This window comes from Stutzerimonas stutzeri (assembly GCF_024448935.1).
Classification (GTDB): domain Bacteria; phylum Pseudomonadota; class Gammaproteobacteria; order Pseudomonadales; family Pseudomonadaceae; genus Stutzerimonas; species Stutzerimonas stutzeri_AO.
The window spans coordinates 1-44,355 of sequence record NZ_JAMOIE010000035.1 but is presented as its reverse complement, the minus strand read 5'-3'; the positions used below and the strand labels follow the sequence as shown (position 1 = coordinate 44,355).

Here is a 44,355-nt window from a genome sequence, read left to right as displayed (position 1 = left end):
GGCGTGGCCACCACAGCCGAACTGGTTGCGCTTGCGCGCAACGCGCCATACCTGGCGCACAACCAAAAAACCGGAGCGAAAACTCCGGCTTTTCGTGCGCTCCGGTCAGATGATATTGGCGTAATCCGCTTCGATCCGATCCAGGCTCAGGTGATTGAGGAAGTTGGAAAAACACATCCAGGCCGACAGTGCGTTCAGGTCCTGGAATTGTTGGGGCAGGTACTTGGGCGGCACCACCATGCCCTCCTCGACCAACTGGCGCAGGGTGCGCATGTCTTCCAGCGTGGTCTTGCCACAGAACAGCAGCGGAATCTGCTCCAGCTTGCCCTTGCGCACCGCCAGCTGGATGTAGTTGTAGATCATGATGAAGCCCTTCAGGTAAGACAGGTCCTTGGTGAAGGGCAAACCATCGGGCGTCGAACCGCGGAAGACGCGGCTGGCATTGCCGTAGCTGTCTTCCTCCGAATAACCCTGCTCACGGAAGAAGCCGAACACGTCCAGAAAATCCGCGCCTTCTTCGGCCATGTGGATGGCGCGGGTGCGGTTGGTGAGCTTGCGCAGGCGGGTCGGGTAAGACGCGAAGGCGATGACCTCCATCAGGATTGCGAGGCCTTCCTGGGTCACCGTCGATGACGGCGGACCCTTGGCGAGGAAGGTGCAGATCGGCTGGTTCTGGCCGTTGAGCGTGGTGCCGACATGCACCAGCCCCTCGTGGACCTCCAGCGCACGCACGTCGCGTTCGTTGAACATCGCATCGCTGCGAATCTTGATGTAGTCGGCGCCAGCGGCGGCGTCGGCGAGGATGCCGTCGGACTCGAACACCCGGATCACGCCCTCGCCTTCACCGAACACCAAGTCCAGCCGGCGCTGCAGCATGTCCACCGCCTGCGGGGCGTCGAGCGTTTTGGCTTCGTCTTTCAGATCGCCGCGGTCGGCGATGTTGTTCAGGTAGTCGGAAAGCATCAGCCCGAGGTCGGCGAGCGTCGGGTCACCGGCATGGAAGGCGTCCGAAGCGGCACCATAAAGCTCTTGGGAAATCAGGCCGAAATCGGCGGTGCCGCGAGCCTCGAGCATGCGGATCACCATGCGGTATTCCTTGCACATGCGTCGCATGATCTGCCCCACCGGGTTGAACTGCCCCAGCTGACGAGTGATGTCGCGCTCGATGTTCTGGAACTCTTCCTTCTTCGCGCTGGAATCGAAGCCCAGCGGACGGCCTTCGTAGTAGGCGCGGTCGACCTTGGGCAGCTCACGGCCGCCGGCGGCGAAAAAACCCTGGCGGACGTTGTCGTCCCACTTCACCGCATCGAGCACCCGCACCGGGGTTTGCGCTTCGACGATGCGATCGGACAGGCCGCGCACCGTGAGTTGGTATTCATCCAGGTTGTTGCCGGTATTCATCCGTACCTCGTCAGTGATGAGCCGTCGCCTTCAAGTTATACACCAGCGGACCCTGGCAATCCGTGCCCGGTTCGCGAACGGCCCGCTAGGCGTATGGATGTGTGTCGGCGGACATCGACCGATCTGAACCCGGCCGAAGAGGCCAACTGGGTAACATCCACGATGCCGCTTAGGCCTGAGCATGACCTTGGTGGACACCCCGGACCCCCGCCGCGATCTCGAATCACAGCGTGGGTATGACGGCCGCTCGGCCGAACATCCGAGCGGCTGCGCGGCTGCGCGGCTGCGCGGCTGCGCGGCTGCGCGCCATGCTCAGACTTCGGGACGCATGTGCGGGAACAGGATCACGTCGCGGATCGATGGCGAGTTGGTCAGCAGCATCACCAGTCGGTCGATGCCGATGCCTTCGCCCGCGGTCGGCGGCATGCCGTATTCCAGCGCGCGGACGAAGTCGGCATCGAAATGCATGGCCTCGTCGTCGCCGGCGTCCTTGTCGCGGACCTGCGCGTGGAAGCGCTCGGCCTGGTCTTCGGCATCGTTCAACTCGGAATAAGCGTTGGCGATTTCACGGCCGCCGATGAACAGCTCGAAGCGGTCGGTGACGCTTGGGTCGTCGTTGCTGCGACGCGCCAGCGGCGAGACTTCGAACGGATAACGGGTGATGAACGTCGGCTGCTCCAGCCTGTGCTCGACCAGTTCCTCGAAAATCATCACCTGCAGCTTGCCCAGCCCTTCGAAGCCGAGCACCTTGGCGCCGGCCTTCTTGGCGATGGCACGTGCGGTGTCGATGTCCTGCAGGTCGGCAGCGCTGATTTCGGGGTTGTACTTCAGAATCGCATCGAACACCGAGAGCCGCGCGAAGGGCTCGCCGAAGTGGAACAGCTTGTCGCCGTAGGGCACATCGGTGCTGCCCAGGACCAGCTGCGCCAACTCGCGGAACAGCTCTTCGGTGAGGTCCATGTTGTCTTCGTAGTCGGCGTAGGCCTGGTAGAACTCCAGCATGGTGAACTCGGGGTTGTGCCGGGTCGAAACGCCTTCGTTACGGAAGTTGCGGTTGATCTCGAAGACACGCTCGAAGCCGCCAACCACCAGGCGCTTGAGGTACAGCTCCGGCGCGATACGCAGGAACATCGGCAGGTCCAGCGCATTGTGATGGGTCTCGAACGGCTTGGCCGCGGCGCCGCCGGGAATGGTCTGCAGCATCGGCGTTTCGACTTCGAGGAAGTCGCGCTCGTTGAGGAACGTGCGGATATGCCCGATCACCTGCGAACGCACGCGAAAGGTGTGGCGAGTCTCCTCGTTGACGATCAGGTCGACATAACGCTGGCGGTAGCGCTGCTCGGTGTCGGTCAGGCCGTGGTGCTTGTCCGGCAGCGGGCGCAGCGATTTGGTCAGCAGGCGAACGTCTGTCATCTCGACATAAAGATCGCCCTTGCCTGAACGCGCCAGGGTGCCTTCGGCGGCGATGATGTCGCCCAGGTCCCAGTGCTTGATCGCTTCCAGGGTCTCGGCCGGCAGCGTCTTGCGATTGACGTAGACCTGGATGCGCCCGGTCATGTCTTGCAGCACCATGAAGGCGCCACGATTGAGCATGATGCGTCCGGCAATCTTCACCGGGATCGCCGCTTCAGCCAGCTCTTCCCTGGTCTTGTCGACGTACTTCTGCTGCAGGTCGTTGCAATAGCTGTCGCGACGGAAGTCATTGGGAAAAACATTGCCCTTGGCACGCTCGGCGGCCAGTTTCTCCTTGCGCTGAAGGATCAGGCTGTTCTCTTCCTCGTGGATGGCGTGCTGGTTCAGCGGTTGTTCGCTCATGGTTTAAAAATGCCTGGATCGAATGAATGAATCCCGGGGAGGGTGTGTTGGAAGGCGTTTCACTTCAGCCCACCATGGCCTGCCCCTATTTTGGTGGGCTGAAGCCCACCCTACATCTGGACACTGGAACTCGAGTTGGGTGGGCCGGGCGGCGTTCCGCTTCAGCCCACCCACGCTGGCCAAGCTCAGTAGCGTTAAAGCCCTTGCTTCAGACTGGCTTCGAGGTATTCGTCGATATCGCCATCGAGCACCTTGTCGCAGTCGCTGCGCTCGACGTTGGTGCGCAGGTCCTTGATGCGCGACTGGTCGAGTACGTAGGAGCGGATCTGGTGGCCCCAGCCGATGTCGGATTTGGAGTCTTCCAGTGCCTGGGACGCCGCGTTGCGCTTGTGCATTTCCTGCTCGTACAACTTGGCCCGCAGCATTTTCATGGCGGTGTCCTTGTTGGCGTGCTGGGAACGCTCGTTCTGGCAGCTGACCACAGTGTTGGTCGGTACGTGGGTAATACGCACAGCCGAGTCGGTGGTGTTGACGTGCTGACCACCGGCACCGGAGGAGCGGTACGTATCGATGCGCAGATCGGCCGGGTTGATCTCGATCTCGATGTTGTCATCGATTTCCGGCGAGACGAACACCGCAGTAAACGAAGTGTGGCGACGGTTGCCCGAGTCGAACGGGCTCTTGCGGACCAGGCGGTGAACGCCAATCTCGGTGCGCAACCAACCGAAGGCATACTCGCCCTTGATATGCAGGGTCGCACCCTTGATGCCGGCGACTTCGCCCTCGGACAGCTCCATGATGGTGGCGTCGAAGCCATGCTTGTCGGCCCAGCGCAGGTACATGCGCAGCAGCATGTTGGCCCAGTCCTGGGCTTCGGTGCCGCCGGAACCGGCTTGAATGTCGAGGTAAGCGTTATTGGGGTCCATCTCGCCGCTGAACATGCGGCGGAATTCCAGCCCTTCGAGGATGCCGCGCAGGCGGTCGAGCTCGGCGGCGACGTCGTCCACGGCGCCCTGGTCGTCTTCTTCGACGGCCATGTCGAGCAGGTCGCGGGAATCGGCCAGGCCACCCTCGAGGTCGTCGATGGTTTCGACGATCTGCGCCAAGGTGGCGCGCTCACGGCCCAGATTCTGGGCGTACTCGGGGTTGTTCCAGACGTTCGGGTCTTCGAGTTCGCGGTTTACTTCGACTAGCCGGTCATGCTTCTGATCGTAGTCAAAGATACCCCCGAATTGACAGGGTGCGCTCGGACAGGTCCTTGATGCTGTTGAGGATCGGGTTGATTTCCATAGGTCGGCAGCTCTCAATCGGACGGTGCGAAAAGCCGGCGATTATAGCGCAGCAGGCCGCTGCTGACAGCCCACACGGGACCACCGGGGCGGCAAAGTCAAGCGGAGTTGGTTCAGCAACGAGCGGAGGCGGTCCAGCGACCGCCCCGCATGCGGTCAGGCGGAAACGCCACGCACCTGGCTTTCCAGCTCGGCCTTCAGCCCCGCATCGAGCTGCAACTGGCGGGCCAGCTCGTCCAGGTAGGCACGCTCCATGAACTGCTCTTCGTCCACCATCAGTACACTGGCGATATACATCTCCGACGCCATTTCGGGCGTGGTAGCAGCCGCGGCGACGTCTACCGGATCGAGCGGTTTGTTCAGCTCGGTTTCAAGCCAACGCTGCAAAGCGGGGTCATCAGTGAGCTGGGCCAGTTCAGCCTCGATCATCTTGCGTTCCTGCTCGTCGACATGTCCGTCGGCTTTGGCCGCGGCGACCAGCGCCTTGAGGATGCCGCGGCTATGCTCTTCCACTTGTTCGGGTGGTAGTCGGTCGACTGTCTTTGGCTCGGTCTGAGTGGGGTTCGGCTGAGTCACCCCGGCCCCGCCCTGCTGTGCCTGCCAGTTGCCGTAGGCTTTGTAGGCCAGCATGCCGAGCGCGGCCAGGCCGCCATAAGTGACGGCCTTGCCACCCATGCGACGCCCTCGTCGGCTACCGAGCAACATGCCAAGCGCGCCGGTTGCCAGCGCGCCTTTCCCACCGCCGCCCGCACCTCCGAGCAAGCTGCCGAGTGGTCCGCCTGCGCCGGAAAGCATGTCACCGAGCGAGCCGCTGCTGCTGCCCTTGGGAGCGCCCGGAGGCGTAACGGAGTTCTGCTGTTTTTGTAGGAGGTCCTGCCCAGACTTGAGCAGCTGATCGAGCAAACCGGAGGCTTTCATGGTATTTCCTGCTTGCGAATGGAGGGGTCAGTCGAGCAAATCGGGAACCTGCCGGATCGGTGTATTACGATGGGCTGCACGTACATATTGGGCGGGCCAGGGCACCGAGCTATCACGCAGATCTTCGGCGGCGTGCAACGGCCAGTAAGGGTCGCGCAACAGCTCCCGCGCCAGCAGGATCAGGTCGGCCTGACCGGTGCGCAGGATGTGTTCGGCCTGGACCGCCTCGGTGATCATGCCGACCGTGCCGGTGGCGATACCCGCTTCGCGGCGGACCTGCTCGGCAAACTGGGTTTGATAACCCGGCCCAACGGGAATCTCGGCATTGACCGCCGTACCGCCGGACGACACGTCGATCAAGTCGACGCCCACCCCCTTCAGCCGACGCGCCAGTTCGACGGTTTCATCCGAATTCCATCCGTCCTGAACCCAGTCGGTTGCCGACAGGCGAACGAATAGCGGCAGCTCCTCCGGCCATACGGTGCGCACCGCCTGGGTAACCTCCAGCAGCAGCCGGATGCGGTTTTCAAACGAACCGCCATAGCCATCCTGACGCTGGTTGGAAAGCGGTGAAAGAAACTGATGCAGCAAATAGCCGTGGGCGGCGTGTATCTCTGCGATCTTGAAGCCCGCCGCCAGGGAGCGCTCGGCGGCACGAACGAATGCCTGGATGACGCCTGCGATCCCTGCGTCATCGAGCGCAGTGGGCACCGCATGCTCCGGGTCGAAGGCAATGGTCGACGGCCCCACCGGTGTCCAGCCTCCAGCGGCGATGGGAACGCTACCGTGGCGTCCGAGCCACGGCTGCCAGGTGCTGGCCTTGCGCCCAGCATGCGCCAGCTGAATGCCGGCGACCGAACCCTGAGCCTCGACGAAGCGCGTAATACGCCGCAGCGGCTCGATGTGCTCATCCGACCATATGCCCAGGTCCTCGGGTGAGATCCGCCCGTTGGCCGTAACTGCAGTTGCCTCGATGATCACCAGCCCCGCGCCACCCACCGCACGACTGCCCAGGTGCACCAGATGCCAATCGTTGGCCATGCCAGCCTTGGCCGAGTACTGGCACATGGGCGATACGGCAATACGATTGGGCAGGGTCAGCTGGCGCAGGGTGAGCGGTTGGAAGAGCTGTGTCATGGAAACCTCGACTGTATGGGATACGTTTTGGACATACTTTGTGGCGCTCGGGCATGTTCACAAGGCGCCTGATTACGGCATCCTGCTGTCGGCCGGGCAGTAAGTCCAGCAGAGCAGGTTCCTCCAGATTGGTCAGGATGCAGCGATAACGGCGGTTCAGGTACAGCCCATCGATACCCAGGCAGCGAGGCGTCTCAAAGCGGTGCCAAGCCGCCAGGAACTTGGCCTTCTTCCTAAAGATCTCGCGGATGGTCTTCTCGTCGAGCCCCGTGGTATCGGCAACTTAGGCGTAGGGGTGGTTAAAGGCTTCCGACTCGACGTGACTGTATAATCTCCGGGTCATGCGCTGGTTGTCCACCGTCTCGGGACGCGCTGGGCGAAATGTCTTTGCGCAGGCTCGGCAAGTGTAGCGGCGACGGACCACCCGAGCCGCTACTCTTCTTGTGTGGAGCGAGCCTGCTCGCGATCAAGGCCTCCACGCAGCAGCGACTCACCTAAGGCTTCTTAGCCTAGGCATGTCCCAGCGGGCAGATTAGATCGCTCAACGCGCCGCGATATGCGCCACCAGTAGCTGCACGCTTTCACGTCCGCGAAACTCGTTCACGTCCAACCTGTAGGCCAGATCGGCCCAGCGCACGGTGGGGTTGGGCCAGAGCTCGCGATCGATGTTGAAGGCAATGCCATCGAGGGTCAGCGAGCCGCATTCGCTCTTGAGCACCATCTTCAGGTGCTTCTCGCCGACCAGTCGCTGCTGCACCAGCTGAAACACGCCGTGGAATAACGGCTCGGGGAAATGCTGCCCCCAGGGCCCGGCATTGCGCAGCGCCTTGGCCAGTTCCAGATGGAACTCCTCGATGTTCAGCTGCCCGTCCGTCAACAGTCGCCCGGTGAGGTCGTCCTCGCACAGCTGGCGCCGCACCTCAGCGTCGAAGGCCGCTGCAAACGCGCCGAAATTCGCCTCCGGCAGCGACAGACCAGCCGCCATCGCGTGGCCGCCGAACTTGCTGATCAGGCCGGGATGGCGCGCCGCCACAGCATCCAGTGCATCACGGATATGAAAGCCCGGCACCGAACGCGCGGAGCCTTTCAGCACGCCCTCCCCGGCATCGGCAAAGGCGATGGTCGGACGGTGATAGCGTTCCTTGAGCCGTGAAGCGAGGATGCCGATGACGCCCTGGTGCCAGTCCGGCTCGAACAGGCAGAGGCCGAACGGCATGTCTTCGAGTGGCAAATCCTTCAACTGCGCCAGCGCCTCGCGCTGCATGCCCTGCTCAATGCCCTTGCGGTCCTGGTTGAGCTGGTCGAGCTGAACGGCCATGTCGCGCGCCAGCGTTTCGTCCTCGCAGAGCAGGCATTCGATGCCCAGGGCCATGTCGTCCAGCCGCCCCGCCGCGTTCAGTCGCGGGCCAAGGATGAACCCGAGATCAGTCGAGGTGATGCGGCTGTGATCGCGCCCGGCCACCTGCAGAATTGCCCTTAACCCGGGCCGTGCACGACCAGCACGGATCCGAGCCAAACCTTGGTGAACGAGGATTCGATTGTTCGCGTCCAGCGGCACCACATCGGCAACGCTGCCGAGCGCAACCAAGTCCAGCAGCTCGGCCAGGTTCGGCTCGGCCCAACCATTGCGGGTAAACCAGCCTTTTTCACGTAGCGCGGCGCGCAAGGCCAGCAGCACATAAAAAATCACCCCGACCCCGGCGATGCACTTGCTCGGGAAGGCGCATTCCGGCTGATTGGGATTGACGATGGCATCGGCCGCCGGAAGCTCCGAGCCCGGCAGGTGATGGTCGGTCACCAGCACCTTGAGCCCCGCCGCTTTGGCCGCCGCGACGCCATCCACGCTGGAGATGCCGTTGTCCACGGTCACCAGCAGATCAGGCCGACGCTCGAGCGCCACGGCTACAATTTCCGGCGTCAGGCCGTAGCCATACTCGAAGCGATTGGGCACCAGATAATCCACATGGGCTGCGCCCAATTGGCGCAACCCCAGCACGCCGACGGTACTGGCGGTGGCGCCGTCGGCATCGAAGTCGCCGACGAAGAGGATGCGCTGGCGGGCTTCCAGCGCCTCGACCAGCAATACCACAGCGGCATCGATGCCCTTGAGCTGGCCATAGGGGATCAACCGCGCCAGGCCCTTGTCCAGCTCGCTGATGGACTGCACACCACGGGCTGCGTAGAGACGCGTCAGCAGCGGCGGCAGGTCGCCCAGGTCGGGGAGCAGTGCGGGAAGAGGACGGGATTCGATGCGCATCTGTTGATTATCCGGCATGCAGCGTGAAGTGGGTCAGAGTGATGTAGCAGCGCGCGCGGCCTGGTCGTAGAGACCGGACATGGCACGCAGCAGCCCGGCGAGACGGTGAATATCGTCAGGGTCGATGTTGAGGTTTTCGAAGGATGCGATCAGGCATTCACGACGGATATCGGCGTACTCCCGGCACAGCGCGCAACCCTTTTCAGTGGGGCGATAGTACATTTCCTTGCCCTGCTTCTCGCCTTCCACCAGACCGAGCTTGCCGAGCTTCTTCAAGGCGTAGGTCACGGTGTGAGTGTCTTCGATATTAAGCAGCAGGCAGATGTCCGCTTGTCGCTTGGCACGGCCGCGGCTCGCCAGATTGTGCAGCACCATGACGTCCAGCGCGTTCATTTCCATGGCACCAGAAGCTTTCATGCAGCGCTCCATCCAGCGCATTAGCGCCGCGCTGGCAACGATGATGCCGTACTCGAGCTCGGAAAGTTCCTGCGATTGTTCGGCGAGATGCGCCGACGCGACGATGGACGATCGCAACGGCCGAGGGGATTTAGCGTCAACCATCTTGTGGACCATGACCTGAAGGGCGAAGCGTGATGTCGCCCGGTGAATCGGGTCGGTAAGCATACAGCAATGAGCCTGCAGCGACCTTCAGGAAGCCTTACATTAAGTTTTTATTGATAAATCATCGATAATTTATCATCGTAACGTCACTCACCCACCGGCATGCCGGTTCGGGCCTGCAGTTAAGCGAGGATTGGTATGAAACGTCTACTTCTCAACTGCGACATCGGCGAGAGCTTCGGGGCCTGGACCATGGGCCTGGATGCCGAGGTCATGCCGTTCATCGATTGCGCCAACGTGGCGTGCGGTTTCCATGCGTCGGATCCGCAGATCATGCGACGCACCGTCGCGCTGGCAACGCAGCATGACGTCCAGATCGGCGCACATCCGGCCTACCCCGATCTGGTCGGCTTCGGTCGCCGCTCCATGGCGTGTACGCCGGACGAAGTGGAGAACATGCTGCTCTATCAAATAGGCGCGCTGGATGGCATCTGTCGCGCCGAGGGCACCCAGGTCCGTTACGTCAAACCGCACGGTGCGCTCTACAATGACATGATGCGCACGCCCGAACTCCTCCGCGCAGTAATGAGTGCGGTTACCGCCTATTCTCCGTCGCTTCCCCTGATGCTGATGTCCACCTGCGATAACAGCGCTGCGCAAGCGCTGGCGGACGAACTGGGCCTGATGCTGTGGTTCGAGGTGTTCGCTGATCGCGCCTACGATGCGGCCGGCATGCTGGTATCCAGAGCCTTGCCCGGGGCGGTACATCACGATGCCGATACCGTCGCGGCCCAGGCGCTGAGCCTGGCCAAGGGCGAACCGCTGACCGCCAGCGACGGCAGCCCTCTGGTGCTGCGCGCCGACACACTCTGCGTCCACGGCGACAACGCCGGTTCGGTCGCCGCCGTGCAGCGCATCCGGCAGGCGCTCGAGAACCTGCCGGCATGAAGGCGCGTATCGAAGTCGTCGGCATCGACAGCCTGATGCTGCGCCTGTTCGACGAGATCGACGAAGCCCATATGCCCTGGCTGCTGGCCGCTGCACGGCGCCTGCGTGAAACCTTCGGCACCGCGATGATTGATCTGGTGCCGTCCTACACCACCCTTCTCATTCATTACGACCTGGCTCAACTGGATGACGACCAGGCGCGTCAGCGGGTAGCGCAGGCGCTGCATGAACTGCAGCCGGATGCAGAGGGCCAGGCGCGCGAACTGGACATCCCGGTCTGGTACGACCCAAGCGTCGGCCCGGAACTCGACGCACTGGGGCAGCGCAGCGGGCTCGGCGTTTCCGGCGTAATCGAGCGCCACAGCGCCCGGACCTATCAGGTTTTCGCGCTGGGCTTTGCGCCGGGGTTCGCCTTCATGGGGCTGGTCGACGAATGCCTCGCCAGCCCGCGCCTGCAGACACCACGCAAGCAGGTACCAGCCGGCAGTCTAGGGATCGCCGACCGCCAGACGGCCATCTATCCGCTGGTTTCGCCCGGCGGCTGGAACCTCATCGGCCGCAGCCCGACGCGCCTGTTCGATCGGGAACTGGACGGCTACAGCATCTGGCAACCCGGTGACCGCGTGCGATTCCAGCCCATCGAACGCGCCGAGTTCGTTCGGCTTGGCGGAGACGACAGTCCTTTTGAGGTGACACCATGAGCCTGTTGATCGAGCGCAGCGGCGCCATGGCCAGCCTGCAGGACGGCGGCCGGTTTGGCGTCCGTCACCTGGGCGTGACCCAGGGCGGCGCGGCGGACTGGATATCTCAAGCATGGTCCAACTGGTTGTTGGGCAATCCGCTGCAGGCCGCAACCATCGAAATCACCCTTGGAAATTTCGCCCTGCTGGCCGAAGCTGACAGCTGCCTTGCGCTGTGCGGCGCGGACCTGGCGGCAACGCTTGATGGCCAACCGCTCGAACCGGGACGCAGCTTCAATATTCGCAAGGGTCAACGCCTGACCTTTGCCCAGCCGCGTCGAGGCGTGCGCGCCTATCTCGCCGCCCCGGGCGGCTTTAATGCGCCTCTGACCCTGGACAGTTGCGCGACGGTACGCCGCGAGGCGCTTGGCGGCCTGCACGGCGATGGCCAGCCGCTGAACCAAGGTGATCGGCTGCACTGGAGCGGCGCCGCGCCCGAGCCTCATGCACTCGATAGCGATCTGATCACACCGTTGTCATCGGCAGAACCGCTGCAGGTTGTGCTTGGCGCGCAGATCGGCGATTTCAGCGGGCAGAGCCTGTTCGACGCATTCAACAGCGGATGGACGGTGGACCAGCGCGCCGATCGCATGGGTATCCGCCTGCTCGGTCCAGTGCTGCGCAGTTCACGACAGTCGATGATTTCCGAAGGCGTGCCATTGGGGGCGATTCAAGTGCCGCCGGATGGGCAGCCCATCGTCCTGCTCAACGACCGGCAAACCATCGGCGGCTATCCCCGGCTTGGCGCCCTGACGCCACTGGCAGTCGCTCGTCTGGCGCAGTGCCTGCCAGGCACCGAGATCCACCTGAAGCCGATAGCCCTGCAGGCTGCGCAGCGCGAGCAACGCCTGTTGCTCGCCCAGTGGCAATGAGGATGTCAGCGGCGCAGTACCACAGACGGCAACCCGGCCTGTAGGGGCGCACGGTATGCATAACCCAATTCTGGCGATCCTGATTCAGACAAGAGAGCAGGTACAGTCGGCGAACGCCTCAGCCGCGCTCGCCAACCAACCACTCCAGCGGCACTTCATGCTGGCCGCGTTCGTCGGTGATGAACAATGACCCGTCGCTGACCATCACGCTCCAGCTGACCGACCTTGGCAGATCGCGCGCGACGGCCTCCAGTGCTTCCTGCCCCACCGCTACCACGTTGATCTTCTTCAGGCTGCGCACGCTGTCGAGCACCTTGGTCTGCCATACCCGCAGATTGCCGTAGGCCACCAGGCTGAAACGTTCGGCGCGCCGCGAGCACCAGGTGATCCGTTCGGCATCCGGCTGACCGACCTCGATCCAGTGCAGCACGCGGTCATCGAGGCTCTTCTCCCACAGCGCCGGCTCATCGACATCCGACAGCCCGCGGCCGAAGGCAAGCTTTTCGTCATACCAAAGCACGTAGGCGATCAGCCGTGCAACCAGCCGCTCCTCTGTTTCCGAGGGATGCCGAGCAACAGTGAAGCGCAGGTCCTGATACACGTGGCGGTCAAGATCGGTGAGATTGATCTCTACCTTATAAGGTGTGGCTTGCAGGGCCATGACAGCTCCAGGCGGCAAAAGGAGATGCAGTTTAGCCTATTGGCACAGCCTCAGAGGCGACCATAGCGTGGCTTCCCGCGCCGCCCGGAGTAGGTAAAATCCGACGAACGTTCTTTGACAATCGTTCTCATTATATTTAGCATCCGATTATTCGCAGACCCAACGGGTAGTTCATATGTACGTATGTCTTTGCCGGGGCGTTACCGACGGCCAGATCCGAGAAGCCATCTACGAAGGCTGCTGCAGCTATCGTGAAGTGCGAGACACTACTGGCGTGGCCACGCAATGCGGTAAATGCGCGTGCGTCGCCAAACAGGTCGTTCGCGAAACCTTGAGCGATATCCACAGCGCCAGCACATCGCTCGCTTACCCTGCAGGTTTTGCGTCCGCCTGAAACCCTGTCGATATTCCGGAGCCGGGCACATGCCCGGCCTTTTTCCGCCCGCGAATCAAGGCCTTGCCACCAAGTCGCGGAACAGACTTATTCTTATTCCGCTTTACCCTTTATCATTCAAGGACTTAGGTTTGACAGCGGCTAGGTTCGTGGCCAGACTGCGCTTATCAACGAATCCGATTCGACGCAGGACACCGACATGAAAGGCGACAAGCTGGTCATTCAGCATCTGAACAAGATCCTTGGCAACGAACTGGTCGCCATCAACCAGTATTTCCTGCATGCGCGCATGTATGAAGGCTGGGGACTCGACAAGCTCGGCAAGCATGAGTACGAAGAATCCATCGACGAGATGAAGCATGCTGACAAGCTGATCAAGCGCATCCTGTTTCTCGAAGGTCTGCCTAACCTGCAGGACCTCGGCAAATTGCTGATCGGTGAAAACACTCGAGAAATGCTCGAATGTGACCTCAAGCTCGAGCAAGGTGGCATCCAGGATCTCAAGGTCGCGATCGCCTACTGTGAGAGCGTCGGTGACTACGGCACCCGCGAATTGCTCGAAGACATCCTGGAATCCGAAGAAGAACATATCGACTGGCTGGAAACCCAACTGAGCCTGATCGGCAAGGTCGGCATGGAGAACTATCTGCAGTCGCAGATGGACGCGTAAAGCGTCTATGCTGTAATGAAATGGGAGCCTCGGCTCCCATTTCTTCGTTATTGCCTAGCAGTTCATCGTAAATACGAGTCGCTTCTTGACCTGAGCGAGCCGAAATACCGACGAAAAAAAACCCGCTGCCAGGCGGGTTCTCTTTCAGAGTCGCGATCAGGCGCCAGTTTTCTCGACGGCTTGCTTGATCAGCGGTTGCAGCTCACCCTTTTCGAACATTTCCAGGATGATGTCGCTGCCACCGACCAGCTCGCCATCCACCCACAGCTGGGGAAAGGTCGGCCAGTTGGCATACTTCGGCAGATTGGTGCGGATTTCAGGATTTTGCAGGATGTCGACATAGGCGAATTTCTCGCCACAGCCCATCACGGCCTGGGTCGCACGGGCAGAAAAGCCGCACTGCGGGGCGTTGGGCGAGCCTTTCATATAAAGCAGGACCGGGTTCTTTTCGATCTGCTCTTTGATGGTTTCGATGATATCCATGGGGCACCTCGGCTAGTCTCGGTTGCCATGCATTGTACAGAACAGCAGCCTAAAAGCCGAGTCACGAGCTCGGCTTTTATCTGATCGCATCCGGCACAGCTCGCCTGTAGCGCAGAAACCCGGCGCGCCGAGGCCGATTTGCGCCGGCTGAGACTTTCTGGATAAGATCGCGCCTTTCCCGTTTCGTCGCCATCTATGCGACCCCTGTCGTAGGCCCTTCTTTTTCGTCGAAATCCCCGGCCTCGACTGCGGTAATAAAAGACTGCGGTAATAAAAGGTAGTTGATATGAGCGCAAGGCATTTTCTCTCACTGATGGATTGCACGCCCCAGGAGCTGTCAGGCCTGGTCCGTCGCGGCATCGAGCTGAAGGATCTGCGCGAGCGCGGCATTCTGTTCGAGCCGCTGAAAAACCGCGTCCTGGGCATGATTTTCGAAAAAGCCTCGACCCGCACGAGACTGTCTTTCGAAGCGGGGATGATTCAGCTCGGCGGCCAAGCCGTGTTTCTCTCGCCGCGCGACACGCAATTGGGCCGCGGCGAACCGATCAGCGACTCAGCCATCGTCATGTCGAGCATGCTCGACGCCATCATGATCCGCACTTTCGCTCATTCGACGCTGACCGAGTTCGCAGCGAACTCCTCGGTGCCGGTGATCAACGGCCTTTCAGACGATCTTCACCCTTGCCAACTGATGGCCGACATGCAGACTTTTCATGAGCTGCGCGGCAGTATCGCGGGCAAGACCGTCGCCTGGGTCGGGGATGGCAACAACATGTGCAACTCCTATATGGAGGCCGCGCTTCAGTTCGATTTCCAGCTGCGTGTCGCTTGCCCGGAGGGCTACGAGCCCAAGGGGGAGCTGCTCACGCAGGCCGGTGACCGGGTACGGGTATTCCGTGACCCACGCGAAGCGGTAGCGGGTGCACATCTGGTCAGCACAGACGTCTGGGCCTCCATGGGCCAGGAGGACGAAGTCGCCGCTCGGATTGCCACCTTCCGCCCCTATCAAGTCGACCCTGCCTTGCTCGACGCGGCAGCCGAAGACGTGCTGTTCATGCATTGTCTGCCGGCGCATCGCGGCGAGGAGATCAGCCATGACCTGCTCGACGACAAGCGAGCAGTGGCTTGGCAACAGGCCGAAAACCGCCTGCATGTACAAAAGGCCCTGCTTGAGTTTCTGGTCGAGCCGGCTTACCACCACGCATGAGCCATGAACCGCTGCTGCATCTGCGTAACCTCGACTGCGGCTATGGCGGTCAGAGCATCGTGCAGAGCCTCAATCTGCACCTGAATCGCGGCGATATCGGTTGTCTCCTGGGGCCCTCCGGTTGCGGTAAAACCACTACGTTGCGGGCTATCGCCGGATTCGAGCACGTCAACGAAGGCGAGATCCAACTCGGCGACGCCGTGCTTTCGCGCCGTGGTTTCACCCTGGCGCCCGAGAAGCGCAGAGTCGGCATGGTGTTTCAGGACTATGCCCTGTTCCCGCACCTGACCGTGACCGAAAACATTGGCTTCGGCATCCGCAGGCATCCGCAATCGCAACGCATCGTGCGAGAGATGCTTGAGCTGGTGCACCTCGCGCCGCTCGGCAAGCGGTATCCGCACGAGCTTTCCGGCGGCCAGCAACAACGTGTTGCGCTCGCCCGAGCCCTTGCGCCCGAGCCGGAACTGCTTTTACTAGACGAGCCTTTCTCCAACCTCGATGGCGACCTGCGCCGGCGCCTGAGCCACGAGGTTCGCGAAATTCTCAAGGCGCGTGGCACCAGCGCCATTCTCGTCACCCACGATCAGGAAGAGGCCTTCGCTGTCAGCGATCAGGTCGGTGTGTTCAAGGATGGTCGGCTGGAACAGTGGGACACGCCGTTCAACCTCTACCATGAGCCGCTTACACCCTTCGTGGCGAGTTTCATAGGCCAGGGGTATTTCATCCGCGGCCAGCTGATCGACCCGGAGACGGTACAGACCGAACTGGGCGTCATTCGCGGCAACCGCGCCTACACCATGCCGGCTGGCAGTTCGGTGGATGTCCTGCTGCGTCCGGATGACATCGTCTATTCGCCGGAAAGCAGACTCAAGGCGCTCATTGTCGGCAAGACTTTCCTTGGTGCCTCGACGCTGTATCGCCTGCAGCTGCCTACCGGTAATCAGCTGGAGGGCATATTTCCCAGCCACGCGGACTACCCGACTGGCCAGGAAGTCGGTATTGCCATTGCTGCCGACCATTTGGTGGTGTTTCCTGCGCAGGGCAGCGTGGCCGCCCACGAAAAGCTGCCAGACGCGGGCGTGCGCCGCTACAGCAGCAACGTCTGATTGCTTACAGCGCTGCGCCTTAGCCTTCCAACGATCCTAGTTCCGCCTCGCCTCCTCGCGTCTTGAGGCGGCGCCCCTTGAAGAACTCGCTCAGCACCTGGCTGCACGCCTCCGCGCTCACCCCGCCTTCGATCAGCACGCGGTGGTTGAGGAAATGCTGCGAAAAGAACTCTCCGCGACTGATCGCAACGCCAGCCTTGGGCTCCGTGGCGCCATACACCACCCGCTGAATACGCGAGTGGACGATCAAGCCTGCGCACATGCTGCAAGGCTCCAGCGTCACGTACAGCGTGCTGCCCGGCAACCGATAGTTTTCCAGGCTCGCCGCTGCATCGCGAATCGCGACCATCTCAGCGTGAGCACTGGGGTCGTGAGTGGAGATCGGACAATTGAAACCGCGGCCGATAACCTTGCCATCCTGTACGACCACCGCACCGACCGGCACCTCCCCTCGTTTTGCGCCTTCGGCCGCAAGCGACAACGCCTCGCGCATGAACTCATCATCGCGGGAACGATCAATGATCATCGGCTTCTTCATCTATTCCACCCGCCTGTCGCTTCCATCAAACCACTTCAATCGCCGCCATCAGCCCGGTTTCCATGTGATCGATCACATGACAGTGGAACATCCAGACACCTGGATTATCCGCCACCAGCGCGATTCGGGCCGTCTCGTTCTTGCCGAGCAAGTAAGTGTCGGTATACCAGGGATCGATTCGTTTGCGGTTGGACGAGATGACCTTGAAGGTCATGCCATGTAGATGAATCGGGTGCTGATATTGGCTGAGATTGCGCAGCTCGAATAAGTAATGACCGTTTTTCTTCAACGTGGCAATGGGCCGATCCGCACAGGTCTTGTCATTGATGTCCCAAGCCTGACCATTGATCTGCCAGAACGTGAACGCGTCGCCCTGCCCCGCGTCGCTGGACAACGTGCCGGCCCACTCGAAGTTGAAGCGCAGCGTTTCGGCCCGCTGCAGGTCCGGTTCAGCGATTGGGTTGGCTGGCAGCGGTGCCGGCCAGTTACCCTCGTCTTCTGTCGTGGCGATCGAAGCGAGCGTCGCCAGCCGCAATGGGCCATTGCGCAAAGACAGCTGCTCGCCAGCAGGCGGCACCTTCAAGGCCAGGTCGATGCGCATACCCGGCCCCAGCCAATAGGTTTTGCCCAGCGGCCGCGGCGCGATCGGGTTGCCATCGATCGCATAGATACGCGCATTACCACCCGGCAGGTTCACCCGGTAGGTGACGGTGTTGGTGAGATTGATGATGCGCAAACGCACCACTTGGCCCGCCGGCAGTTCAAGGGTTGGCGCGTGCTCCCCATTAATGGTCGACAATACGCCAGGTGTTCCTCCTCGGGCAGCTTCTCGCGGTACGCTGAAATCGGTGAAGTGTCCCTGCTTGTCGACATGCCAGCTCTTGAGGCTTAGCGTTCGCTCATGGCGAAACCCGCTCGGCTCACGCTCTTCGACGATCAATGGCCCTACCAGGCCGCGCCCCAGCTGCTCGGCGCTCGACGTGTGTGGGTGATACCAGAAACTCCCCGCGTCCGGCACTTGAAACAAATAATCGAACGACTCGCCGGGCAAGACAGGCAGCTGGGAGACATAAGGAACCCCATCCATGTTCAGCGGCAGGCGGATGCCATGCCAATGGATGGTGGTGGGCTCCGGCAGGTGATTGGTGAAGCGCACCCGCAAGCACTCCCCCTGTCTGGCGCGCAATTCGGCGCCCGGCGCCTGCCCACCGTAGCACCATGCTGGGGTCTTGGTGCCGGCGATCAACTCGATATCAGCTGGAGCTGCGATCAGCTCGTAATCATGGGTAACGGGATCAGCAGGACGCCCAAACCAATAGCGTGCGCCGCCACCGACCACGCCCAACGCCGCGAGCGCCGCTAACCCGGACAGCACTTTCCTTCGGGTAAAAGTCATTTCATTCTCATCAAAACTGCACGAGCAGTGGCACAAGCAACTGGATTGGAATCGCTCGCATTTGCATCATGCTACAGCTTCGTGCGCTATGTCGCAGCAGGCAAGCAATGCCCCGCCAAAGCCCCTCAATTAGTAACAGCGAACCCTAGCGCCTAATCCCGCGTCTACTTAAGGAGACACTCATCCATATCGAGGAGGCGCCATGCACCCCACTGCAGCCCAGGCCAAAGGCGAAGTCAGCCGCGGCATCACCTGGCTCGCTCGAAGCGGCTACGCCGCACGAGGCGTTGTCTATCTGATTGTCGGCATATTCGCCTTTATGGCCGGCATCGGCAGCGGGAACACCGTCGGCACCAAAGGCGCCATTCAACAATTGTTAGGCCAGCCCTTTGGGGAGACCTTGCTCTGGATCATGGTTGTCGGCCTCGTGGCTTACGTGGCGTGGCGCTTAACGCAGGCGATTACCGACCCGGAAGGCCATGGCACCGATGCCAAGGGCTTAGTGATCCGTGCAGGTCTCGTAGGCAGTGCGGTGGCCTATACCCTGCTTGCCCTATTCACCCTTGGCCTGCTTGGTAGCTCCATCGGCGGATCAGGCGGCAGCGGCGGGTCAGGCGGCGATTTCCTGTCGGGCCTGCTTGGTTGGAAATACTCGAACTACCTGATCTATCTGGTTGCGCTGGTACCCTTGGGCGTTGGTATTGCCCACATCATCAAGGGCTGGAAAGCCAAGTTCGAAAAGTACTTCTACGCATCCGAACACGTCATGAAATGGGTTCGCCCCATTTCTCGCGCAGGTCTCATCGCACGCGGCGTCGCCTTTCTCGTAGTTGCCGGCATGCTCTTCACAGGTGGCAGCCGTTACGAGCCAACCAACCCGCCGGGCCTGGAAGATGCTCTGAATGCGTTGCAAAGCTTGCCCTTCGGCACGTTCTGGCTATCGTTGGTTGGCCTTGGATTGGTGGCCTTCGCTATTTACAGCTTTTCCGAGGCGATCTGGCGACGTATCGACACACCTGCTGTCATGCACTGATTGACTGAGTCACTACCGCACCATCCTTCAATAGGTCGCCTAAACCCGCATGGTTAGAGAAATCGATGCAGGCTTTACCGTCGCTTTCACCGTCATCCAGCCAAGCTATTGAACCGCCCCGGCTTCCCCGAAGGCTCCGACTCTTGAGAGGACGGAGCCATGAAAATGCTCGACGAAGTATTCACCTGAAGTCCGTGAGCGGGCCGTTCGGCTGATGGTGGAACACCAAAGCGACCATGAGTCGCAGTGGACGGCATCTGCTCGATTACTGCGTATTGCCGCCAGAATCGGTTGTACCGCTGAAACGCTGCGCCGCTGGGTGCGCCAGGCTGAACGCGACAGCGACAAGCAAGCCGGTATTGCAAGATGCAGTGGGGTCTCGTCTCACTCGTTAATTCGATAGCTAGCTACCTATTTACATGCGTGCTAACATTGCCCCAGGCAGAAGGAGTCGACATGCAAGCTGGCGATCCGCGGGAAATGTTCGGCCAGATGCTAGGCCAGGTCTCACGCTTATGGCGCGCGGAGATCGACCAGCGCCTGGCGCCGTACGGGTTGACCGAGTCGCGCTGGCGGATCCTGCTGCAGCTGTCCCGGGTGCAGGAGCCGGTCACGCAAACCACCCTGGCGCGCACCCTCAATGTGCAGGGGCCGACGCTGGTGCGCTCGCTGGACTGGCTGGCGTCGCAGGCGTTGATCGAGCGCCACGCCACCAGCGGCGACCGGCGGGTCAAGACGGTGCATCTGACACCCAAGGCCACGCCCATTCTCGAACGCATCCAGAGCGTAGCCGGCCAGGTGCGCGGCGAGATCCTGGCGGGCATCGCCGCAGATGATTTGCAGACCTGTCTGGAGGTCTTCGAGCGGATCGTCGGCAGGCTCGGGACCACGACCGCCGACGATGACCGGCAGCTTATCTTCAGCAAGGTTACATGACATGGCGGAATCTCAGCCTGAGGCGGCGCAGTCTCCCTCATCCATGTCACCGGCCGACAGGTCGCGTGTGTACTGGTGGCAACGCCGACGACTGCTGGCGGGGCTCGTCCTCGGCCTGGCGCTGCTCGCCGGCGGCGGCGCCTGGCTCTTCGATCAGTTCACCCATGTCAATGTCATCGATGCGCGGGTCGCCGCGGACATGGTGGTGATGAGCAGCCGCGTACCCGGCTGGGTGACCGGCGTGGAGGTCATCGAGGGCGATACCGCCGCCCGGGCCCGGACTGTCGTCACGCTCGACAGCCGCGAGAGTCGCCTGCAGGTGCAGGAACTCGACGCCCAGCTCGCCGCGAACGCCGCCAGCCATGACGAGACCGCCGCCCGGCTGCAGATGGTCGATCACCAGACCCAGAGCGCCATCGAGGTCGCCGAGGCCGCGCTGGCCGCGGCCGAGGCCAGGCTCCGGCTGGCGAAGATCGACAATCAGCGCATGGAGAAGCTGGTCAAGCGGAACGCGGCCAACCAGGCGCAGCTGGACCAGACCCGCATCGCCCTGGAGACCGCGCGCCAGGATCTCGGCGGGGGCCCGCGCCCAGTGGCAGAATGCCCAGGCGGGTCGCGAAGAACTGGCGGTGCTCAAGCGCCAGCTCGCCGGACTCGAGGCCCGCAAGCAGCAGCTCCAGGCCCAGCGCCAGCAGGCCCGGCTTGACCTCGAGGATCGCACGCTGGTGATGCCCTTCGATGGCGTGGTCGACCGGGTGTTCATCGACGATGGCGAATACGTTTTGGCTCTATTTTTATGGGGGAGCTGACAAATATGGGTTAGCGAAAGGCCTGGCTGGAATTGAATCTGGTCGCGCGGCATGAGTCATCTCCTGCTGGTCATTCATGCAGCTAACCGTGGCAGAGAATTCCAGCTGAGTAACTGAACTTGGTACGTAATCTTGAAACTCCTTGCAGCAGAACGCCCTTCTGGCTGTCCGATCCATAACGGCGGCCGAGTCTCGCCGAATCGTTAGAGGGATGGATATGCAACACCTTGATCTGCAGGTAATCGATCAGGCACTTCAATGGGTAGCGGACGGACATGACGTATGGTTTTGCACCGTATTGTCGACTTACGGATCGGCGCCGCGAGCGCCGGGTGCGCTGCTCGTTGCCCGGGCCGATGGCGCTCATGTGGGCTCGTTATCCGGCGGATGCGTCGAGGAAGAATTCCTCGCCAGCCTGGCGCAGGGCGAACTGCAAGCACCCGCGCAGATCGTTCGCTACGGCGAAACCGATGACGACCGGCGTCGCCTACGGTTGCCCTGCGGCGGGATCCTGCAGGTGCTGGTGGAGCGCCACAGACCGAACCCCACATGGTATTCCCATCTGCTCACGCTACAGGCAACCCTGCAGGGCCAACAGCGCTTGCTGCGGCGAGTAAACCTGACGACCGGTGCCGTCAAACTGCTGGCCGACCAAGGCGGTGAACCGACCAGTCTCAACGATGAACAGGTGGATATTCGCATCGGCCCTGCGCTTCGGCTTCTACTTGCAGGGGTCTCCCCCGTCGCACAGGCGTGCGCCAGCTTTGCCCGAGCGCTTGGCTGCGAAGTGATTGCTTGTGACCCGCGCGAGGAAATGCAGGGCACGCTGATCGAAGGCATCGAAGTTCAGCCGATATTACCTTCTGTGTTCATCGCTTCAGGCGCGTGTCACGAAGCCACCGCCGTGGTCGCACTGACCCATGATCCGCGCATTGATGATCTCGCACTGATGGAAGCGGTACGAACCCCCGCGTTTTATATCGGCGCCATGGGTTCACGCCAGACCTCTGCCAAGCGGGCCGAACGGTTGCAGCGCGTCGGTGGGCTTGACGAAAAGCAAATCCAGCGTATCCACATGCCCATCGGACTGGACATCGGCAGTAAGACGCCGGCCGAAATCGCCCTTTCAGTGATGGCTGACGTACTGCGTGTCTACCGAGGCAAAACCCGCGAAGCGCTCTAAACGCGCAACCATTGCTGCAAGCCCCGCCGCGTTTGGGCTCGGAGTATTATCCACAAAAGCAGATAACGCTGTGGACATCGTCTTGAATACTCGGCCAGATGCCAGCCTGATGCGGGCTACGATCAGATCGACGAGTTTTTGCTAAGAACTTTTGGAGGCTCTTGCGAAAACACCCTGTGCGAGTGAATTCCTGCCTGTTAGCAACGGCGCAAAAAGAATGGAGCGGGTGTCGCCATCGGAGGCGTGATTGTGGTCTCGAAACAGAGCAACCACACCCGCCGAACGAATACTGCCCTGCGCGAGCGTTTGACGCAGTTCCATCATCATGTTCAGCACCAAGTTGTTGCCCCTGGTCGAAGCGGATGTTTCTGCATCGCTGACGCCGACGATGTCGCGCCGGCTGCGCATCGGGAAGTGCGTGGAGATCGAGCGGTTCGTGCCGTCGACGCATGGACGGGTGGGACGACCGCCGCGCGAGAGCGTGGCGTTGGCACGTGCGTTCGTCACTAAAGCGCTTCGACGCGGGAAACCCTAGCGGGCTCTGCTTGGCACACCCGGTTGCGCCCTGTTTTCTTAGCCACGTACAGCGCTTCGTCGGCACGCGCTAGCGCGGATTCGATGCCCTCGTGCATGACATCGATCTCCGCGACACCGATACTTGCCGTGACCTGGATGCTCTCGCCTATGCTGGAAGCGACTTGCAACGACTGCACTGCGCAACGGATACGCTCGGCATATTGGCTTGCCTCCATGACGTTAACACCTGGCAGCAGAACGACAAACTCCTCGCCGCCCAAACGAGCAACCAGGTCAATAGTGCGGCTTTCTTCTTTCAGTGTTTTCGCCAAGTGCCTGATGACTTGGTCGCCACTGGCGTGGCCGTGGGAGTCGTTAATGCGTTTGAAATGATCGATATCGAGCGTCACGATCGATATAAAAGTATGGGAGCTTCTGGCCAGTTTGAGCAAGTAATCTGATTCTGGAAAGAAGTACCGTCGATTATACAGCTTGGTCAGCGGGTCAGTGGCCGCCTGCTTCTTCAAGTCCTCTTGAGAGGCACGCATATCCTCCAACAGCTTGATTCGGTGCGAGATGATGAATGCCAGCGTCAGCGCTTCGAGCACGATACCGATGCCAACCCCATGACTGCTTATATAGCTCGGTGAAAGGATGCCTTTATAAGTAAGCACGGCGAGAACATTGAACAGTACGAAGAAGCTGTGACCGACCAGGAAATACTTTACCAGCGGATGACCTTTGCGATACAGCGAGATGCTGACCGAAAAAGTGACCAGCATCATCAGGGCCGCCAGACTGCTTGCCGGTTTGAGCGCAGCCGAAATATCGAAAAAGGACCATATGAGGGTGATCGCCAGGAGCGCAATCAGCACTTGCAGAAAGCGGTGCTCAGTCGGATAGAGCAGCTTCGTCTCGAAGATAGACATCATGAACAGCAGCAAGAAGATGGGCATCGTAATCAGCGAGATGTTCAACTGGAAAACCGCGTCACCATACCCATCAAACACGCTGGCAATCAGGCCGTAGGAGAGCGCGATCCAGGTCAACCCAGAAATAAGGTAAAGCGAATAGTAGATGTTCTCCCTGTTGCTGGTGGCGAAGTACAGCAGCGCGTTGTAGAACACCAGAGCGAGCAACATGCCGACCATCAGAGCGATATCGGTATTGATACTTACCAATGCCAGACGCGACGCTCTCTCGTTGTAAATATCGACCGCGAACCATTGGTGCGAATAAGAAACGCTGCGCACGTACAGCGTGGCGGACTGCTGCGCGGGAAGCGCCAGCGGGAACACTAAAGTTCCGCGAAACATCAAGTCGGAACCGGCAGCTTGGTTCATATCAAGCTGTTCGCGTTGCCGCAACTCGCCGTCCCGCTCCTCATAAATTTCAACAGAGCGTAGATGGTATGCGTGCGGAAGATGAACAAACAGCTTCTGAACGGTACCCGAAGCATTGCGCAGAATGAGCCGGTACCAGGCGACCTTCGCATCAGCGCCAAGAGAGGTCCGGTTGCCGGTTTCGTTAAATGGCTGGGCTCTGGCCTGGTCAAACGTCAGGTTGTGCGAGGCGTCAATAAAATAGCCCATCCGGAAATCGGTCTGCTTGACCGGGTGCTCGCCAATTACTACCTCTGGTGCTGCCCATGTCTGTGCCACTGCCAGCAGCAAAATAAAGGCGAACAATCCCTGCTTATATAGATCCATCTGCCAAAGCCTGTCTTATGTTCGCGTGTGCCCGGGTCCGTATGTAGCGCTGCGGTTCTTCAACAGAATATACGCAAACGGACCACCAACTCCCATCGTGAAACCATGCACAGAGAGGGAGCTCGCCTGGCGCGATGACCGACTCCTGTGGGAAAAAATTATTCGAGCATACTTTTCCCTCGCGGCAGGCTCGACCTGAGTCCCGTTGCGTCCGCTTGCGGAGGCGTTTCCTGCAGGCGTTTCGAACAACGTAATCGATATGCTCAGCAAAGTCTTGTCGTTGCGTTCCTGCTCGAAACCTACTACTGGGCTGCTGGGCTTATTTCAGGATGAGTCCGTCTGCGTGAGCCAAAAGCTGCCGCGCCACCGGCAATCAGAAACGACACTCCATGTAGCAGAAAATCAGCAGTCCCTGCCCCTGGCTCCACCGGCCCGCTGCTACCGAGGCAACGCCTCCCCGCTATTTCAAGCTACTTTCTGGAGGGTTTCGTGTCACGAAAGCGCCGTGCATTCCCCGAGGCTTTCAAGGCCTAGGTCATCGAAGAGTGCGCCCAGTCCGGGACTTCCGTCGCCAGTGTAGCGCTCAGCCAGATCGAGCGCTCAGCCCGGTTTGTTGGTTTGCAGGCCGGCGCGCCAGTGCTCGATATGGTTCGCCAGCAGGTCAGCCACCGGCAGGCGCGCGCCAAGTCGGTAGAGGTTCCAGTAATGCCCTTCCAGCGTGCGGTTGACCAGCAGCGTACCGGACGCCGGCTGCAGACTGCCGAGCGCAGACATCAGCAGCGGCGAGAGTTCGACCAGCTGCTGGTGCAGCGACGCGCCGCGAAAATCCCATTGCGCACCCGGTTGCAGCAACGGGTGCAGCAGCAGATGGATGCGTCGATACAGACCATGCGGCGGCGCGCTGCCGGGCTGGCGACTGCCGAGTGCCTGGAAGCCAGCCTCCAACGCCTCGCCGGAGGGGCCGCGCAGGGCATCGAAGATCTGCACATAAGCGCGTAGTAAACGCTCCGGCAGTGGCACGACGCTGCCGAAATCGTAGACCACCAGCTCCCCCGTCTCGGTCCAGGCCAGATTGCCCGGGTGCGGATCGGCGTGCAGCTGCCCGAGGCCGAACGCCTGCTCGGCAAGCCAGTCGCACAGCGCTTCGGCCAGGCGCTGCCGAATTTTGGCGGACGCCTGTTCAACCTCGTTCATCGAGCGCCCCGGCCGCTCCTCCAGCACCAGCACACCTGGACGGCACAGCTCCGTTGCGGCAAAGGGAATATGCACGCCTGGCCAACCCGCAAAGTGCTGACCGAAGCACTCCAGGTTTCGGCGCTCGGCGTCGTAGTCGAGTTCCAGGTCGATGCCGCGCTGCAACTCACGGTAGACGGATTCGAGGCGCGCCGAGGGCGTGCCGAACAATCGCCCCAGCGGCATCAGCCGGCGCAGCTGACGCAGGTCGGCGTCGCAGATGGCGCGGATGCCCGGGTATTGGATTTTCATGATCAACGCCCGCCCCTGCTGGTCACGCGCCCGATGCACCTGCCCCAGGGACGCCGCCGCGGCGGGTTGCGCTTCGATGGTGTCGAACAGTTCGTACAAGCGCCCGTCATAGCGATGCTGCAGCTGTGATTCGAGCGAGGCGAACGGCAGCGACGGCACCTGATTCTGCAGACGAGACAACGCCGCGCTGACCGGTGGGGGCAGGACGTCCTGCCATTGCGAGGCTTGCTGGCCGAGTTTGAGCACCGGGCCTTTCATCTGCCCCAGCGTATCCCCCAGCAACGCCCCGATCGGCGCCCAGTCGATACGCGCCTTGCCGGGGGTGATGCGCTGCACCAGCAGGTTCCCGGCGATGCGTGCGCCAGTGCCGCCGAGATTGAGAAAGCGCCCCAGTGCAGACGCCGATGGGCGAGAGAAACGAGACATGCAGGTTACCTGCGGCAGGCAAAGCCTGATCATGGAGCAGCCGACCGGATGAACCAAGGGTCAATGGTTGCAACCTGTTGCGTCACCACCTCGTCAGTAGTCTGTTCGAGGCAACCAGCGAAACGGCGGCAAGCCAGGCCTGGCGGGCTATCAAGCCCGCAATGGAGCCGGCTGAGCGCGCTTGGTAAACAGGCTGACACGGAACGGGCCAGGGGAAAACGAGTCGGATTATCTGACTGCGCCCCTCGGCTATCGTCCGCCGAACGCCTGTAACACGCTCGCTCGGTATGCCCCTGGCGATTGCTCGAGAGGGTTTTAGCCCGACCCGCCGATTAGGCACTTTACGGGCGTGTTCCGCATGGCCCTTGTCCTGAATGTATGGACTCGGCCGGCAGGAACAACAAACGCGGCTTCATTCATGCAGAAGCCCACGTAAGGAGTACGGAATGACCGATCGCATTGATCCTTCCTTCAACCCGGACGAAGACTTCCCGCGTATTTCCACCGGCAGCGAAGGCCTGGATGACATCCTCGGCGGCGGCCTGGACCCGAACCGGATGTACCTCTACGAAGGCAGCCCGGGCGCCGGCAAAACCACCATCGCCATGCAGTTCCTGCTGGAGGGCGTTCGTCAGGGCGAACGGGTCCTGTATGTGACCCTGTCGGAAACCAAGCAAGAACTGGAACTGGTCGCCAAGCGGCACGGGTGGTCGCTCGAGGGCATCGACGTGTTCGAGCTGGTAACCCCCGAGGCCAGCCTCGACCCCGAACTCGAACTGACCGTCCTGCATCCGGCAGAGATGGAACTGAGCGAAACCACCCAGCAAGTCTTCGACCGCGTGACACAAACCAACCCGACCCGGGTGATCTTCGACAGCCTCTCGGAAATGCGCCTGCTGGCGCAAAGCCCGCTGCGCTATCGGCGTCAGGTATTGGCATTCAAGCACTTCTTCACCACCCGCCGCTGCACCGTGATCCTGCTGGACGACCAGACCTCGGAACTGGGCGACCTGCAGTTGCACTCGATCTCCCACGGCGTGGTCATGCTGGAGCAGTTGGCCATCGACTACGGCGCCGAGCGGCGGCGTTTGCGCGTGGTGAAGATGCGCGGCATCCAGTTTCGCGGCGGCTATCACGACTTCGTCATCCGCAAGGGCGGGCTGCAGATCTTCCCGCGCCTGATCGCCGCCGAGCATCACTCCCGCTACATTGGCGAGGCGGCCTCATCCGGCAATGCCGCACTGAATACCATGCTTGGCGGCGGCCTGGAGCGTGGCACCAACGCGCTGTTGGTCGGGGCAGCGGGCGTCGGCAAGTCGTCCCTGGCATTGAGTTTCGCGGTCGCCGCATGCAGGCGCGGCGAGCAGGTCGCCTTCTTCATCTTCGACGAAAACATCGGCACGCTGCTGGCGCGCGGACGGTCGCTAGGGCTTGCCGTGGAGCCCTGGATCGAACAGGGCCTGCTGCATCTGCAACAGGTTGACCCGGCTGAGTTGTCGCCCGGTGAATTCACCGCAGCCGTGCGTCGCAGCGTTGAAGAGCAAGGCTCGAAATTGGTAATTCTGGACAGCCTCAACGGCTACCTGCATGCGATGCCGGATGGCCGCTTCCTGATCCTGCAGATGCACGAGCTGCTGAGCTACCTGGGGCAGAAAGGCGTCATCAGCATCATGGTCCTGGCCCAGCATGGGCTGGTAGGCCCGATGGATACGCCAATCGATATCAGCTACCTCAGCGATGCGGTTATCATGCTGCGCTACTTCGAGCACGCCGGCATCGTCCGCAGGGCCTTGTCCGTGGTCAAGAAGCGCAGCGGGCGACACGAGAACACCGTTCGCGAATACCGGCTCAGCACTACCGGCGTCGAGGTCGGGCCACCGCTGAGTCACTTCAGCGGGATTCTATCGGGCACACCGGAATACACCGGTGATGCGACTCAGCTACTGACAGACGAGCATGACGACGCCCACTAAACCAGAGCATCCGCTGATCGTCGTCTACGCCCCCATCGGCCGGGATGGCCCGGCCACAGCCGAACTGCTGCGCCGCAGCGGCATGGATGCGGTGGTCTGTCACGGCGTCGATGAAGCGCTGCAACGCGCCGAAACCGATGCCTCGGCGGTGTTCATCGCCGAAGAAGGCCTTTTTGGCCATGATCTGAAGGCCTTGTCCGACTGGGTCGATCAGCAACCGCCCTGGTCGGACTTCCCGTTCGTGGTCCTCACCAGCAAGCACCAACAGCCCGCCGTTGCCGCCTGGCGTCAGCGCATGGTGGCGGCGCTGCGCAACGTCTCGCTGCTGGAGCGGCCCGTGCAGAGCATCACCCTGACCAGCGCCGTTCAGGCCGCCGTACGGGGCCGCCTGCGCCAGTACGAAGTGCGCGCACTGATCGTCGCGCGCGAACGGGCCTCACAAGAGCTCGAAGCACTGGTGGTGGAGCGCACCAGCGAACTGGAACGCACCAACCTCGAGTTGCGCACGCAGATGGCCGAGCGTGCGCACATCGAAGAAACCCTGCGGCAAACGCAGAAGATCGAAGCCATCGGCCAGCTCACCGGTGGCATCGCCCACGACTTCAACAACCTGCTGATGGTGATCTCTGGCGGGCTCGACATGCTTGATCGCCGCGCCGATCCTGAGCGCCGCAAGCGTCTCATGGACGGCATGCGACAAGCCGCCCAGCGCGGCTCGGCACTGACCCGTCAGCTGCTCGCGTTTTCCCGTCGTCAGTCATTGGCGCCGGAAGCCGTCGACCTGGCTCAGCGGATCAGCCAGATGCGCGAACTGCTTGACCGCAGCTTGCGCGGCGATGTGCACGTGAAAGAAGAATTTGCAGCAGACCTTTGGCCCGTCGAGGTGGATCCAGGCGAACTCGAGCTGGTCATCCTCAACCTCGCGGTCAATGCGCGCGATGCAATGCCTGAAGGTGGCTCGATTCTTCTGCAGGCCTGCAACGCACCCGGCGAGCAGGTGCTGGGTCGCCGGGGCGATTTTGTTCGCCTGGCGGTCATCGATTCCGGCGTCGGCATCCCCGCTGAGGTTCGCAATCGGGTCTTCGATCCCTTCTTCACGACCAAGGAAATCGGCAAGGGATCAGGGCTCGGCCTCGCTCAGGTGTACGGCTTCGCGCGGCAATCCGGCGGCACGGTGTGGATCGACACCGAGTGCGGCCAGGGCACCAGCGTGGTGATGTTGCTGCCGCGCTCGGTCAACTTGCCGAGCCCGGCGAAGGACCAACCGCAGGTGAACGAGCCGGCCCGGCGCTCGGCCGGCAACGTACTGCTGGTTGACGACGATGACGAAGTGGCCGCACTGGTGGGCGAAATGCTCGAACACCTCGGCTATGAGGTGACCTATGCCGCCAGCGCCGCAGCAGCGCTGGGTGCGCTCGCCAATGAGCGGGAAGTCGATGTCGTGTTCTCCGACGTGATGATGCCCGGCGGCATGAACGGCCTGGAACTGGCACGGGAAATCCGGGCGCGCCAGTTCGGCGTGCCGGTTCTGCTCACCAGTGGCTACGCCGAAGCAATCAAGCAAACGGCCGAAGCCGAAGGCGTACAGGTACTGGCCAAACCCTACCGGCTGGAAGAATTGGCAGCAGCCCTAAAGAACGTGATTGAAACCATCGAGGCCTGATTGATCGGCCTGCCGTTCTGAAACCATCTTGAATCCGCACTGCCTTGCCGCTCGATGTGCATCGCCTTGATGGCTCGGGCCCGGCGCCCACTCCATCAGAACTAAGCGCATCCCAGGCCGTCGAAACACCAGCCCTGCGCTTGCGCTACGCCGCATCAGGCCGCCACCCCCTGCATCGCGCTCGTTTGCGCCTCAATCACAAGGAACCGATCGATGCCCACTGCTGGCAACCAGTCCCGCCGCACCTTCCTGGCCCCTCGCACCCCGATCGCTTGCGCCGCCTTCAGCGGCCTGCTGTTATCAGGCACCGCCCTGCTCGCCCATGCCGATGAACAGGCTATCGCGGCGCGCGACGCGCAGAACAAGCGCTGGAGCCAACAGATGATCGAGCAACCCAAGCATCAGCCGCCAGCGCTCGACGCGACGTACAACCACGTCATCACCTTTGGCCAGTCGCTGGCCTCCGCTGCCGAGGGCTGGCCTGCACTGTCGAAAAAGCCGGGCTACGACAACCTGATGCTGGGCGACGCGACGCGCTCAGCGACCTTCAGTGGTGATCGTTTCGTGCCGGTCGGTGGTGCCGCGTTCAAGCCGCTGCAGGCGGTGGTGCAGCTCAAACGTGACCCCAAGGTTCTGCTCGACCCGCAGGCCGTCGCGCAGCTGGACGAACAGGCGCAGGAAGAAGGCGAGTCGGTCGAGGTGGGCGCCTTGAACATGGCCCGGCGGCTCTATCTCGACAGCGAAGGCATCAAGGCCGACCCAGCGCATTTGCTGGTCGCCAGCAACGCCGCCACCTCCGGCCGTTCCATTGCACAGCTATCGAAGGTCGGCGGCACCCACGAATACAAGCGCGTGCTCCAGGCGGTGAATCAGGCCCGGCAGGTCGCGCAAGCCGAGGATGCCAGCTACACCCTCAGCGCGCTGTTCTGGTTGCAGGGCGAATACGACTATGCCGAAGTCCAGGGCGGCGTCAATGACAAGGCCACCTACAAGAAGATGCTGCGTCAACTGCGCAACGACCTGAACGAGGACACCGCCAAGGCCATCGGCCAGGAGCGGATGCCTGCGTTCATCAGTTACCAGACCGACGCCAAGACGTCGGTCGTCGATGGCAGCCTGGACATCGGTCTTGCACAATGGGAACTGGCGCAGGAAGAGCCCAACTGGTACCTCGCCGGCCCGGTCTATCCCTACGTCGACAAAGGCACGCACCTATCCGCCAATGGCTACCGCTGGTTCGGCCAGATGCTCGGCAAGGTGTTCCATCAAGTGGTGGTCGAGCAACGCGGTTGGCAACCGCTATCACCGCTGCACGCGACGGTCGAAGGCCGTGAAATCCTGATGGACTTCCACGTGCCACACCCCCCGCTGGCATTCAGCGAGCCCTATCTCGGGCACAAGGCGCAGATGATCGAGAACTATGGTTTCGTCATCACCGATGACAGGGGCAAGGTGCCGGTGGAAAACATCGAAGCCGCCGCCGATACCCTGTTGCGTCTGGTCGTCGGCCGCGATCTGGCGGGCATCCCGACCATCCGCTACGCCAGCCATGCAACAGGCGGCGCCGGTGAGCTGCATGACAGCGACCCGACCGTAGCGGACGCCCACTACGAATACCTGCCCGACGAAGGCATGCCGGAAGAAGCAAACATCGAGGCGCTGGTGGGCAAGCCCTACCCGCTCTACAACTGGTCCATTGCCTTCGAACTCAAGCCCAGCCAAGGGCACGACTCGGCGCGCTGAGATCAGGCCATGCTGCGCAGGCGGGCCAGGTCCTTGACCGGGGAGGCGCCGAACAAGCGGCTGTATTCCCGGCTGAATTGCGAGGGGCTTTCATAGCCCACCCGGTAACCCGCCGCCGATACGTCCAACCCTTCGGCCACCAGCAACCGGCGGGCTTCCTGCAGGCGAAGCTGCTTCTGATACTGCAGCGGACTCATGGCCGTCAGTGCCTTGAATCGATGATGCAGGCTGGAGCTGCTGAGGTTGACCCGTCGCGCTAACTCATCGATGCGCAGCGGCTCGACGTAGTTGCGATTGAGCCATTCGATCGCATCGTTGACCCGGTGCGACTGACTGCTTTGCAGCGCCACCGCCTGAAGATGGTGGCCCTGCGGCCCGCTGAGCAGTCGGTAGAAAATCTCGCGCACTGCCAATGGCGCGAGGACCGGGATGTCCTTTGGGTTGTTCAGCAGGCGCACCAGCCGCAGGGTGGCGTCCAGCAGCGGCGCGTCGATACGGTCCAGATAGAGGCCACGCGCTGCGGTATCATCCGGCGCTGGCGCCAGGGTGGCGTCGGCAACCAGCCCGGCAATCAGTGATGGATCGATGTCCAGCCGAATGCAGATGTAAGGCTCATCGCTGGATGCCCGGATCACGCAGCCGGCAACAGGCAGCGTCACCGACATCACCAGATAGTGCAGCGGGTCATAGCGATACAGCTCGTCAGCCAGGCGCACTTCCTTGCCGCCCTGAACGATGACGCACAACGCCGGCTTGTGCAGGCCATAAGTCATCTCGCCAGGCGTTGCGCAACGGATCAGATGCAGCGGCTCGATGGCGGTCGGGTGCATGCCGTCGCCGCTGACGGCGCCTTCGACCAGCCGCGCCAGCTCGGCGCGCTGTGCGCTGGTCTCGTCACTCGATGGGGAAATGAAGGAATTCATGAGCATCGGGTTCCGGAAAACGGGTGAAACAGCTTAGCAGTTCGTTTGATTTTGCCTGAGCGATGGGGACCTTTGTGGGCAGGACCGTCCTTCTGCCGGCGATTCGCGGCGGAGCATCTGCAGCCAGCCAATGTGCGCCTCCCAATGCTGTCATCGCCATGACATAACGTGATGATACTTTGCCATCACACCGCAATGAGTGCCCTGCCGTGATTCGACGGTTCCTGTCCTCCCCCATGTTTCCTCAGGCGCTGTTGCTATCGCTCTGTATAGCCACGCTGGCGTTCCTGTGGGGATCGTATTGGCACCACGGACAGACATCACGAAGGGCGGCGTTGCAGGCCAAGGCCGCCGAGCATCTCAGCCTGGCCCGTAGTGCTGCGGAAAACCTGCGACAACACGTCGACCGGGTGCGGGTAATCGGTAACCTGATGTTGAGCGACAGCTTCAGCTCCGATGATCAACGCCTCGCTCGCATGCTCGCCGAGGAGCCTACCCTCAAGCGCTTGAACCTCTACGATCTGAACGGGCGACTGCTCAACGCCAGCCCGCCTGGCACCCAGCCATTGCCAGAACAATGGCTCGCCGAATTCCGCGCCCACATTGCGCAACAGGGTAACACGCCCTTCCTGCCACTCATGGCGTCGCGGCAGGCCGCAGAGCCTGCGAGCTGGCGGTTGCCTTTTCTGATACCGTTGACCAGCCCCGACTCGATTGAGCTGGAGCGCATCCTGTTGGTGCAGCTGGACGTCAGCCCACTCGCCGTTCTGCTCAATTACGCCGACCTGGGTGATACCGGGCTGGTGCGATTGCTGGACAGGGCTGACGAGGAACGGCTCCGCTTCACAAACGGTGGGATGACCGCCACAGGCAAACGCCTCAGACCCGGTCTGCCTGCGGCGCCGGATGCCGGCATGCCCGCCCACTACAGCATTGGCCAAGAATATCAGAGCCTTTACAGCCGCGCTCGCGACAGTGGCTTCAGCGTGGTCGTCAGCCAGCAGGTCGACGAAATTCTCGAGGCCCACACGCGCAGTTTCGGCCGTCAGTTGTGGGTGAATCTAGGCATGACGTTGCTCATCCTTGGCGGGGTGATCTGGGCGATGCGGCTGCTGCAGAGGCGCCACGAGGCATTCTGCGCGCTGGAGCAGGCACATCGGATCGACCAAGAGCGGATCAGTCGTCTGGAGGATGAACATCGGCGCAGCACCCATGCAGCCGCTACCGACCACCTGAGCGGCCTGCACAATCGCCGGCAGTTCCTGGATATTTGCGCTGAAACCCTGGCTCGCCAGCGCAACCGGCGTCGTTTGATGGCAGTACTCTTCATCGACATGGATCGCTTCAAATCGATCAACGATTCGTTGGGGCACAAGGTCGGGGATCTGCTACTGCAGGCCGTGGCGGGACGGATCAGCCGCGCGCTGGAGTCCGGCGATCAGGCGGCGCGCTTCGGTGGTGATGAATTCGTCGTGCTGCTCGCGGGCGACCGAAGCGAAGAGCAGATCGACACTTGGGTCCGCGAGCTGGTGAACAAGCTCACCGCCGTCTATGCCCTCGATGAGCATGAGGTCAACACCAGCCCGAGCATCGGTGTCAGCATCTGTCCCCGTGATGGTCAGGAGGTCGACGGTTTGATCCGCTGCGCTGACGCGGCGATGTACTCGGCCAAGCAGTCCGGCCGCGGTCAGTATCGGTTCTTCGACCCCTCCCTGAACCTCACGGATATCAATGAATTCTCCCTGGAGCAGTCGCTGGTTGCCGCGTTGAGCGAGCGGCAATTCGTCCTGCACTACCAGCCGCAAATCCAGCTGGACTCGATGCAGGTCTCTGGTTATGAAGCACTGGTGCGCTGGGAGCACCCGCAATTCGGCCTGCTCTACCCGGATCGCTTCATTTCGCTGGCAGAGCGCAGCGGGTTCATCGTCGCACTCGGCTGGGAAGTGATACGGCTCGCGCTGGAGGAACTGAAAGGTTGGCGGCGCCAGGGCCGATCCTCGCGACTCGCCGTCAACGTCTCGGCCATACAGCTGCGTCAAGCCGATTTCAGTGATCGTTTGCTCAACGAACTGGCGCAGCGCGGCATCGAAGCCTGGCAGTTCGAGCTGGAGATTACCGAAACAGTCGTACTCGATGATGAAGGCATGGCCGTCGAGCATCTCGAACGGCTGCGCGTGGCAGGGCTGAGCATCAGCCTCGATGACTTCGGCAGAGGCTATGCGGGCTTCGCCCACCTGCACTCGATGCCGCTCAATACCCTGAAGATAGACCGGGCGTTGATCGCCCCACTGTCCAACAGCTATGACGACAACCCCATCGTCTCGTCCACCATCACGCTGGCGAAGCGCCTGGGTTTGACGGTGGTGGCCGAGGGCGTGGAAACGCGGGATCAGCTCGTCTACCTGAAGCTGGCGGGCTGCGACATCGCGCAGGGCTATCATTTCAGCCGCCCCATGTCAGCCGAACAGCTCTATCAATACGCTCCGTTCACCAGAACGGCGGAACCCGTTGGTGGATGACGCAGCAGCACGCATCACGGGTCCAGCATTGACAAAAACGCAGGCCCTGAGGCCGGCGTTTTCGCAACATGGATCGATCGGCTACGGGCGCGCTCGGCGTCGCGCAGTGCCTCGGCCTGGCCCTGGTTGCGCTGCGCGCCCTGCATCTGACGCTCGACCACTGAACGCACATTCACTGGCAGGTCCTTCTCGAGCGCCTTGCGGTAGCTCTTGAGGGCAACGTCTTCGCCACGCTCGCACTCATTGAGGATGGGCTCGTCATCCTTGCCGGCGGCGGGCTGCAGCCGTTGCGCATCGGCCGGATGCACGCCCCGTGGCCTGGACGCGCGGCACGAATCCCGTGAGCGCCGACACGGTGCGCAAGGCACTGGAGGAAGCGCTCGGCATCCTGCATAGCCAACGAATCGAGATCGCCAAGCGGCGCCATCTCGACGGCGTGTTGCGGCACATACCCACGGGGGTCGCGGCGCTGGATAACCACGGCATCGTCCGCTCGATCAACCCTGCCCTGGAGCAACTGCTGGGCGTGCCGGCGAACCTCGCGCCCGGTCGTCCGCTCCATGAGCTCAACCCTGCCATCGACGTTGCGGACGCGCTGCGCAGCGGGATCGGTGAAGAAAACAAGGTGATTCGGCTATGAGGAAGGCGCGTTCAGCGGTTCACGCAAGGGCGGGAAGCCCGGACTGTTCGAGGTGGGCCATCGCGGCACGGTGTTCCTCGACGAGATCGGCGACATGCCGGTTTCCTTGCAGACCCGGCTCTTGCGGGTGCTGCAAGAAAAGGAAGTGACGCGCCTTGGCGCAACCGAGCCGACCAGCATAGATGTGCGCATCATCGCCGCCACTCATCATGATCTGCGCGCCGCCATCGAAGCTGGCCGGTTCCGCAAGGATCCCTACTACCGACTCAATATCCTGCGCCTGCAAACCGCGCCGCTTCGCGAGCGCGCCGAGGACATCGCGCTGATCGCACAAGGCATGGTTAAGCGGCTCAGCCTCGACGACCGCTCGCCAGAAAAAACCGCTCAGTTGCTGCAGGCCTTGCTGCCCTACTTCATGACCTATAGCTGGCCAGGCAATATCCGCGAACTGGAAAACATTACCGAGCGCGCCATCTTGTCAGCAGCCGAGCTGATGGCGGACGAGGCAATCGACGAGCAGCGCCTGGCGCTGCTGATTCCCGAATTGTTTCAAGGCAACCAGAGCGGCACCGTGACGGCCTCTGCAGCAGGCAATGGCGAACCGACGCTCAAGGCGCGGGGCAAAGCGGCGGAGCTTCAACATATCAGGCAGACAGTCGAAAACTGTCAAGGCAACCTGGAGCAAGCAGCCCGTCAACTGGGCATCAGCCGCTCCACGCTTTGGCGAAGGTTGCGCACGAGCTGAGCCGCGCTCAGACGTCAACCGGGCACGCCGATGCCCCGTGAGTGGCGCTCGCCACAAGTGGACGGAGCCGCGGCGGACCGTGAGCGGCGCGCTTGTCGCTTGCAGATTCAGCTTACCGCCGCAACCGCGGCGGCTCCCCCCATGTCAGGATGCGAACCGCCACTGCTTGCAAGAACGAGCCCGTGGTCACGACTGGCTGGTATTGCCAAGCGCTGGATAATCGGTGTAGCCGCGCGCGTCGCCACCATAGAACGAACTGGAGTCCCATTCGTTCAACGGCGCGCCTTGCCGGAATCGCTCGGGCAGATCGGGGTTGGAAATGAACGGACGGCCGAAGGACGCCAGATCGCATAGCCCCGCTTCGATACGCTGGCGCGCCTCGTCGGCGGTGTAATGACCATTGCCGATATACGGGCCTTTGAAGTTGGCTCGGATCACCTCGATGACCGATTGCGGACGCCCCTTTTCGAGATTGCCCTGGAAGGAATCTTCGACCACCTCGATGTAGGCGATGCCTGCCGCGTCGAGGCGCTTGGCGAACGCGCCATAGGTAGCGACCGGATCGGCATCACGCATGTCATTGAAGCTGCCGGTGGGGCTGACGCGGATGCCCGTACGCTCGGCGCCCCAGACTCCGATGACCGCATCGACGACCATCATCGGAAAACGCAGGCGGTTTTCTACCGAGCCGCCATATTCGTCAGTTCGCTGGTTGCTTGCGCTGCGAAGGAACTGGTCGATCAGGTAGCCATTGGCGGCATGGATTTCCACCCCATCGAAACCCGCACGTTCGGCGTTTTCCGCGCCAATCCGGAACTGCTCCACCACCGCAGGGATTTCATCGGTCTCAAGCGCCCGTGGTTCGGGGATATCGACCATTCCCGATTCAGCGGAGATGTAAGTTTGCGCACCTTTCGGCTTGATCGCCGAAGGGGCGACGGGCGTCTCGCCATTGGGCTGCAGTTGCGGATGAGAAATGCGCCCAACGTGCCACAGTTGAAGATGAATGCGCCCGCCCGCCTCATGCACCGCCGCGGTGACCTTACGCCAGCCGTCTACCTGGGCTTCCGAATGAATACCAGGCGTGAAGGCATAGCCTTTACCCTGAGGCGAGACCTGAGTGGCCTCGGCGATGATCAACCCAGCCCCGGCACGCTGCCGGTAGTATTCAGCGTTCAGCTCGTTGGGTACATCGCCGGGTTGTGAAGCACGCGACCGCGTCAATGGCGCCATGACGATCCGGTTGGGCAATGTCAGGTTGCCCAGTTTGAAACTACGAAACAAGATGTCGTTCTGTTCGCTCATGAACAAGTCCCTCGGTGCTGATTGCTTGCGGAAAAAGAAAATCGGATCAGGTTGTCTTGAACCTGACAGGCCAGCTGCAACAGGAGTTTCGTTTGGCTGATGGCCGGCAGCGCAGCCGATCAGAACTCTTGTACGGTGGGGCGCAACACGATTTCATTGATATCAACGTCCGCCGGCTGCTCGATGGCATAGGCAATGGCACGCGCTACCGTGTCGGCTGGAATTGCCTGCTGGTAGAACTCCCCTACCGCCTGCGCGCTGGCCGGATGAGAACTGCCCAGTTTCAGCTCCGAATCCACCGCCCCCGGTGAAATAATAGTGGTGCGGACAGCTCCGCCCAACTCATGGCGCAGCCCCTCGGTGATCGCCCGGACCGCATATTTGGTACCGCTATACACGGTGCCACCCGGGCTGAACACCTTGATCCCGGCGACCGAGGCGATGTTGATGATGTGCCCGCTTTGCTGTTTTTGAAACACCGGCAATGCGGCCGCCACACCATAGAGCAGGCCCTTGATATTGATATCAATCATCCGGTCCCACTCATCGATCTTGCCTTCGGTCATCGGCGCAATGGCCATCAAGCCTGCGTTATTGATCAGCACATCAATTCGACCGAAGGTATCCAGCGCTCCCTGGATCAAAGCGTTCACCTCCCCGACACGGGTTACGTCGGTGGCGTAGGCCACAGCTCCGCCTCCTGCTTCGGTGAGTTCTTTGACCAGACGATCGAGACGATCCTTGCGACGGGCACCGAGTACCAGTGATGCGCCCAGCGCGGACAGATGACGGGCAGTGGCCTCGCCCAGGCCACTGCTGGCTCCGGTGATGACAACGACTTTACCGGCAATAGTGCTCATGGTTTGCTCCTGAGGGTTGCTGCAGGGTGGCTGACAGTTGGTGTCTGCCATGACCGGCTCAGTATGCAAAGCCAATGTTCAGCTTAGAATAGAACAATCTGGATTTTGCTATTCCACAAAGTGAGACAATGAGACGCTCTATGCATAACCGCCTGGAACTGGTCAGGATTTTTTGCACGGCCGCCGATTCGACGAATTTTCGCGAGGCCGCCACCCGCCTCGGCATTTCTCCGCAGACCGTTACCCGCGCCATCCAACAGCTTGAAAGCCAACTCGGCGAGCCCCTTTTTCACCGCAACACCCGTCACAACCAGGTCACCGCATTCGGTGAAGCCTGGCGGGGAAATCGCGCCGGGCCCTGGCCGATTTTGATCACTTATTTGAACGCCAGGCGGAGGCGGCCCGGGTGGACATTCTGGGTCGTGTCGGCATCACCGCCCCCCGCGCCATTGGGCGGCGTTTTTTGCTTCGCTTTCTGCGGCCTTTGCTCGAAGAACATCCCGGCCTGCAGGTCGAGCTACGGCTGGAGGATCAACTGACCGACTCGGTCGAAGCGCAAATCGATATCGGTATCAGGGTGGGTCTTGTCAGGGATCGCGGCTATGTCGCCCGCCGGGTTGCCGACGTCCCGCTATACATCGTGGCATCGCCAGCGTTGCTGAACAGAACCGGCGAACCGGATGGGCTGGAGGCACTGGCGGCGCGCCCTCTCAGCTTCCTCATCGACCGCAAGATCGGACGGCCATGGCCCTGGCTATTTGCCCAGCGCGAACAGTTTCATCCTGAAAACACGTTCTTCAGCTGCGACGATGCAGAGACCGAACTGGAGGCCGTGCTGGCCGGACTCGTCTATGCCCAACTGCCCGCCTATCTGGCCCTTCCCTATCTGCACGATGGGCGTCTGACTGCCGTTTTGCCGGAGCACGCACCGCCACCCTGGAGCCTGTTCCTGTACCGCCCGCAGCAAGCCCCCGTCTCGGCGCGCGTGCGCCTGGTTTATGATCGCCTGGTACAGTGTTTTTCCGATCCGACGCTGTTTCCTCAGTGATGGAGATCCACGAGCCAAGGGGCTACGGCCGGTGTCGGATGGCGCCGCTTGCGGACGCGTCGTCGGTATCACGCCATGCCTTCGTCACGGATCACGTGAGCCAGGTGCGACTGTCATCACGGACCGCTGGCGGGGCTACTGGGGGCTGGAGAAGCTCGGCTATGAGCATAAACCACGCAGTCAGCGCGCTGTCCGGGCTCGCGAAGAGGACGTCAGCCACCTGCTGCCCGCCGTGGACCGCGTCGCCTCCTTGAGCAGGCGCTGGTTGCTGGGCACCCACCAAGGCTCGGTCGACGATGCGCATCTGCCCAGCTATCGGAATGAGCTCGTGTTCCGCTTCAACCGACGCCACTCGAAGAGTCGCGGGATGGTGTTTTACCGGGTATTCGAACTCGCGGTCGGCCACGCCCCGGTGCGCTACGGAGACATCATTTCTGGCCGACGGCCCCGGGCAGTGTCGCCTACGCCGCCGCTCGCACGCGGAAAGCCACCGAGCCTCGAGGAGCCTCCAGCGAACCGCCCATGGCGGAGTTGAGTCCGGTTAGATGGAGACCCCGTAAACGGCTCATTTACCGGCTGCTAAACAACCGGCAGGCCCACGCTAAATAAAAAGGCGCCCCATCGACGAAGGGTGCAATCGGAGCTCGATGGGACGCAAATGACTGATTCAGCATCGAAACTAACGCAAATGAGCGGAGTCCCTTACGCAGAATATCTCGCCTACTGCAGCGCCTCCGCACACCCTGACCATCGGTGCACTGAAGCCTCACGCTCGCATATCATCAGTAAGTAGCGCACTGCCCCGAGCCAGAGACGGGCATTCTCAACGGTAACCTGGTCGCATCGTGTCCAGGCACTCTGACTGACCTACAGTCACCAGACACCGCCACGTCAGAATGCCAAGCCAACCTTGAAGCCGATCTCGTCGTTCTTGAGCTCAGTGTCTCCCGGTACGTCATGGGATTCGTCAAGTTCGTAGCGCGTCTGGGTGTAATAGACCGAGGCCATGACCGGTAGGCCGCGATACCCTTGGTTCCACAGGAAACTCAGCTCCGCATAGGGATGGGCGCGATCTTCCAGATCGACCGTATCACTGCCAACGTCATCCGCGTCGAGTTTCGTCTCACCATCGATGGTGTAGCGAGCCCCCGCCTCGAGGCGCATCGTAGTGCTGCTGAACTTGTGGTTGTAACCGACCGCGGCTTTGGCGAATGGGCCTTTGGTGGTCAACTCTATATCGGAGCTTCCATCGGGCTCGAAGCGCGACCAAGCGTAACCGCCGCCGAGGATGAAGTCGACGTAGTTGTTTTCCTGCAGTGCCGCCCGCAGTCCCACGTCGACATCGAACTGGCCTTCCAGCAATTCGCTATCATCCTTCTCACCGTATTTTGCGGCCACGCCAGCCTCATAGACCAGCCCGCTTTCACCCGTCATCTTGTTGCCAAAACTATAGAAAAGCCCACCCTTGGGAAGATTTTCGTCCTCTCCATCGATCGAGCCTATATCCGAGTCCAGTTCGTATTCATTGTAGCTTCCGGATATACCGAAGGTGGAAATAGGGTCCGAAGGCGTAGCTGCCACAGCACATAAGGGGGCGGACAGCGCCCCGATCACGGAGATGTTCAGTATCAGGTTACCGGTCCGTATTGCCATTAATACATCCTCTCTCTTGATAGTGGGATTGTAGCCAATAGGTTGGAATCAAGACTCCAGCGAAAGTTCGAAAAAATTAGACACAGCTTTCTAAGCCGAATGGTTTTGCTCGCGCACTTGGAGGCCGGGCCGGGCCGGGCGCGGCCAGGTCGGCGCTGATGGGCTGTGCACCAAAACCAAGGCTGCGGAGGCTCTGGCGAAATTCCAACTGAAATTGTGCTGATAGGTGCCGCCAGCCCCGCGCCGGACAATGCTTGGCCATTCCGGAGGCCGTGAACCTGCCTCCGGGGCTGGACGTGGTCAGGGAGTATCCAATTTCTGATCTGCGGGCACGCGGGATTCTGCGCGATCCTGTGCAACAGGGGTGTCGGGGTCGTCGCTGCGGTTCAGGTGACCCATCGCAAGAGTTGCTCGGCGGTGAGCGCGAGCACCGCGAACATTACACCATTAACAACCCGACCTCCCCGATGCAACAATTGAAACTTTAGTGCCTTAAAAGCTTCATACATCCGCAGCTACATCTTCTTTGCCTTATTACGCAGACATCGACGATCAACATCCTGATCGATGACTTTTCTGCATGGAATGCCTCCGCTTGGCTGGCGGCGCACTCACAAGGAGGGACCTCAAATGGCAAGCCTGGACCTGTCAGGAAAGCTTCTAGCAGCCAGGCAGCGCCTATCGGGTGGCTCCTTCGGCAACGTGTTCAAGGGCATGGCAACGCTGGCTCTCGGAAGCGGGATGGCGAAGATCATCGGGTTGCTGTCAATCCAGGTCCTGACCAGGATCTATAGCCCTGAGGACTTCGGCATCCTGTCCGTCTTTACAGCGATGCTGCTGATCCTGACGCCCCTGATGACGCTGCGCTACGAACTGGCGGTCCCGCTCCCCAGCAGGGATGGGGCAGCAATGACCCTGATGGCGTTATCAAGCGCCCTACTCGTCCTGATGACCATGGTCATTGGCTTGGTTCTATGGCTCGCAGGGCCAACCCTACTGACCTGGATATCGATGGAGGCGATCACGCCTTACCGCGGGCTGCTCGTGCTTGCCTTGTTTCTTACCGCGATCTACGAAGTTCTGCAGATCTGGGCAGTGCGCAGACGCGCTTATCCGATCATCGCCCGCACTCAGCTGCAACAGAGCGTCGTCGGGGCATGCGCGAAGATTGGCTTAGGGGTGGCGGGGCTGATGCCGCTGGGGCTTCTGCTGGGTCACGTGGTAGGTGCTGGCGCGGGCATGATGGCAGTGATTCGGGCTGTTCATGGTGACGTCAGACGCTTCTGGCGCCACGTTACGCTCCACCGCGCAAGAACCATGCTGCGCCACTATCGGGGTTTTCCGATCTACCGCCTTCCTGCACAGCTGCTGCAGATATTCTCAAGCCAGTCTCCTCTCCTGTTGACGGCTGCGATCTATAACGCCGCAACGACCGGCCAGCTCGGACTGGCACTCATGACCTTGGCTTTGCCGATGAATCTGCTGGGCTACACCACCAGCAAAGCCTATTACGCCGAGATCGCTTCGCTGGGGCGCAAACGCCCCGAGGAAATACGCGCAGTCACCTATTCGGTGATCAAACGGCTCCTGGCGCTCTCGATCACACCGGCGCTAGTGTTGCTGGCTGTTGGGGAGGATTTGTTTGCGCTGGCATTCGGGGCCCAGTGGGAGCTGGCAGGGCAACTGGCGTCGATACTGGCTATTTATCTGCTGTTCCAGTTCATTCACGCGCCAGCGTCCCACTTGCTGTCCCTGTTCGAGCACCAGCGCCTGCTGCTGATCTTGAACGTCCAGCGAACGGCCCTGACTATCGCCTGCTTCGCCAGCGGTCACCTGCTTGAGTTGCCGATCACTTCGGTTTTACTGATTTACGCCATCACGCTCTCGGCGCATTACCTGTTCAGCTTGCTGATGTCGTTGCGCGTGATTCCGCGATAGCCGTCATCACCGCCTTTCTGCCGCGACCCTCCATGGCCAGACAGCGGGGGTGGCTCAGGGCTCGCGCTTGAGCGCGTTCCAGCCGCCTACCTGGCGTTTGCCTGAAAATGTATTGCGCAGCAGGTAGTAGAAGAACACCGGAATCCCGATCGCGTAACGCTTGAACAAACGACGCGGCTCGATCAGCATGCGAAACGCCCACTCCAGTCCGAATTTGCGAAAGAACAGCGGAGCACGAGGGAAGCGCGCGGCCGAAAAGTCCAGAATGGCGCCGCCGCAAATCAGCAGCGCACGGGTATCCATGGCCTTCTGCAGATGCAGCGCAACGCGCTCCTGCTTGGGCATCCCCATGGCCAGCACGATGATAGGATAGCGACCAGGCACGTGGTGCTTCTGGTAGAACGCCAGATAATCCTCGGCCGCCTTGAAGCCATCGATGGCATGGAAATGCCTGTTTCCGAACAGATTGCGCGCACCCGCGCTGAGCCAGGGTTCACGGGTGCCCATGGCAAACAGCTCATAGCGGTCTTGGGACTCGCCTACCAGATCCTCGATCAGCTCAGGAATGAAGTCTGACCCGTTGAGATTGGCCTTGGGATCACGCCCATTGAATGAGCAGGCCATCTTGATGCCGATCCCGTCGCGCAGGAGGTAGTTGACTTGCAGAAAGCTATCCAACACCGCTGGCTGACGCTGCGCAATGTTGTAGCCGTGCTGATTGAGAAAGCCCAGAATCGTCGGTGAGTCACGCTTTTTCAGTTCAGAGATGAAAGGACCTGTATCCGCTTCTTCCAGTAGTTTCAGCTTCCCTATCAAAGGATCCATCCTTTTGGTGAGGGGATTTTTCATAAATAA

The 44,355-nt window shown here is 61.3% G+C and carries 41 protein-coding genes and 3 pseudogenes; 22 read left to right on the top strand and 22 right to left on the bottom strand.

The window, feature by feature from the left end; genetic code table 11:
* Positions 1-105: 105 nt before the first annotated feature.
* The 8 genes and pseudogenes from NA637_RS11960 to NA637_RS11925 form a co-directional block, all read right to left on the bottom strand.
* Entirely contained in the window at positions 106-1,401 is a 1,296-nt protein-coding gene (locus NA637_RS11960) for a flavohemoglobin expression-modulating QEGLA motif protein (protein WP_256072459.1), read from the bottom strand.
* 312 nt (positions 1,402-1,713) lie between these two features.
* The gene (lysS, locus tag NA637_RS11955) at positions 1,714-3,216 is read right to left on the bottom strand and encodes a lysine--tRNA ligase (RefSeq protein WP_256072458.1); all 1,503 of its coding nucleotides are present in this window, start codon (positions 3,214-3,216) and stop codon (positions 1,714-1,716) included.
* Positions 3,217-3,410: 194 nt separating this feature from the next.
* Positions 3,411-4,506 (bottom strand): peptide chain release factor 2 gene (gene prfB, locus NA637_RS11950; protein ID WP_256072457.1). Its coding sequence is split into 2 segments (ribosomal slippage): positions 3,411-4,433 and positions 4,435-4,506, totalling 1,095 coding nucleotides; the frame shifts between segments, so codons are not numbered across the junction.
* Positions 4,507-4,661: 155 nt separating this feature from the next.
* A complete protein-coding gene (locus NA637_RS11945) occupies positions 4,662-5,423 on the bottom strand; it encodes a tellurite resistance TerB family protein (protein ID WP_256072456.1) in 762 nt (253 codons plus the stop codon).
* Positions 5,424-5,450: 27 nt separating this feature from the next.
* Positions 5,451-6,560, bottom strand: a complete 1,110-nt coding sequence (locus NA637_RS11940; RefSeq protein ID WP_256072455.1) for an NADH:flavin oxidoreductase/NADH oxidase — start codon at positions 6,558-6,560, stop codon at positions 5,451-5,453.
* Positions 6,561-6,594: 34 nt separating this feature from the next.
* Positions 6,595-7,011 (bottom strand): annotated as a pseudogene (locus NA637_RS11935) (ISL3 family transposase); the annotation flags it as partial.
* 90 nt (positions 7,012-7,101) lie between these two features.
* The gene (gene recJ, locus NA637_RS11930; RefSeq protein ID WP_256072454.1) at positions 7,102-8,817 is read right to left on the bottom strand and encodes a single-stranded-DNA-specific exonuclease RecJ; all 1,716 of its coding nucleotides are present in this window, start codon (positions 8,815-8,817) and stop codon (positions 7,102-7,104) included.
* A 33-nt stretch (positions 8,818-8,850) separates the two neighbouring features.
* The gene (locus tag NA637_RS11925) at positions 8,851-9,378 is read right to left on the bottom strand and encodes a winged helix DNA-binding protein (protein WP_336605500.1); all 528 of its coding nucleotides are present in this window, start codon (positions 9,376-9,378) and stop codon (positions 8,851-8,853) included.
* Positions 9,379-9,576: 198 nt separating this feature from the next.
* Here NA637_RS11925 and NA637_RS11920 point away from each other — a divergent pair, with 198 nt between their 5' ends.
* Genes NA637_RS11920 through NA637_RS11910 form a run of 3 tightly spaced genes read left to right on the top strand, consistent with a single transcriptional unit; the run spans position 9,577 to position 11,938 of the window.
* Positions 9,577-10,326, top strand: coding sequence for a 5-oxoprolinase subunit PxpA (locus NA637_RS11920; protein ID WP_256072452.1), 750 nt, complete (start codon positions 9,577-9,579; stop codon positions 10,324-10,326).
* Positions 10,323-11,027 (top strand): 5-oxoprolinase subunit PxpB, encoded by a 705-nt coding sequence (pxpB, locus tag NA637_RS11915; protein ID WP_256072451.1) that lies wholly within the window; start codon positions 10,323-10,325, stop codon positions 11,025-11,027. Before NA637_RS11920 ends, pxpB begins: the two co-directional genes overlap by 4 nt.
* The gene (locus NA637_RS11910; protein WP_256072450.1) at positions 11,024-11,938 is read left to right on the top strand and encodes a biotin-dependent carboxyltransferase family protein; all 915 of its coding nucleotides are present in this window, start codon (positions 11,024-11,026) and stop codon (positions 11,936-11,938) included. The genes pxpB and NA637_RS11910 overlap by 4 nt, the downstream gene beginning before the upstream one ends.
* A gap of 118 nt (positions 11,939-12,056) precedes the next feature.
* On the opposite strand, the gene NA637_RS11905 is transcribed toward NA637_RS11910, so the two are convergent.
* On the bottom strand, positions 12,057-12,599 hold the full coding sequence (locus tag NA637_RS11905) for a YaeQ family protein (RefSeq protein ID WP_256072449.1): 543 nt from the start codon (positions 12,597-12,599) through the stop codon (positions 12,057-12,059).
* Positions 12,600-12,774: 175 nt separating this feature from the next.
* Between NA637_RS11905 and NA637_RS11900 the strand changes: the two genes are divergently transcribed.
* Together NA637_RS11900 and bfr are read left to right on the top strand one after the other, a co-directional pair.
* Positions 12,775-12,993 (top strand): bacterioferritin-associated ferredoxin, encoded by a 219-nt coding sequence (locus NA637_RS11900; protein ID WP_256072448.1) that lies wholly within the window; start codon positions 12,775-12,777, stop codon positions 12,991-12,993.
* Between the two features lie 199 nt (positions 12,994-13,192).
* On the top strand, positions 13,193-13,663 hold the full coding sequence (bfr, locus tag NA637_RS11895; RefSeq protein ID WP_256072447.1) for a bacterioferritin: 471 nt from the start codon (positions 13,193-13,195) through the stop codon (positions 13,661-13,663).
* 156 nt (positions 13,664-13,819) lie between these two features.
* Here bfr and grxD read toward each other — a convergent pair whose 3' ends face one another.
* Complete coding sequence (grxD, locus tag NA637_RS11890; protein WP_256072446.1) at positions 13,820-14,146, bottom strand: Grx4 family monothiol glutaredoxin; 327 nt, start codon at positions 14,144-14,146, stop codon at positions 13,820-13,822.
* A gap of 286 nt (positions 14,147-14,432) precedes the next feature.
* Here grxD and argF point away from each other — a divergent pair, with 286 nt between their 5' ends.
* Positions 14,433-15,353, top strand: coding sequence for an ornithine carbamoyltransferase (gene argF / locus NA637_RS11885; protein ID WP_256072445.1), 921 nt, complete (start codon positions 14,433-14,435; stop codon positions 15,351-15,353).
* Positions 15,350-16,459: an ABC transporter ATP-binding protein gene (locus NA637_RS11880; RefSeq protein WP_256072444.1), complete on the top strand. Its 1,110-nt coding sequence runs from the start codon at positions 15,350-15,352 to the stop codon at positions 16,457-16,459. The genes argF and NA637_RS11880 overlap by 4 nt, the downstream gene beginning before the upstream one ends.
* 19 nt (positions 16,460-16,478) lie before the next feature.
* Here NA637_RS11880 and tadA read toward each other — a convergent pair whose 3' ends face one another.
* Positions 16,479-16,997, bottom strand: coding sequence for a tRNA adenosine(34) deaminase TadA (gene tadA, locus NA637_RS11875; RefSeq protein ID WP_256072443.1), 519 nt, complete (start codon positions 16,995-16,997; stop codon positions 16,479-16,481).
* Positions 16,998-17,022: 25 nt separating this feature from the next.
* Positions 17,023-18,393, bottom strand: a complete 1,371-nt coding sequence (locus tag NA637_RS11870) for a multicopper oxidase family protein (RefSeq protein WP_256072442.1) — start codon at positions 18,391-18,393, stop codon at positions 17,023-17,025.
* Positions 18,394-18,595: 202 nt separating this feature from the next.
* On the opposite strand from NA637_RS11870, the gene NA637_RS11865 reads away from it, so the two are divergent.
* The 3 genes and pseudogenes from NA637_RS11865 (at position 18,596) to NA637_RS11855 (ending at position 20,362) form a co-directional block, all read left to right on the top strand.
* Entirely contained in the window at positions 18,596-19,426 is an 831-nt protein-coding gene (locus NA637_RS11865) for a DUF1206 domain-containing protein (protein WP_256072441.1), read from the top strand.
* Positions 19,427-19,589: 163 nt separating this feature from the next.
* Positions 19,590-19,784, top strand: a pseudogene (locus NA637_RS11860) (transposase); the annotation flags it as partial.
* A gap of 98 nt (positions 19,785-19,882) precedes the next feature.
* Positions 19,883-20,362 carry a MarR family transcriptional regulator gene (locus NA637_RS11855; RefSeq protein ID WP_256072440.1) on the top strand — a complete coding sequence of 160 codons (480 nt, stop codon included), beginning with the start codon at positions 19,883-19,885 and terminating at the stop codon, positions 20,360-20,362.
* Positions 20,363-20,408: 46 nt separating this feature from the next.
* Here the strand turns inward: NA637_RS11855 and NA637_RS11850 are convergent, their stop codons facing one another.
* A complete protein-coding gene (locus tag NA637_RS11850) occupies positions 20,409-20,999 on the bottom strand; it encodes a hypothetical protein (RefSeq protein WP_256072439.1) in 591 nt (196 codons plus the stop codon).
* On the opposite strand from NA637_RS11850, the gene NA637_RS11845 reads away from it, so the two are divergent.
* Both NA637_RS11845 and NA637_RS11840 read left to right on the top strand, forming a co-directional pair.
* Positions 20,992-21,171: a hypothetical protein gene (locus NA637_RS11845; RefSeq protein ID WP_256072438.1), complete on the top strand. Its 180-nt coding sequence runs from the start codon at positions 20,992-20,994 to the stop codon at positions 21,169-21,171. The two genes, NA637_RS11850 and NA637_RS11845, sit on opposite strands and share 8 nt — an antisense overlap.
* A gap of 217 nt (positions 21,172-21,388) precedes the next feature.
* Positions 21,389-22,354, top strand: a complete 966-nt coding sequence (locus NA637_RS11840; RefSeq protein ID WP_256072437.1) for an XdhC family protein — start codon at positions 21,389-21,391, stop codon at positions 22,352-22,354.
* Positions 22,355-22,495: 141 nt separating this feature from the next.
* Here NA637_RS11840 and NA637_RS11835 read toward each other — a convergent pair whose 3' ends face one another.
* The 3 genes from NA637_RS11835 to NA637_RS11825 form a co-directional block, all read right to left on the bottom strand.
* Positions 22,496-22,861: a hypothetical protein gene (locus NA637_RS11835; RefSeq protein ID WP_256072436.1), complete on the bottom strand. Its 366-nt coding sequence runs from the start codon at positions 22,859-22,861 to the stop codon at positions 22,496-22,498.
* Positions 22,861-24,579 (bottom strand): sensor domain-containing diguanylate cyclase, encoded by a 1,719-nt coding sequence (locus tag NA637_RS11830; protein WP_256072435.1) that lies wholly within the window; start codon positions 24,577-24,579, stop codon positions 22,861-22,863. Before NA637_RS11830 ends, NA637_RS11835 begins: the two co-directional genes overlap by 1 nt.
* Before the next feature lie 600 nt (positions 24,580-25,179).
* Complete coding sequence (locus NA637_RS11825; protein ID WP_256072434.1) at positions 25,180-26,490, bottom strand: ABC1 kinase family protein; 1,311 nt, start codon at positions 26,488-26,490, stop codon at positions 25,180-25,182.
* 446 nt (positions 26,491-26,936) lie between these two features.
* Here NA637_RS11825 and NA637_RS11820 point away from each other — a divergent pair, with 446 nt between their 5' ends.
* The 3 genes from NA637_RS11820 to NA637_RS11810 all read left to right on the top strand — a co-directional run bounded on the left by NA637_RS11820 (position 26,937) and on the right by NA637_RS11810 (position 31,869).
* On the top strand, positions 26,937-28,463 hold the full coding sequence (locus NA637_RS11820; protein WP_256072433.1) for an ATPase domain-containing protein: 1,527 nt from the start codon (positions 26,937-26,939) through the stop codon (positions 28,461-28,463).
* The gene (locus NA637_RS11815; RefSeq protein ID WP_256072432.1) at positions 28,447-30,126 is read left to right on the top strand and encodes a response regulator; all 1,680 of its coding nucleotides are present in this window, start codon (positions 28,447-28,449) and stop codon (positions 30,124-30,126) included. The genes NA637_RS11820 and NA637_RS11815 overlap by 17 nt, the downstream gene beginning before the upstream one ends.
* Positions 30,127-30,339: 213 nt before the next feature.
* Positions 30,340-31,869 (top strand): sialate O-acetylesterase, encoded by a 1,530-nt coding sequence (locus tag NA637_RS11810; RefSeq protein ID WP_256072431.1) that lies wholly within the window; start codon positions 30,340-30,342, stop codon positions 31,867-31,869.
* 2 nt (positions 31,870-31,871) lie between these two features.
* Here the strand turns inward: NA637_RS11810 and NA637_RS11805 are convergent, their stop codons facing one another.
* Entirely contained in the window at positions 31,872-32,792 is a 921-nt protein-coding gene (locus NA637_RS11805; protein WP_423836723.1) for an AraC family transcriptional regulator N-terminal domain-containing protein, read from the bottom strand.
* A gap of 209 nt (positions 32,793-33,001) precedes the next feature.
* Between NA637_RS11805 and NA637_RS11800 the strand changes: the two genes are divergently transcribed.
* Entirely contained in the window at positions 33,002-35,311 is a 2,310-nt protein-coding gene (locus tag NA637_RS11800) for a putative bifunctional diguanylate cyclase/phosphodiesterase (RefSeq protein ID WP_256072429.1), read from the top strand.
* Between the two features lie 83 nt (positions 35,312-35,394).
* Here the strand turns inward: NA637_RS11800 and NA637_RS11795 are convergent.
* Positions 35,395-35,580: pseudogene (locus tag NA637_RS11795) on the bottom strand (PA2169 family four-helix-bundle protein); the annotation flags it as partial.
* Positions 35,581-35,624: 44 nt separating this feature from the next.
* Between NA637_RS11795 and NA637_RS25525 the strand changes: the two are divergent.
* Positions 35,625-35,951, top strand: coding sequence for a PAS domain-containing protein (locus tag NA637_RS25525; RefSeq protein ID WP_256072428.1), 327 nt, complete (start codon positions 35,625-35,627; stop codon positions 35,949-35,951).
* 43 nt (positions 35,952-35,994) lie between these two features.
* Positions 35,995-36,696: a sigma 54-interacting transcriptional regulator gene (locus NA637_RS11785; RefSeq protein WP_272889003.1), complete on the top strand. Its 702-nt coding sequence runs from the start codon at positions 35,995-35,997 to the stop codon at positions 36,694-36,696.
* Between the two features lie 186 nt (positions 36,697-36,882).
* Here the strand turns inward: NA637_RS11785 and NA637_RS11780 are convergent, their stop codons facing one another.
* Entirely contained in the window at positions 36,883-38,001 is a 1,119-nt protein-coding gene (locus tag NA637_RS11780; RefSeq protein WP_256072426.1) for an alkene reductase, read from the bottom strand.
* Positions 38,002-38,120: 119 nt separating this feature from the next.
* On the bottom strand, positions 38,121-38,861 hold the full coding sequence (locus NA637_RS11775; protein ID WP_256072425.1) for an SDR family oxidoreductase: 741 nt from the start codon (positions 38,859-38,861) through the stop codon (positions 38,121-38,123).
* 140 nt (positions 38,862-39,001) lie between these two features.
* On the opposite strand from NA637_RS11775, the gene NA637_RS11770 reads away from it, so the two are divergent.
* The 3 genes from NA637_RS11770 to NA637_RS25695 are packed head-to-tail and all read left to right on the top strand — an operon-like array spanning position 39,002 to position 40,444.
* A complete protein-coding gene (locus tag NA637_RS11770; protein WP_256072424.1) occupies positions 39,002-39,400 on the top strand; it encodes a helix-turn-helix domain-containing protein in 399 nt (132 codons plus the stop codon).
* The gene (locus tag NA637_RS11765) at positions 39,325-39,909 is read left to right on the top strand and encodes a substrate binding domain-containing protein (protein ID WP_256072423.1); all 585 of its coding nucleotides are present in this window, start codon (positions 39,325-39,327) and stop codon (positions 39,907-39,909) included. Before NA637_RS11770 ends, NA637_RS11765 begins: the two co-directional genes overlap by 76 nt.
* Positions 39,860-40,444: a transposase gene (locus NA637_RS25695; protein ID WP_423836722.1), complete on the top strand. Its 585-nt coding sequence runs from the start codon at positions 39,860-39,862 to the stop codon at positions 40,442-40,444. The genes NA637_RS11765 and NA637_RS25695 overlap by 50 nt, the downstream gene beginning before the upstream one ends.
* A 356-nt stretch (positions 40,445-40,800) precedes the next feature.
* On the opposite strand, the gene NA637_RS11760 is transcribed toward NA637_RS25695, so the two are convergent.
* Entirely contained in the window at positions 40,801-41,562 is a 762-nt protein-coding gene (locus NA637_RS11760) for an outer membrane beta-barrel protein (RefSeq protein WP_256072422.1), read from the bottom strand.
* Between the two features lie 630 nt (positions 41,563-42,192).
* Between NA637_RS11760 and NA637_RS11755 the strand changes: the two genes are divergently transcribed.
* Positions 42,193-43,500, top strand: a complete 1,308-nt coding sequence (locus NA637_RS11755) for an oligosaccharide flippase family protein (RefSeq protein ID WP_256072421.1) — start codon at positions 42,193-42,195, stop codon at positions 43,498-43,500.
* A gap of 54 nt (positions 43,501-43,554) precedes the next feature.
* Here NA637_RS11755 and NA637_RS11750 read toward each other — a convergent pair whose 3' ends face one another.
* The gene (locus tag NA637_RS11750) at positions 43,555-44,325 is read right to left on the bottom strand and encodes a WecB/TagA/CpsF family glycosyltransferase (protein ID WP_256072460.1); all 771 of its coding nucleotides are present in this window, start codon (positions 44,323-44,325) and stop codon (positions 43,555-43,557) included.
* Positions 44,326-44,355 lie beyond the last annotated feature (30 nt).

What these genes read in the sequence shown, in the direction of transcription:
- NA637_RS11960 (WP_256072459.1), bottom strand. Translation starts at nt 1,401, where the DNA reads ATGAATACCGGCAACAACCTGGATGAATACCAACTCACGGTGCGCGGC.
- lysS (WP_256072458.1), bottom strand. Translation starts at nt 3,216, where the DNA reads ATGAGCGAACAACCGCTGAACCAGCACGCCATCCACGAGGAAGAGAAC.
- NA637_RS11945 (WP_256072456.1), bottom strand. Translation starts at nt 5,423, where the DNA reads ATGAAAGCCTCCGGTTTGCTCGATCAGCTGCTCAAGTCTGGGCAGGAC.
- NA637_RS11940 (WP_256072455.1), bottom strand. Translation starts at nt 6,560, where the DNA reads ATGACACAGCTCTTCCAACCGCTCACCCTGCGCCAGCTGACCCTGCCC.
- recJ (WP_256072454.1), bottom strand. Translation starts at nt 8,817, where the DNA reads ATGCGCATCGAATCCCGTCCTCTTCCCGCACTGCTCCCCGACCTGGGC.
- NA637_RS11925 (WP_336605500.1), bottom strand. Translation starts at nt 9,378, where the DNA reads ATGGTTGACGCTAAATCCCCTCGGCCGTTGCGATCGTCCATCGTCGCG.
- NA637_RS11920 (WP_256072452.1), top strand. Translation starts at nt 9,577, where the DNA reads ATGAAACGTCTACTTCTCAACTGCGACATCGGCGAGAGCTTCGGGGCC.
- pxpB (WP_256072451.1), top strand. Translation starts at nt 10,323, where the DNA reads ATGAAGGCGCGTATCGAAGTCGTCGGCATCGACAGCCTGATGCTGCGC.
- NA637_RS11910 (WP_256072450.1), top strand. Translation starts at nt 11,024, where the DNA reads ATGAGCCTGTTGATCGAGCGCAGCGGCGCCATGGCCAGCCTGCAGGAC.
- NA637_RS11905 (WP_256072449.1), bottom strand. Translation starts at nt 12,599, where the DNA reads ATGGCCCTGCAAGCCACACCTTATAAGGTAGAGATCAATCTCACCGAT.
- NA637_RS11900 (WP_256072448.1), top strand. Translation starts at nt 12,775, where the DNA reads ATGTACGTATGTCTTTGCCGGGGCGTTACCGACGGCCAGATCCGAGAA.
- bfr (WP_256072447.1), top strand. Translation starts at nt 13,193, where the DNA reads ATGAAAGGCGACAAGCTGGTCATTCAGCATCTGAACAAGATCCTTGGC.
- grxD (WP_256072446.1), bottom strand. Translation starts at nt 14,146, where the DNA reads ATGGATATCATCGAAACCATCAAAGAGCAGATCGAAAAGAACCCGGTC.
- argF (WP_256072445.1), top strand. Translation starts at nt 14,433, where the DNA reads ATGAGCGCAAGGCATTTTCTCTCACTGATGGATTGCACGCCCCAGGAG.
- NA637_RS11880 (WP_256072444.1), top strand. Translation starts at nt 15,350, where the DNA reads ATGAGCCATGAACCGCTGCTGCATCTGCGTAACCTCGACTGCGGCTAT.
- tadA (WP_256072443.1), bottom strand. Translation starts at nt 16,997, where the DNA reads ATGAAGAAGCCGATGATCATTGATCGTTCCCGCGATGATGAGTTCATG.
- NA637_RS11870 (WP_256072442.1), bottom strand. Translation starts at nt 18,393, where the DNA reads ATGACTTTTACCCGAAGGAAAGTGCTGTCCGGGTTAGCGGCGCTCGCG.
- NA637_RS11865 (WP_256072441.1), top strand. Translation starts at nt 18,596, where the DNA reads ATGCACCCCACTGCAGCCCAGGCCAAAGGCGAAGTCAGCCGCGGCATC.
- NA637_RS11855 (WP_256072440.1), top strand. Translation starts at nt 19,883, where the DNA reads ATGCAAGCTGGCGATCCGCGGGAAATGTTCGGCCAGATGCTAGGCCAG.
- NA637_RS11840 (WP_256072437.1), top strand. Translation starts at nt 21,389, where the DNA reads ATGCAACACCTTGATCTGCAGGTAATCGATCAGGCACTTCAATGGGTA.
- NA637_RS11830 (WP_256072435.1), bottom strand. Translation starts at nt 24,579, where the DNA reads ATGGATCTATATAAGCAGGGATTGTTCGCCTTTATTTTGCTGCTGGCA.
- NA637_RS11825 (WP_256072434.1), bottom strand. Translation starts at nt 26,490, where the DNA reads ATGTCTCGTTTCTCTCGCCCATCGGCGTCTGCACTGGGGCGCTTTCTC.
- NA637_RS11820 (WP_256072433.1), top strand. Translation starts at nt 26,937, where the DNA reads ATGACCGATCGCATTGATCCTTCCTTCAACCCGGACGAAGACTTCCCG.
- NA637_RS11815 (WP_256072432.1), top strand. Translation starts at nt 28,447, where the DNA reads ATGACGACGCCCACTAAACCAGAGCATCCGCTGATCGTCGTCTACGCC.
- NA637_RS11810 (WP_256072431.1), top strand. Translation starts at nt 30,340, where the DNA reads ATGCCCACTGCTGGCAACCAGTCCCGCCGCACCTTCCTGGCCCCTCGC.
- NA637_RS11805 (WP_423836723.1), bottom strand. Translation starts at nt 32,792, where the DNA reads ATGAATTCCTTCATTTCCCCATCGAGTGACGAGACCAGCGCACAGCGC.
- NA637_RS11780 (WP_256072426.1), bottom strand. Translation starts at nt 38,001, where the DNA reads ATGAGCGAACAGAACGACATCTTGTTTCGTAGTTTCAAACTGGGCAAC.
- NA637_RS11775 (WP_256072425.1), bottom strand. Translation starts at nt 38,861, where the DNA reads ATGAGCACTATTGCCGGTAAAGTCGTTGTCATCACCGGAGCCAGCAGT.
- NA637_RS11770 (WP_256072424.1), top strand. Translation starts at nt 39,002, where the DNA reads ATGCATAACCGCCTGGAACTGGTCAGGATTTTTTGCACGGCCGCCGAT.
- NA637_RS25695 (WP_423836722.1), top strand. Translation starts at nt 39,860, where the DNA reads ATGATCGCCTGGTACAGTGTTTTTCCGATCCGACGCTGTTTCCTCAGT.
- NA637_RS11760 (WP_256072422.1), bottom strand. Translation starts at nt 41,562, where the DNA reads ATGGCAATACGGACCGGTAACCTGATACTGAACATCTCCGTGATCGGG.
- NA637_RS11755 (WP_256072421.1), top strand. Translation starts at nt 42,193, where the DNA reads ATGGCAAGCCTGGACCTGTCAGGAAAGCTTCTAGCAGCCAGGCAGCGC.
- NA637_RS11750 (WP_256072460.1), bottom strand. Translation starts at nt 44,325, where the DNA reads ATGGATCCTTTGATAGGGAAGCTGAAACTACTGGAAGAAGCGGATACA.